At 62.1% G+C, this 56,085-nt stretch carries 56 protein-coding genes (2 of these 56 only partly in view); 32 read left to right on the top strand and 24 right to left on the bottom strand.

From position 1 onward, the window contains the following. The 3 genes from MKD49_RS04060 to MKD49_RS04050 form a co-directional block, all read left to right on the top strand. A protein-coding gene (locus MKD49_RS04060) for a glycosyltransferase family 25 protein (protein WP_252695539.1) crosses the window boundary here: on the top strand, positions 1 to 287 show its final stretch. Its footprint begins 505 nt before the window's first position; 287 of the gene's 792 nt are visible here — the last part of the coding sequence; its start codon lies off the left edge, out of view; the stop codon is at positions 285 to 287. A 45-nt stretch (positions 288 to 332) separates the two neighbouring features. Further along, positions 333 to 1,334, top strand: a complete 1,002-nt coding sequence (locus MKD49_RS04055) for a glycosyltransferase family 8 protein (RefSeq protein ID WP_252695538.1) — start codon at positions 333 to 335, stop codon at positions 1,332 to 1,334. 106 nt (positions 1,335 to 1,440) lie between these two features. Further along, positions 1,441 to 2,574: a glycosyltransferase family 9 protein gene (locus MKD49_RS04050; RefSeq protein ID WP_121043273.1), complete on the top strand. Its 1,134-nt coding sequence runs from the start codon at positions 1,441 to 1,443 to the stop codon at positions 2,572 to 2,574. A gap of 176 nt (positions 2,575 to 2,750) precedes the next feature. Here MKD49_RS04050 and MKD49_RS04045 read toward each other — a convergent pair whose 3' ends face one another. From MKD49_RS04045 to MKD49_RS03985, 13 genes are all read right to left on the bottom strand, one after another. Next, on the bottom strand, positions 2,751 to 3,719 hold the full coding sequence (locus MKD49_RS04045) for a glycosyltransferase family 8 protein (protein ID WP_039784400.1): 969 nt from the start codon (positions 3,717 to 3,719) through the stop codon (positions 2,751 to 2,753). After that, positions 3,716 to 4,816: a glycosyltransferase family 9 protein gene (locus tag MKD49_RS04040; protein WP_252695537.1), complete on the bottom strand. Its 1,101-nt coding sequence runs from the start codon at positions 4,814 to 4,816 to the stop codon at positions 3,716 to 3,718. Before MKD49_RS04040 ends, MKD49_RS04045 begins: the two co-directional genes overlap by 4 nt. Before the next feature lie 15 nt (positions 4,817 to 4,831). Beyond that, complete coding sequence (gene msbA / locus MKD49_RS04035) at positions 4,832 to 6,562, bottom strand: lipid A export permease/ATP-binding protein MsbA (protein WP_252695536.1); 1,731 nt, start codon at positions 6,560 to 6,562, stop codon at positions 4,832 to 4,834. A gap of 173 nt (positions 6,563 to 6,735) precedes the next feature. Beyond that, complete coding sequence (locus MKD49_RS04030) at positions 6,736 to 7,368, bottom strand: hypothetical protein (protein WP_252695535.1); 633 nt, start codon at positions 7,366 to 7,368, stop codon at positions 6,736 to 6,738. 32 nt (positions 7,369 to 7,400) lie between these two features. After that, on the bottom strand, positions 7,401 to 8,864 hold the full coding sequence (gene rng, locus MKD49_RS04025) for a ribonuclease G (protein ID WP_034336330.1): 1,464 nt from the start codon (positions 8,862 to 8,864) through the stop codon (positions 7,401 to 7,403). Then, complete coding sequence (locus MKD49_RS04020; RefSeq protein WP_209534144.1) at positions 8,861 to 9,475, bottom strand: nucleoside triphosphate pyrophosphatase; 615 nt, start codon at positions 9,473 to 9,475, stop codon at positions 8,861 to 8,863. Before MKD49_RS04020 ends, rng begins: the two co-directional genes overlap by 4 nt. Before the next feature lie 57 nt (positions 9,476 to 9,532). Continuing rightward, complete coding sequence (gene rlmH / locus MKD49_RS04015; protein WP_039784406.1) at positions 9,533 to 10,003, bottom strand: 23S rRNA (pseudouridine(1915)-N(3))-methyltransferase RlmH; 471 nt, start codon at positions 10,001 to 10,003, stop codon at positions 9,533 to 9,535. After that, positions 10,003 to 10,764: a ribosome silencing factor gene (gene rsfS, locus MKD49_RS04010; protein ID WP_034336324.1), complete on the bottom strand. Its 762-nt coding sequence runs from the start codon at positions 10,762 to 10,764 to the stop codon at positions 10,003 to 10,005. Before rsfS ends, rlmH begins: the two co-directional genes overlap by 1 nt. Then, positions 10,764 to 11,432, bottom strand: coding sequence for a nicotinate-nucleotide adenylyltransferase (locus tag MKD49_RS04005; protein ID WP_252695534.1), 669 nt, complete (start codon positions 11,430 to 11,432; stop codon positions 10,764 to 10,766). Before MKD49_RS04005 ends, rsfS begins: the two co-directional genes overlap by 1 nt. Continuing rightward, positions 11,432 to 12,352, bottom strand: a complete 921-nt coding sequence (gene hemF, locus MKD49_RS04000) for an oxygen-dependent coproporphyrinogen oxidase (protein ID WP_252695533.1) — start codon at positions 12,350 to 12,352, stop codon at positions 11,432 to 11,434. The genes MKD49_RS04005 and hemF overlap by 1 nt, the downstream gene beginning before the upstream one ends. Before the next feature lie 133 nt (positions 12,353 to 12,485). Next, the gene (locus tag MKD49_RS03995; protein WP_088757255.1) at positions 12,486 to 13,316 is read right to left on the bottom strand and encodes a mechanosensitive ion channel family protein; all 831 of its coding nucleotides are present in this window, start codon (positions 13,314 to 13,316) and stop codon (positions 12,486 to 12,488) included. Positions 13,317 to 13,505: 189 nt separating this feature from the next. Further along, positions 13,506 to 14,774 (bottom strand): phosphoribosylamine--glycine ligase, encoded by a 1,269-nt coding sequence (gene purD, locus MKD49_RS03990; protein ID WP_034336307.1) that lies wholly within the window; start codon positions 14,772 to 14,774, stop codon positions 13,506 to 13,508. Between the two features lie 84 nt (positions 14,775 to 14,858). Further along, the gene (locus tag MKD49_RS03985) at positions 14,859 to 15,584 is read right to left on the bottom strand and encodes a YebC/PmpR family DNA-binding transcriptional regulator (RefSeq protein ID WP_034336305.1); all 726 of its coding nucleotides are present in this window, start codon (positions 15,582 to 15,584) and stop codon (positions 14,859 to 14,861) included. A 229-nt stretch (positions 15,585 to 15,813) separates the two neighbouring features. Between MKD49_RS03985 and MKD49_RS03980 the strand changes: the two genes are divergently transcribed. The 6 genes from MKD49_RS03980 to MKD49_RS03955 all read left to right on the top strand — a co-directional run bounded on the left by MKD49_RS03980 (position 15,814) and on the right by MKD49_RS03955 (position 22,092). Beyond that, positions 15,814 to 17,457 (top strand): helicase HerA-like C-terminal domain-containing protein, encoded by a 1,644-nt coding sequence (locus tag MKD49_RS03980; protein ID WP_252695532.1) that lies wholly within the window; start codon positions 15,814 to 15,816, stop codon positions 17,455 to 17,457. 58 nt (positions 17,458 to 17,515) lie between these two features. Continuing rightward, positions 17,516 to 18,436, top strand: a complete 921-nt coding sequence (locus tag MKD49_RS03975; protein WP_227022749.1) for a DMT family transporter — start codon at positions 17,516 to 17,518, stop codon at positions 18,434 to 18,436. A gap of 69 nt (positions 18,437 to 18,505) precedes the next feature. Further along, positions 18,506 to 19,480: a quinone oxidoreductase gene (locus MKD49_RS03970; RefSeq protein ID WP_134136729.1), complete on the top strand. Its 975-nt coding sequence runs from the start codon at positions 18,506 to 18,508 to the stop codon at positions 19,478 to 19,480. A gap of 44 nt (positions 19,481 to 19,524) precedes the next feature. Next, positions 19,525 to 19,695, top strand: a complete 171-nt coding sequence (locus MKD49_RS03965; RefSeq protein ID WP_166675083.1) for a hypothetical protein — start codon at positions 19,525 to 19,527, stop codon at positions 19,693 to 19,695. 179 nt (positions 19,696 to 19,874) lie between these two features. Continuing rightward, complete coding sequence (locus MKD49_RS03960) at positions 19,875 to 21,035, top strand: ABC transporter substrate-binding protein (protein WP_252695531.1); 1,161 nt, start codon at positions 19,875 to 19,877, stop codon at positions 21,033 to 21,035. 121 nt (positions 21,036 to 21,156) lie between these two features. Then, positions 21,157 to 22,092: an EamA family transporter gene (locus tag MKD49_RS03955; protein ID WP_252695530.1), complete on the top strand. Its 936-nt coding sequence runs from the start codon at positions 21,157 to 21,159 to the stop codon at positions 22,090 to 22,092. Between the two features lie 6 nt (positions 22,093 to 22,098). On the opposite strand, the gene MKD49_RS03950 is transcribed toward MKD49_RS03955, so the two are convergent. Beyond that, positions 22,099 to 22,752, bottom strand: coding sequence for a DUF4136 domain-containing protein (locus MKD49_RS03950; protein ID WP_034339484.1), 654 nt, complete (start codon positions 22,750 to 22,752; stop codon positions 22,099 to 22,101). Positions 22,753 to 23,177: 425 nt separating this feature from the next. On the opposite strand from MKD49_RS03950, the gene pepN reads away from it, so the two are divergent. Together pepN and MKD49_RS03940 are read left to right on the top strand one after the other, a co-directional pair. Beyond that, a complete protein-coding gene (gene pepN / locus MKD49_RS03945) occupies positions 23,178 to 25,874 on the top strand; it encodes an aminopeptidase N (protein WP_252695529.1) in 2,697 nt (898 codons plus the stop codon). 75 nt (positions 25,875 to 25,949) lie between these two features. Beyond that, positions 25,950 to 26,951 (top strand): class 1 fructose-bisphosphatase, encoded by a 1,002-nt coding sequence (locus MKD49_RS03940; protein ID WP_039784418.1) that lies wholly within the window; start codon positions 25,950 to 25,952, stop codon positions 26,949 to 26,951. A 127-nt stretch (positions 26,952 to 27,078) separates the two neighbouring features. On the opposite strand, the gene MKD49_RS03935 is transcribed toward MKD49_RS03940, so the two are convergent. From MKD49_RS03935 to MKD49_RS03925, 3 genes are all read right to left on the bottom strand, one after another. Then, positions 27,079 to 28,638, bottom strand: a complete 1,560-nt coding sequence (locus MKD49_RS03935; protein ID WP_252695528.1) for a sensor domain-containing diguanylate cyclase — start codon at positions 28,636 to 28,638, stop codon at positions 27,079 to 27,081. Positions 28,639 to 28,758: 120 nt separating this feature from the next. Then, entirely contained in the window at positions 28,759 to 29,664 is a 906-nt protein-coding gene (gene rarD / locus MKD49_RS03930; protein WP_204725876.1) for an EamA family transporter RarD, read from the bottom strand. A gap of 138 nt (positions 29,665 to 29,802) precedes the next feature. After that, positions 29,803 to 30,111, bottom strand: coding sequence for a hypothetical protein (locus tag MKD49_RS03925; protein WP_034334554.1), 309 nt, complete (start codon positions 30,109 to 30,111; stop codon positions 29,803 to 29,805). Between the two features lie 819 nt (positions 30,112 to 30,930). Here MKD49_RS03925 and MKD49_RS03920 point away from each other — a divergent pair. From MKD49_RS03920 to MKD49_RS03910, 3 genes are all read left to right on the top strand, one after another. Further along, on the top strand, positions 30,931 to 31,725 hold the full coding sequence (locus MKD49_RS03920) for an ABC transporter substrate-binding protein (RefSeq protein WP_252695762.1): 795 nt from the start codon (positions 30,931 to 30,933) through the stop codon (positions 31,723 to 31,725). 243 nt (positions 31,726 to 31,968) lie between these two features. Beyond that, a complete protein-coding gene (locus MKD49_RS03915) occupies positions 31,969 to 33,510 on the top strand; it encodes a methyl-accepting chemotaxis protein (protein ID WP_252695527.1) in 1,542 nt (513 codons plus the stop codon). A gap of 463 nt (positions 33,511 to 33,973) precedes the next feature. After that, positions 33,974 to 35,914, top strand: a complete 1,941-nt coding sequence (locus MKD49_RS03910) for a methyl-accepting chemotaxis protein (protein WP_252695526.1) — start codon at positions 33,974 to 33,976, stop codon at positions 35,912 to 35,914. A 212-nt stretch (positions 35,915 to 36,126) separates the two neighbouring features. Here the strand turns inward: MKD49_RS03910 and MKD49_RS03905 are convergent, their stop codons facing one another. Continuing rightward, positions 36,127 to 36,375, bottom strand: a complete 249-nt coding sequence (locus MKD49_RS03905) for a DUF3297 family protein (RefSeq protein ID WP_034334548.1) — start codon at positions 36,373 to 36,375, stop codon at positions 36,127 to 36,129. A 172-nt stretch (positions 36,376 to 36,547) separates the two neighbouring features. Between MKD49_RS03905 and MKD49_RS03900 the strand changes: the two genes are divergently transcribed. From MKD49_RS03900 to MKD49_RS03875, 7 genes are all read left to right on the top strand, one after another. Further along, positions 36,548 to 37,927 carry an iron-containing redox enzyme family protein gene (locus MKD49_RS03900; RefSeq protein WP_252695525.1) on the top strand — a complete coding sequence of 460 codons (1,380 nt, stop codon included), beginning with the start codon at positions 36,548 to 36,550 and terminating at the stop codon, positions 37,925 to 37,927. Between the two features lie 176 nt (positions 37,928 to 38,103). Beyond that, positions 38,104 to 38,226 carry a hypothetical protein gene (locus MKD49_RS26410; protein WP_255475323.1) on the top strand — a complete coding sequence of 41 codons (123 nt, stop codon included), beginning with the start codon at positions 38,104 to 38,106 and terminating at the stop codon, positions 38,224 to 38,226. A 209-nt stretch (positions 38,227 to 38,435) separates the two neighbouring features. Then, positions 38,436 to 39,110 (top strand): SOS response-associated peptidase, encoded by a 675-nt coding sequence (locus MKD49_RS03895; RefSeq protein WP_252695524.1) that lies wholly within the window; start codon positions 38,436 to 38,438, stop codon positions 39,108 to 39,110. A gap of 175 nt (positions 39,111 to 39,285) precedes the next feature. Beyond that, positions 39,286 to 39,753: a FecR domain-containing protein gene (locus MKD49_RS03890; RefSeq protein WP_252695523.1), complete on the top strand. Its 468-nt coding sequence runs from the start codon at positions 39,286 to 39,288 to the stop codon at positions 39,751 to 39,753. Then, positions 39,746 to 40,369, top strand: a complete 624-nt coding sequence (locus MKD49_RS03885; RefSeq protein WP_371925429.1) for an OmpA family protein — start codon at positions 39,746 to 39,748, stop codon at positions 40,367 to 40,369. Before MKD49_RS03890 ends, MKD49_RS03885 begins: the two co-directional genes overlap by 8 nt. 61 nt (positions 40,370 to 40,430) lie before the next feature. Continuing rightward, positions 40,431 to 41,171 (top strand): hypothetical protein, encoded by a 741-nt coding sequence (locus tag MKD49_RS03880; RefSeq protein WP_252695522.1) that lies wholly within the window; start codon positions 40,431 to 40,433, stop codon positions 41,169 to 41,171. Between the two features lie 202 nt (positions 41,172 to 41,373). After that, a complete protein-coding gene (locus tag MKD49_RS03875) occupies positions 41,374 to 41,559 on the top strand; it encodes a hypothetical protein (protein ID WP_232729560.1) in 186 nt (61 codons plus the stop codon). Positions 41,560 to 41,650: 91 nt separating this feature from the next. On the opposite strand, the gene MKD49_RS03870 is transcribed toward MKD49_RS03875, so the two are convergent. Further along, positions 41,651 to 41,953, bottom strand: a complete 303-nt coding sequence (locus MKD49_RS03870) for a hypothetical protein (RefSeq protein WP_034333405.1) — start codon at positions 41,951 to 41,953, stop codon at positions 41,651 to 41,653. A gap of 201 nt (positions 41,954 to 42,154) precedes the next feature. Then, positions 42,155 to 42,532 carry a response regulator gene (locus tag MKD49_RS03865; RefSeq protein ID WP_252695521.1) on the bottom strand — a complete coding sequence of 126 codons (378 nt, stop codon included), beginning with the start codon at positions 42,530 to 42,532 and terminating at the stop codon, positions 42,155 to 42,157. 225 nt (positions 42,533 to 42,757) lie between these two features. On the opposite strand from MKD49_RS03865, the gene MKD49_RS03860 reads away from it, so the two are divergent. Continuing rightward, the gene (locus MKD49_RS03860; protein WP_121043231.1) at positions 42,758 to 43,384 is read left to right on the top strand and encodes a LysE family translocator; all 627 of its coding nucleotides are present in this window, start codon (positions 42,758 to 42,760) and stop codon (positions 43,382 to 43,384) included. 14 nt (positions 43,385 to 43,398) lie between these two features. Here MKD49_RS03860 and MKD49_RS03855 read toward each other — a convergent pair whose 3' ends face one another. Both MKD49_RS03855 and MKD49_RS26515 read right to left on the bottom strand, forming a co-directional pair. Beyond that, positions 43,399 to 43,635 (bottom strand): hypothetical protein, encoded by a 237-nt coding sequence (locus tag MKD49_RS03855; RefSeq protein ID WP_252695520.1) that lies wholly within the window; start codon positions 43,633 to 43,635, stop codon positions 43,399 to 43,401. 208 nt (positions 43,636 to 43,843) lie between these two features. After that, positions 43,844 to 45,178: a PAS domain-containing methyl-accepting chemotaxis protein gene (locus tag MKD49_RS26515; protein WP_305882115.1), complete on the bottom strand. Its 1,335-nt coding sequence runs from the start codon at positions 45,176 to 45,178 to the stop codon at positions 43,844 to 43,846. A gap of 232 nt (positions 45,179 to 45,410) precedes the next feature. Here MKD49_RS26515 and MKD49_RS03840 point away from each other — a divergent pair, with 232 nt between their 5' ends. The 4 genes from MKD49_RS03840 (at position 45,411) to MKD49_RS03825 (ending at position 48,856) form a co-directional block, all read left to right on the top strand. After that, positions 45,411 to 46,334: a DNA/RNA non-specific endonuclease gene (locus MKD49_RS03840; RefSeq protein ID WP_204725869.1), complete on the top strand. Its 924-nt coding sequence runs from the start codon at positions 45,411 to 45,413 to the stop codon at positions 46,332 to 46,334. A gap of 123 nt (positions 46,335 to 46,457) precedes the next feature. Continuing rightward, positions 46,458 to 47,054 (top strand): hypothetical protein, encoded by a 597-nt coding sequence (locus tag MKD49_RS03835; protein WP_252695519.1) that lies wholly within the window; start codon positions 46,458 to 46,460, stop codon positions 47,052 to 47,054. A 296-nt stretch (positions 47,055 to 47,350) separates the two neighbouring features. Further along, the gene (locus tag MKD49_RS03830; protein WP_252695518.1) at positions 47,351 to 47,563 is read left to right on the top strand and encodes a protein tyrosine phosphatase; all 213 of its coding nucleotides are present in this window, start codon (positions 47,351 to 47,353) and stop codon (positions 47,561 to 47,563) included. A 369-nt stretch (positions 47,564 to 47,932) separates the two neighbouring features. Then, the gene (locus MKD49_RS03825; protein WP_252695517.1) at positions 47,933 to 48,856 is read left to right on the top strand and encodes an SGNH/GDSL hydrolase family protein; all 924 of its coding nucleotides are present in this window, start codon (positions 47,933 to 47,935) and stop codon (positions 48,854 to 48,856) included. Between the two features lie 193 nt (positions 48,857 to 49,049). Here the strand turns inward: MKD49_RS03825 and MKD49_RS03820 are convergent, their stop codons facing one another. After that, positions 49,050 to 50,240, bottom strand: coding sequence for a tetrahydrodipicolinate N-succinyltransferase N-terminal domain-containing protein (locus MKD49_RS03820; RefSeq protein WP_051156261.1), 1,191 nt, complete (start codon positions 50,238 to 50,240; stop codon positions 49,050 to 49,052). Positions 50,241 to 50,480: 240 nt separating this feature from the next. Here MKD49_RS03820 and MKD49_RS03815 point away from each other — a divergent pair, with 240 nt between their 5' ends. Together MKD49_RS03815 and MKD49_RS03810 are read left to right on the top strand one after the other, a co-directional pair. After that, the gene (locus MKD49_RS03815) at positions 50,481 to 50,822 is read left to right on the top strand and encodes a hypothetical protein (protein ID WP_252695516.1); all 342 of its coding nucleotides are present in this window, start codon (positions 50,481 to 50,483) and stop codon (positions 50,820 to 50,822) included. A 79-nt stretch (positions 50,823 to 50,901) separates the two neighbouring features. Next, a complete protein-coding gene (locus MKD49_RS03810) occupies positions 50,902 to 51,468 on the top strand; it encodes a hypothetical protein (RefSeq protein ID WP_252695515.1) in 567 nt (188 codons plus the stop codon). Positions 51,469 to 51,850: 382 nt separating this feature from the next. Here the strand turns inward: MKD49_RS03810 and MKD49_RS03805 are convergent, their stop codons facing one another. Continuing rightward, entirely contained in the window at positions 51,851 to 52,534 is a 684-nt protein-coding gene (locus tag MKD49_RS03805; RefSeq protein ID WP_252695514.1) for a hypothetical protein, read from the bottom strand. Between the two features lie 419 nt (positions 52,535 to 52,953). Between MKD49_RS03805 and MKD49_RS03800 the strand changes: the two genes are divergently transcribed. The 4 genes in view from MKD49_RS03800 to MKD49_RS03785 are tightly spaced (at most 47 nt apart) and all read left to right on the top strand, a layout consistent with a single transcriptional unit that may run on beyond the window. Then, positions 52,954 to 54,576, top strand: coding sequence for a methyl-accepting chemotaxis protein (locus MKD49_RS03800; protein ID WP_252695513.1), 1,623 nt, complete (start codon positions 52,954 to 52,956; stop codon positions 54,574 to 54,576). A 13-nt stretch (positions 54,577 to 54,589) separates the two neighbouring features. Further along, entirely contained in the window at positions 54,590 to 54,859 is a 270-nt protein-coding gene (locus MKD49_RS03795) for a hypothetical protein (protein ID WP_252695512.1), read from the top strand. Then, positions 54,813 to 55,520 (top strand): hypothetical protein, encoded by a 708-nt coding sequence (locus MKD49_RS03790; RefSeq protein ID WP_252695511.1) that lies wholly within the window; start codon positions 54,813 to 54,815, stop codon positions 55,518 to 55,520. Before MKD49_RS03795 ends, MKD49_RS03790 begins: the two co-directional genes overlap by 47 nt. Positions 55,521 to 55,567: 47 nt before the next feature. Next, a protein-coding gene (locus MKD49_RS03785; protein WP_252695510.1) for a hypothetical protein crosses the window boundary here: on the top strand, positions 55,568 to 56,085 show its 5' portion. Its footprint extends 211 nt past the window's final position; only the first 518 of its 729 coding nucleotides appear in the window; its start codon is at positions 55,568 to 55,570; the stop codon falls past the right edge of the window.

The following is a 56,085-nucleotide window of genomic DNA, read 5'->3' as shown; positions in this document are numbered from 1 at the left end:
CGCGCAAGCTCTCGGAGAACCTGTTCCCGATCTGGCTCGTAGCCGATCGCTGGGAGCGTTTCAAGGAAAAGAAATTCATCCGTCTCAAGGCCTTGCTGCCGTATTGCATCGGCCTCACCACGCTGGCCCAGGATTCCAACCTGAACACTGACCGCGTGGCCCGGATGGAACTGTATCCACGCGGCGGGCTGATGTATTACCTGCATCGCTACCTCTACAAGAAGTTCATCTATCAGCTGTTCGTCCGACCCTTCCTGCGCGTGGCCACGCAAAAGGAAACCTGGTAACCGGCCCTTGCCCGGCCGCTGCGGGAATTCATGCAACAAGAGCCTATGAGCACTATCGACCAGATGCCGGTGTCGCCCGCGCAGTCCGGGGACGCACCGTTCCACATCGCCTTCGGCATCGACGGGCGTTACTTTCGCTATGCTGGTGTCACGATCACGTCCATCCTGGAAAACAACCGCGACCAAGCCTTCGTCTTCCATGTCCTCGCGCCCGATGTGCCGGAGGCCGTCAGGCAGAAGTACCAGGCGCTGGAGCAGCGCTATGGAACGCAAATCGTCTTCCACCTGATCGATGAAGACCGCTTCGCCGAGTATTACCAGTTCTCGCGCCACTCCCAGTATTCGCCGGCCGTCTTCACGCGCCTGCTGATTCCGGAAGTGCTCAAGGACACGGCGCGCGAAGTGCTGTACCTGGATGCCGACATCCTCTGCACGGGCAGCATCGCCGGCCTGCGGGCTCTGGACTTGCGCGACGATGTGGTAGCCGTGGTCAGCGACCATCTGGAGACCACCGTGCGCAACCGCTGCGCCGCGCTGCAGCTTCCGGCCGATCAATACTTCAACTCCGGCGTGCTTTACATCAACGTCGCCAACTGGATCGCCAATGACATCACCGCACAGGTGATGCAGGCCATCGTGCAGCATGGCCAGAAGCTGGTATTCCCCGATCAGGATGCACTCAACATCGTGCTGGCCGGGCGTGCGCGTTACATCGAGCCGTGCTGGAATTTCCGCTACAACCTGGAGTTCATGCTCAATGGCGGCCAGTTCGATACCTGGCTGCCCGGTCCTGCCGTGTTCCTGCATTTCACCGGACGCGTGAAGCCCTGGCATGCCTGGAACCTGCATCCCTCGCGCGAACTGTTCTCCAAGTATCTGGCGCTGTCGCCCTGGGCCGGCACGCCGCTGGACGCGCCGCGCCATTACAAGGAGATGCGCATGTATGCCGGCTTCCTGAGGAAGAAGAAGCAATGGGGTGGCTGGCTCGCATGGTACGCGACCTACCTGGCCCACAAGTTCGGCCTTGCCGGCCGGGCGGGCAAATGATGACGCCTCTGCGCCGGCGGCTTCCGGCCCTCCCTCTCCGGTTCCGGTGCGCGTGCCGGCCGTCGTGATCCCCTGTGATCCCTCGCGAACCCTTTTGAGCAAGCCTATGCCACAGACTCACATTCCGCCGCAGTTGCTGCAGCAGAGCGACAAGATCCTCATCATTGCGCATCTGGCGCTGGGCGATTTCACCTACCTGCAGAATTCGCTGCGCGCCCTCGCGCAGGCCTATCCGCATCTGCGCATCCATGTCTGGGTGGACGAGCTGCGCCGCACCGACGATGCTTCGCAATGGCCCCACCTGAAACGCTATGCGATCTATGACTGGCTGCGCGAGTGCAGCTTCATCGAGCGCATCTACGACGAGACCTACAGTCCCGCGCTGCTGGAACAGTCAATCGGGCGTGCGCAGGCCGAAGCCTATCCGCTGGTGGTCTCGCTGGGCTTGCTGCGGCGTCCGGCCTATGCGCGCCTGGCGCGCAAGCTTTCGCCGCACGGCTTCGTGGCCGGCCAGACCAAGCCCGTGCATTTCATGGATGTGCGGACATATCTCGCCTACCGCAAGCTGGATGCCGTGATCCCGGCCTATCCCAAGAAAGAGAAGGGCGCACGCCACATCAGCGATATCTATGCCGGCTGGTTCGAGACCCTGTTCGGGATCACCATTGCGCCGGCGGAGCGTTTTCCGTTCGTCGACATTCCGCCGCAGTGGCACGCGTGGAGCAGCGAACAACTGCAGCAGTGGGGTGTCGGCCCGCAGCAGAAGCTGATCTTCGTCAACGGTTTTTCGAAGGCCCCCGAGCGCAGCTGGTCACTGGACCGCATCCTCGATCTGGCCCGCCGCCTGCAATCCAGGCCGGGATGGGAGGAGGTTCACTTCGTCGTCAATGTGGTACCGGAAGCGCTGGCCGACGCCGAACGCCGCCTCGCCGCCGTGCAGTCGCCGCGCCTGCATCTGTTCAGCGCCGACCAGAATTTTTTCCAGCTGCCGGCCATGCTGGCGCGCTGCCAGCTGGTGATTTCGGTGGAGACCGCCGTCATGCACCTGGCCAACGCGGTGCACGTGCCGGTACTGGCGTTGATGCGCCGGACCAGTCCCGAGTGGACGCCCATCGATCAGGACAACAGCACGGTGATCTGGGTTGCCACGCCCAAAGGCGGGGTGGAGGAAATCACCACCGAGCAGGTCATCGACCATCTCGCCGCCTGGCCACCGGTGCAGCAGCTGTTCGCGGCCTGATACGGTGTCATGCAGGCAGTTACGCTGCATCACGCCAGCATCAAGCCGGCATTAAGCCCGCATTAATGCTGTTCAAGACAGCGTTAATGCGGGCTTAATGTTGTGTTGAGGGGTGTTTGATGTGGCGTTGAGGCGGCGGTGACGGGATGACCGGTCTGCCGACGCGGCCCCGCCGCTCAGCGCTTGCGCGAATGCTTGCGCAGGTAGCGGACGAACCAGACCAGACTTTGCAGATACTTGCCCTGGCGATAAAGGAAGCGTGAATGCATGCGCCTTTCCGTGCTGTTGGTGGGCGCTTCGTCGGCGGGCATCTGCCGCCACGGCGAGAGCTGGTGGTACTGCGCGAACAGGCGCGTGGCTTCGTGCCCGGTCCAGGCCGACCAGGGCTTGATCGGTCCGGCGAAGTGGATGATGACAGCCTTGCCCACCGGCCGCATGCGCGTCTCGTTGCTCTTGAGATCGTGCACCATGTCGTAGAGATAGTTGTAGTTGCGGCTGATGTAGCGGGCGCGTCCGTTGAGCACGATATTGAGCACGTCCTGATCGATGAAACGCAGCGTTTGCGTATTGTCCAGCAACACCTGCATCACCTGCTCGGTGATCTTCGCTTCCTGCCAGCGCGGGATATTGATGTAGAGCATGCCGCTGTTGAAGTAGCGCGGATCGGCCAGCTGCAGGGCGGCACAGCGCTTCTCGGTGGTGGCCGGATGATCGGGGGCCACCGCGACGATGTCGTCCTGCATGTCCAGCTGGGCCAGCCCGTCGAGACTGCCCACGCACAGCATGTCGGCGTCCAGGTAGAGCACGCGGTCGGTGACGTCCTGCAGTACCGTGGGGATGACCAGACGGGTGAAGATCGACAGCGAATAATAGGACGACTTCAGAAAGTGCTCGAACTGCGCAAAGTCGCTGGTCTCCAGAAGATGCAGGCGGGTCTGCACCAGCGGGTTCTGCTCCAGTTCCTGCAGGCGCTGGCGATGCTGCTCGGAGGCGGCAAAGGTGAGCACGTGGAAGGTGAAGCGCCGCTGCGGATTGTTGGCGATGATGGAGGCGATCGTCGCGCCCATCGCGCGGAAATAATTGTTGTCCACACAGAAGGCGATGTGGAACGACGGGCCCGCGTCGGCGTGCTCGGACTGGCTCATGCGATGGCTTTCAGGACTTGTTCAACGGAGATGCGCTCGACCCAGTCGCGCCGCGCCTGCGTGGTGACCACGGTGCTGTGGGCCGCATCATAGGGCACCCACTCCGGATTCTTCTGGCGCATCAGGGCGATCACCGGCACGTGGACCGCATTGGCCAGGTGCATCACGGCGGTCTCTACCGAGATGATCAGATCGGCCTGCTCCAGCAGTGCCGGCAGCTGGAAGAAATTCTCTTCGGCACTGAACAGTACGGTGCGCTCCAGTTGCTGGCGCGCGATCTCCTGCCGTGCGTGCGGCAATTCCTGCGGCACGGCGTTGATGACGAAATCGCTTTGCGCCCATTGCGGCAGCGCCTGCATGGCCTTGATCAGCTGGCCGACCTGGGCCAGGCTCCAGCAGCGCTTTTTGGTCTTGGCATAGGGATTGATGACTACCAGCTTGCGCTGCCCGTCGTCAAAGCCCCAGCTCGCCAGGCGTTGCTGTGCTTCCTCGCGCCACTGCTGCGGAATCTCCACGAAGGGCATGCGCGCAGCGGCATCCACTTCCAGACCGCTCAGTTGGCGGAACCAGTGCGCATACACGTCGGTGATGTGATGCTGCCCGTCCGCCGCGCGGTAGCGGGGGATCGCCGCATCCAGCTTGCGGTAGGCGAGGACGTGATGCGGCTGGTAGAAACGGATGCGGTCCTGCATGCCGATCACCATGCCCTGCGGCGACAGACGGCGCGCCAGCGCAGCGTACTGGTGCGGCCGCAGGGTGGCCAGCGAGACCACGATCGGATAGTGCGCCGCCTGCGCTTCGGCCACCGACTCCTCCAGCAGGGCCGGGCTGTAGGTGCGGGTGTAGACCTGGTTGAAGAAGGGGCAAGCCGCCAGCCAGTCGTAGAGCGAATACTTGCGCAGGAACTCCCATTTGGACGCATCGCCGGTGCGCCTGACTTCATCGACCCACAGGTCGATCTTGAGCTGCGGGTTCTGCGCGGCGAAGGCCTTGAAGAAATTCTGCAGATAGGTGAAGTCGCCGATGGCAAGGTGGGCGACGAAGAGAATCCTGTCCGATGAGCGAAGCAGGTCCTGGGGAATCAGTTGAGTGGGCATGGCCGTCGGCACGGATCAGGCTTGTTGTGAAAACTGCAGGCGGTACAGGTTGGCATACACGCCATCGCGTTGCAGCAGCTGCTGGTGATTGCCGATCTCGGCAATCTGTCCGTGCACCAGCACCACGATGCGATCGGCCCGCTCGATGGTCGACAGGCGGTGCGCGATGACGAAGGTGGTGCGCCCTTGCATCAGGCGTTCCAGCGCGGCCTGGACCGCGCGTTCGGATTCGGTGTCGAGGGCCGAGGTGGCCTCGTCGAGGATCAGGATGGGAGCATCCTTGTAGATCGCGCGGGCAATCGCCACGCGCTGGCGCTGGCCGCCTGACAGGCGCGAGCCATTGTCGCCGATGCGGGTCTCCATGCCTTGCGGCAGGCCTTGCACCACGTCGGTCAGGTGCGCGGCTTCCACGGCAGCGAGGATGCGCGCCGGATCGGGCGACTGGTCGCCATAGGAGATGTTGGCCGCCAGGGTGTCGTCGAACAGCACGGTGTTCTGGTTGACCATGGCGATCTGCTGGCGCAGGCTCAGCAGCGAGATCGATTCGATGTCGCGGCCGTCCAGCAGGATCTTGCCGGCGGTCACCGAATGGAAGCCGGGAAGCAGGCTCACCAGCGTCGATTTGCCGCCACCGGACATGCCGACGAAGGCCACGGTCTCGCCGGCGCGTACGCGCAGGTTGATGTTCTTGAGTGCCTGCTGCTCGTGGCCGGGATAGGAGAAGCTCACATCGACCAGCTCCACCTCGCCCTGCGCACGCTGCTGCAGGGCCTCGCCGGTGACGCGCTCGGGAGTCTTGTCGATCAGCTTGTAGACTTCTTCGGCAGCGGCCATGCCGCGCTGCAGGGGGCCATTGATTTCGGCCAGCTGCTTCAGCGGGGCCAGCAGCATGAGCATGGCGGTGATGAAGGAGACGAAGCCGCCGACGGTGATCTGGCCATTGCCGGACTGGATCAGCGCCATCACGATCACGATGGCCACGGCACAGGCCGTCATCAGCTGCGTGATCGGCACGGTCGAGGAAAATGCCGCAGTCATGCGCATGGTATAGCGGCGCAGGTTTTCGGCACGGTCGTGGAAACGCTTCTTTTCGTATTCGTGGCCACCGAAGATCTTGATCACTTGCTGGGCGCGCGTGGTTTCCTCGATCAGTTGGGTCAGTTCGGCGTTCACGGCGAGGGAATCACGGTTGAGCTTCTTGAGCCGCTTGCCGGTGGCGCGTACCACGATCGAGACCAGCGGCAGCAGGACCAGGGTCACGATGGTCAGGGTCCAGTTCAGGTACAGCAGCCATCCCAGCAGGCCCAGCACAGTCAGGGCGGAACGCAGGATGGAAGTGAAGACCTTGGTCACCATGTCGATGATCTGCTGCACTTCAAACATCATCGAGTTGATGACCTTGCCGACCGTGTTGGTGGCATAGAAGTGAATGGGCAGGTCCAGCATGCGCGCAAACATCTGGCGGCGCAGCTCGTTGAGGATGCGGGTCGAGACCCAGGTCATCATGTAAGTACTGGTAAAGGTGGCCATGCCGCGGATCAGGAAGATGCCGATCACCGCTGCCGGCACCAGCCACAGCGAGAACGTGGGTTTGCCCACGAAGCCCTTGTCCAGCAGCACCTGGAAAATATACGGCACCACCGGTTCGGTGGCGGCGGTCACGATCATGCCGAGGAAAGCCAGCGCCAGGCGCTTCTTGTAGGGCCAGTGCAGCGCGGCCAGACGCTTTATGTTGTTGGACAGCATGGGGTATTCCTTGCTTGCAGGTGATGCAGAGTTCGAAAAACAGAGATTATGCCGTGTTCACCGGCCTCAGGGGCGTCTTGAAATGCACTGGCGCGTTATCTGGCGTTAAGGAAGAGGATCTGTGACTGCTGAGGAGGCAAAGTCTGGTACATCTGGCCTGACCTGGTGTTCTTTCAAGTTTGTACGATCAGCAATACGCTTTCACCCTTGTTCCGTGCATTCATGCATAGCTGGCGCAGGGAATGCAGAAACGAGTAGAGACAATGTGAGCCTTCGCCGTCCTCTCCATACCGCACACGTGGATCGCTCGCCGGAGCGCTGGTCAGGATTGGTTGGTGGATGTCGTCGGCCAATTCATCGGCAGAACATAAATCGCTGAAAGTGTCTTCCGCCAGTTCGTCCACATGTGCGCTGGACCAGTCGAACAAGCGCGTAATGGCCTCGGCCAGAGTGGGAAGGGCCTGATCCTGCAGCTTTATCGCTTTCCAGCGGGACCACTCGGTGATCTCGCCTGCATCGTTTTCCCACGTATCAGGAGCTTCCCACGCATACGCGATGTCCTCGGCACCGTATAGCACCCTGAGGTCATTGATTGCGCTGGCTTGGGCCAACTCTTCGATGATTGCCGCCATCCATCCGTTACGGCTGCCGTTGGTGACCTGTGCCAGCATCTCCGGCGTGTCCGCTGTCACCTGAACGGGAGCCTCGCCTGGTTCGGCCTGGCTGAGCCATTGGTCAATGCTGGTACCGTGCAGCGCAAAATCGCGCGGTTTCAGATAAACAAAGTGGAAAAGATCGTTGGACATCGCTGGGTACTGTCTATGAACGCCTGTGCTGATTACATCAGGATGATGTCGTACTGCTCCTGCTGATAATCGCTCTGCACCTGCAGCGACACCGGCTTGCCGATGAAATCGCCCAGCATGGCCAGGTGTTGCGATTCCTCTTCCAGGAACATGTCCACCACCACCTGCGACGCCAGGATGCGGAATTCGCGCGGATTGAACTGCTTGGCCTCGCGCATGACCTCGCGCAGGATCTCGTAGCACACCGTGCGCGGCGTCTTGACCTGGCCGCGTCCCTTGCAGGCCGGGCAGGTCTCGCAGAGGATGTGGGCCAGCGATTCGCGGGTACGCTTGCGGGTCATCTCCACCAGCCCCAGCGTGGAGAAGCCCGAGACCGAGATCTTGGTGCGGTCGCGCTGCAGCGCCTTGCCCAGCTCGGCCAGTACGGCGTGGCGGTGCTCCGTGCTCTCCATGTCGATGAAGTCGAGGATGATGATCCCGCCCAGGTTGCGCAGCCGCAGCTGGCGCGCAATCGCGTGCGCCGCTTCCAGGTTGGTCTTGAAGATGGTGTCGTCGAAGTTGCGGCCGTTGACGAAGCTGCCGGTGTTGACGTCGATCGTGGTCATCGCTTCGGTCTGGTCGACGATCAGGTAGCCGCCCGACTTCAGGTCCACGCGGCGGCCCAGGGCGCGCTCGATTTCCTCTTCCACGCCATACAGGTCGAACAGCGGACGCTCGCCCCGGTAGTGCATCAGCTTGGGCAGCACCGAGGGCGTATAGATGGCACCGAACTCCTGCAGCATATGGAAGTTCTCGCGCGAATCGACCTGGATGGTGGCGGTCTGGTCCGAGACGAAGTCCCGCAGCACGCGCTGCGCCAGCGACAGATCCTGGTGCAGCAGAGTAGGCGCCGGCTTGGTCTTGGCCTGCTTGATGATGGTGGCCCAGGTGGTGCGCAGGTATTCCACGTCCATCTGCAGGTCGCTGTCGGAAGCATCTTCGGCCATGGTGCGGATGATGAAGCCGCCTTTTTCTTCCGGCGGTAGCAGCGCCTGCACCTTGCTGCGCAAGAGTTCGCGCTCGGCTTCGTTCTCGATGCGCTGGGAGATGCCGATGTGCTTGTCCTGCGGCAGGTAGACGAGCATGCGCCCGGCAATCGAGATCTGCGTGGACAGCCGCGCCCCCTTTGTGCCGATGGGGTCCTTGATGACCTGCACCGTGATGGTCTGACCATCGTGCAGCAGTTTCTCGATGGGAATGGCCGGCGCGTTCTGGCCGTCGTGCGGACGGGCTTCCCAGATGTCGGCCACGTGCAGGAAGGCGGCGCGCTCCAGGCCGATGTCGATGAAGGCCGATTGCATGCCCGGCAGCACCCGCACCACCTTGCCGAGGTAGATGTTGCCGGCCAGGCCGCGCGAAAGGGTGCGCTCGATGTGCAGTTCCTGCACGGCGCCTTGCAGGATCAGCGCCACTCGCGTCTCCTGCGGCGTGATGTTGATGAGGATGTCTTCGCTCATAGGATGCGAACGCCCGCTTGTTGTAATAGTTGAGCCGTCTCGAAGAGCGGCAGCCCCATGATACCGGAATGGCTGCCCACGATATGGCTGATGAAGACCGAGGCCAGCCCCTGGATGCCATACGCGCCGGCCTTGTCGTAGGGTTCGACGGTATTGCAATAGGCGGCAATGGCTTCTTCGGTCAAGGGCGCAAAGCTGACGTCGGACTGCTGCACGATCTGCCAGACCTCGGTTTCCACACCGAGGGTCAGGCCCACGGCCACGCTGGTCAGGACCTGGTGGGTGCGGCCGGAGAGCAGGGTGATCATGCGCACGGCTTCATCGTGATCGGCCGGTTTTCCCAGGATCAGGTCGTCCACCACCACGGTGGTATCGGCCGCGAGTAGCGGACGATGCGGCAGCTGGCGCAGGATCATGGTCTGCTGGGCGCTGTCGAGCTTGGCGCGGGTGACGCGGGCGACATAGTCCAGCGGGGCTTCGCCGGGCAGGACGCTCTCGTCGACTTCCTTGTCAGAGAGCATGAGTTCGAAATCGATGCCGATCTGGCGCAGCAGTTCGCGGCGGCGCGGGCTTTTCGAGGCGAGGTAGATTTTGTGGTCCGCTTGTTTCATTGAGCCAGGGATGTCAAGAGCCGGTACCGGGAGGCCGGAATCCGGCGGTGGACGCCGTCAGGCGCGGTGATACGGATGGTTCTGCGTGATCGACCAGGCACGATAGAGCTGCTCGGCCAGCATCACCCGCACCATGCCATGCGGCAAGGTCATGCTGGAGATGCGGATGAGCGTATCGGCGCCGGCCTTGAAGCCGGGATCGAGCCCGTCAGCCCCGCCGATGACGAAGGCCACGTCGCGTCCATCCTGCTGCCATTGCTCCAACTGCTGAGACAACTGCACTGAAGTCCAGTCGCGCCCGCGTTCGTCCAGGGCAATCACGCGCGCGCCCTTGGGCAGCGCCGCTTCGATCTTCTCGCGCTCCTGCGCCATCACGGTTTCGGCCGTGCGGCTGCCGGAGCGTTCGACGGGTTTGATTTCCTTGAGGATGATCCGGCATTCCGGTGGCATGCGCTTGGCATACTCCTGGAAGCCGGTTTCTATCCACGCCGGCATCTTGTGGCCGACGGCCGCGATGACCAGCTGCATCAAGCCTTGCTGGTGCGCTTGGCGGCCGGCTTCTTGGCGGTCTCGCTCTTGGCGGGCGCCACGCGCACGGTCTTGCCGGTCGGGGTCTTGGGCGCAGCGGCCTTGCGGGTGGTGCCAGCCTTGGTGGTGGTGGTCTTGCTGCCGGCTGCCGTGCCACGGGTGGTGGTGGTCTTGGCCGCCGTGGTCTTGGTGCCGGTAGTCCGGGTGGTGCGGGTCGTGCCGGCAGCAGCGCGGGTACCGGTGGTGCTGGTGGTCGTCGCGCGCGGCTTGCGGGCCGGCTTCTTCGGTGCGTCCTCGTCGTCGTCCAGGGCCTGGCTGGCTTCGACGGCTTCCGCCTGGGCGCGGGTGCGGCGGGTCTTGGGGGCCGGGGCTTCGTCGACGGCGGCGCGCTTGGCGGCAGCCGAAGTGCCGGTGCGCTTGGCCGCGCCCAGCTTGACTTCCTTGTCGCCCCAGATTTCTTCCAGACGGTAGTAGGTACGGATGGCCGGCTGCATGATGTGCACGATCATGTCGCCCAGGTCGACCAGCACCCATTCACCGGTGTCTTCGCCTTCGACGCTGACGACGTTGCCGCCCTTGGCCTTGACCTTGTCGCGCACCGAGGCGGCCAGCGCCTTGGTCTGGCGGTTCGAGGTGCCGGAGGCGATGGCCACGCGGTCGAACAGGGAGGTCAGGTGCGAGGTGTCATAGATGCGGATTTCTTGCGCCTTGACGTCTTCCAGAGCGTCCACGACCAGGGTTTGCAGTTTTTTGATGTCCATTATGAATTTCGGTACAGATGTTGTTGTTCGATATAGTCTAGCACCCTGCCCGGGATCAGCGAATCGGGTCGGGTGCCGCGTTGCAGCTGGGCACGGATTTCAGTCGACGAGATATCGACCGCCAGCCCGAGGGCCAGGTAGCCGTATCCGTGCGTGGTGCTGCGGATCTCTTGCGGCGCAGCGCTGCGCCGCTTGAATTCGTCGCGCACGGCCGGCGGCACGTGCGCATCGGCCAGCGCGAAGCCGGGCCGGGAGGCCGCGCACAAATGCGCGTACTCGAATAATTCCTGCCAGTGCTGCCAGGTGTCCAGGTGCTGCAACTGATCAGCGCCCATCAGGAACACGATCGACACCTCCGGCCCCAGCTCCGCGCGCAGTGCGCGCAGGGTATCGATGGTATAGGTCGCGCTGGAGCGGCGGATTTCCTGCTCATCGATGACCACCGGTACCTGCTGCTGGCCGAATGCGCGCCTGACCATCTCCACCCGGTCCGCCGCTTCGGCCTGCAGGCCGTGCTTCTGCCACGGATTGCCGGTGGGGATGACGCGCAGCTCATCGGGCTGCAGCAATTGCACGAAATGCTCGGCCAGCAGGACATGGCCATTGTGCACCGGATCGAAGCTGCCGCCGAGCACGGCAATGCAGCGTTGCGCCGCGGGCGGCGCCATTACAGCCATTCCTTGTGCACCAGGAAGTCCGAATACAGCGCCGCTTCCGGGCTGCCGGCCTCGGGATGCCAGTCATAGCGCCACTTCACCAGCGGCGGCATGGACATCAGGATGGACTCGGTGCGTCCGCCGGATTGCAGCCCGAACAGCGTGCCCCGGTCGAAGACCAGGTTGAATTCCACATAGCGCCCCCGGCGATAGGCCTGGAAGTCGCGTTCACGTTCGCCATAAGGCGTTTCCCGGCGCGCCGCCACGATGGGCAGATAGGCGTCGAGGAAGGCATCGCCCACGCTGCGTTGCAGGGCGAAGGCCTGCTCGAAGGGCAGGGCGTTGAAGTCATCGAAGAAGATGCCGCCGACGCCGCGCGGCTCCTTGCGATGCTTCAGGTAAAAATAGTCATCGCACCATTTCTTGAAGCGCGGATACAAGTCCTCGCCATAGGGCTGCAGCGCATCGCGGCAGGTGCGGTGGAAGTGCACTGCATCTTCCTTCACGCCGTAGTAGGGCGTGAGGTCCATGCCGCCGCCGAACCACCAGACGGCCTCTTCGCCTTCCGCATGGGTGGTGAAGAAGCGCACGTTCATGTGCACCGTCGGCACGTAGGGATTGCGCGGATGCAGCACCAGCGACACGCCCATCGCTTCCCACGCGCGGCCCGCCAGTTGCGGGCGGTTGGCCGCAGCCGAGGGCGGCAGGTTCTTGCCCATCACGTGCGAGAAGCCGACACCGCCGCGCTCCAGCAGGTTGCCTTCTTCCAGCAAGCGCGAGGTGCCGCCACCGCCTTCAGGGCGTTCCCAGGAATCAGACAGGAAAGTCTTGCCATCAGCGGCTTCCAGCGCGGCGACGATGCGCTGTTGCAGGTCCTGCAGGTAAGCCTTGACGGCAGCGGTGTTGGTGGCGGCGTTGGAATGGGTGGTCACGGCGGGTCGCTCTGGTACACGGTTACTGGACGGAAATGCGTTCCAACCCGCCATTGTACCTTGACCGCCCCCGGCTGGGGCGTCAAAAGCCGGTCCGCAGGCGATGCCGGACCGGCGTTGTGGGGCAAAGGCCTCAGTTTTGCGGCGGCTGGGCCAGCGGTACGGCCACCTGATAAGTCGCCGGCGCCGGCCAGCCTTCCTTCAGGCAGACCTCGGCGATGGCGTTCTGCACGTCGTTGTAGACCTGGCCGAAATTGGGCGTGGGCGCATGCACGCGCAGGGCGATCAGGGTGCCGGTGGCATTGAATTCCTGGATCACGATGCCCGGTGCCGGCGTCTGCAAGACGTTGGGAATGGCCTTGATGCGTTCGGAAAGCTTGGCGATGGCCTGCTGCGGATCGACGCTGTAGGCAATCTGGCAACGCAGGTCGGTGCGGCGGGTGGCGTTGACGTTGTAGTTGATGATGTTTTCCGAGAACAGCTTGTTGTTGCCGATGATCACGCGCAGGTTGTTGTCGGTAGTGATGATGGTGGTCACCAGGCCAATGTCAGAGACCGTGCCGGTCTGGCCGGCGGCGGTGATGTAGTCGCCCACCTTGAAGGGACGCAACACCACCAGGAAGATGCCGGCCGCAAAATTGGACAGCAGGCCCGACCAGGCCACACCCAGGGCCACGCCGACTGCGCCGATCATGGCCGCAAAGGATGTGGTCGGGATGCCGCACACTTCCAGGATGCCCATCACCAGCAGGATGCGCAGGATGACGTGCATGGCCGAGCTGGCATAGTTGATGAGCGTGGTCTCGAACTGGCGCGCGGTCAGCACGCGGCGCACGATCTTGGAGAGCGTGTTGATGAACATGCCGCCGACGATCCAGATGACGATGGCGGCAATCACCTTGAGCCCGAAAGGCACCAGGTAGAGGTTGATCAAAGTTTCAAAATTGAGCAGGTGGTCTGGCATCGATATGTCCTTTTCTTCTGGGAATGCGGGTCGTGGCGGGGGCATGCTGCCCGGAAACGCCCGTCGTGCTTAGGCTGCGGAGGCGTCATTTTGTTGCAGTGGCACGGCAAGTGCCGCGCATGCCCTCCAAATGAAATCCCCCGCAACACACACGGCGTTGCGGGGGATGGAGACGGCATGCGGCCCGGCTTAGCGCTTGAGGGCGCGCCAGCCGATGTCGCGGCGCATCTGCGAACCGGCGAAGTGGATCAGGTCGGCGGCGTCATAGGCGTGCTTCTGCGCGACCTTCACGCTGTCGCCCAGACCCACCACGCACAGCACACGGCCACCGTTGGTGGTCAGCTTGTCGCCGTTGAGGGTGGTACCGGCGTGGAAGGTGACGCAATCGGCGGTCTCGGCCGGGATGTCGGTGATGAGGTCACCCTTGCGCGGTTCTTCCGGATAGCCATGGGCAGCCATGACCACGCCCAGCGCGGTACGGCGGTCCCATTCCAGTTCGATCTTGTCCAGGGTGCCGGTGACCGCATGTTCGAACACGGTCAGCAGGTCCGTCTTCAGGCGCGCCATGATGGGCTGGGTTTCGGGGTCGCCCATGCGGCAGTTGAATTCCAGCGTCTTGGGGTTGCCCTCGGCGTCGATCATCAGGCCCGCATACAGGAAGCCGGAGAACGGGATGCCATCCTTGGCCATGCCCTGCACGGTCGGCACGATGATCTCGCGCATCACGCGCGCATGCAGCGCCGGGGTGACGATGGGGGCGGGCGAGTAAGCACCCATGCCGCCGGTGTTGGGGCCCTGGTCGTGATCCTGCAGGCGCTTGTGGTCCTGGCTGGTGGCCAGGGGCAGGATGTTCTTGCCGTCGACCATGACGATGAAGGAAGCTTCTTCACCGGCCAGGAATTCCTCGATCACCACGCGCGCACCGGCGTCGCCCAGCTTGTTGTCGGAGAGCATCATGTCCACGGCCGTATGCGCTTCTTCCAGCGTCATGGCGACCACCACGCCCTTGCCGGCGGCCAGGCCGTCGGCCTTGATGACGATGGGCGCGCCCTTTTTGGCGATGTAGTCATGCGCGGCCGCCACGTCCGAGAAGGTCTGGTACTCGGCGGTCGGGATCGCATGGCGCTGCATGAAGGCCTTGGCGAAGTCCTTGGAGCTTTCCAGCTGCGCCGCTTCCCTGGTGGGACCGAAGATCTTCAGGCCACGGGCGCGGAACACGTTGACGATGCCGGCCGCCAGCGGGCCTTCCGGGCCGACCACGGTCAGCGCCACGTGTTCCTGCTCGACGAAGTCGGCCAGGGCCACGGGATCGGTGATGGCGATGTTCTGCAGGCGCTCGTCGAGCGCGGTGCCGCCATTGCCGGGAGCAACATAGACCGTCTGGATGCGCGGCGACTTGGCAATGGCCCAGGCCAGCGCATGTTCACGGCCACCGGAGCCAACAACTAGGATTTTCATGGGATAGGAAGATAAAAGTGGCGAATGGGGCGGAAAGGGTCGTCTTGTCCGTATCTTTATAAACCGGCTGGGTGATCGGGTGAATTATTCTTCGATCACGGCGTTGGTATAGAGCTCCTGGGTATCGTCCAGGTTCTCCAGCGCATCCAGCAGCTTCTGCATCCTGACGCCGTCCTCGCCCGCAAACACGGTCTCGGTGGAGGGCTTCATGGTGATCTCGGCGACTTCGGCCTTGAAGCCGGCGGCTTCCATGGCGGACTTCACGGCCGAGAAATCATTGGGAGCGGTCAGCACTTCGATGCCGCCTTCGTCGTCGGTGAGGACGTCTTCGGCACCAGCTTCGAGCGCGGCTTCCATGACGGCATTCTCATCGGTACCGGGCGCGTACATCAGCTGGCCACAGTGCTTGAAGAGGAAGGCCACCGAACCTTCGGTACCCATGTTGCCGCCGAACTTGGAGAAGGCATGGCGCACTTCGGCCACGGTGCGCACGCGGTTGTCGGTCATGCAATCGACGATGATGGCTGCGCCGTTGATGCCGTAGCCTTCATAGCGCACTTCTTCATAGTTCACGCCGTCCAGGGCACCGGTGCCGCGCTGGATGGCGCGGGTGACGTTGTCCTTGGGCATGTTGGCGTCGGAGGCACGGTCCACGGCCAGGCGCAGGCGCGGGTTGGTGTCCGGATCGCCCCCGCCCATGCGGGCGGCGACGGTGATTTCCTTGATCAGGCGGGTCCAGACGCGACCACGCTTTTCATCCTGACGGCCTTTACGGTGCTGAATATTGGCCCATTTGCTGTGTCCAGCCATGTTGAATCTTTCCTGCGAGAGGGTGAGGCCAGAACCGTCCCGCCTGCGCAAGCCGCTCCTGGAGGCGCCTCGGCAAGACCGGCGGGCGCGGGCAAGGCATCGCTGCAGCAGGGGGACCCGGCGCCCAGGGTTCGATAATGCATTTCCTGGCGCCATGTTCTGACTATAATCGGGCGGGCATTTTACCATACCGCCACCCCGTCATTTTTGCCTTGAAGGCCCAGTCGAGATGATTAATCCGCTTCCCATCGCTACCCATTCCGGCGGGCAACTGTGCCTGCTGCCGCAACTGGCCAACCGTCACGGCTGCATCACCGGTGCCACCGGCACCGGCAAGACGGTCACCCTGCAGGTGCTGGCCCAGGCCCTCTCCGACATCGGCGTGCCGGTCTTCATGGCCGACGTCAAAGGCGACCTCTCCGGCCTGGGCAAGGCCGGCAGCGCCTCCCCCAAGACCAGCGCGCGCCTGGCCCAGCTGGGCCTGCCCGAACCGGCCTGGGCCGCGGCCCCGGTGGCGTTCTGGGACGTCTACGGCGAACTGGGCCATCCGGTGCGCGCCACCGTCTCCGACATGGGCCCGCTGATGCTGGCCCGCATGCTCAACCTGAACGATACCCAGCAGGGCGTGCTGCAACTGGTGTTCAAGATTGCCGATGACCACGGCCTGCTGCTGCTCGATACCAAGGACCTGCGCGCCATGCTGCAGCACGTGGGCGAAAACGCGGCCCAGTTCAAGACCGAATACGGCAACATCTCGGCCGCCAGCGTGGGGGCCATCCAGCGCGGGCTGATCGCCATCGACGAGCAGGGCGGCGACCGCTTCTTCGGCGAACCGATGTTGAACATCGAGGACTGGATGCAGACCGATGCCCAGGGCCGCGGCATCATCAACATCCTCGCCGCCGACAAGCTCATGAACGCGCCGCGCCTGTATTCCACCTTTCTGCTGTGGATGCTGTCGGAACTGTTTGAGCACCTGCCCGAAGTGGGCGACCTGGACAAGCCCAAGATGGCTTTCTTCTTCGACGAAGCGCACCTGCTCTTCGATGAGGCCCCCAAGCCGCTCCTGCAGAAGATCGAGCAGGTGGTGCGCCTGATCCGGTCCAAGGGCGTGGGCATCTACTTCGTCACGCAAAATCCGCTGGACATCCCCGACACCGTGCTGGGCCAGCTCGGCAACCGCGTACAGCACGCCCTGCGCGCCTACACCCCGCGCGACCAGAAGGCGGTGCAGGCTGCTGCTGAAACCTTCCGTCCCAATCCCATGGTCAATACCGCCCAGGCCATCACCGAGCTGGGCGTGGGCGAGGCGCTGGTGTCCTTCCTCGATGAGAAGGGGCGCCCCAACATGGTCGAGCGCGGCTACGTGCTGACCCCGGCGTCGCAGATCGGCCCGATCGGCGTGGAGGAACGGCGCGCCCTGATCGCCTCTTCGCTGGTGGCCGGCGTCTACGAACAGGCCATCGACCGTGAGTCGGCCTATGAACGCCTGAAGGGACGCGCGGTGCAGCAGCCGCAGGCAGCGCCTGCTCCGGCGCCGCAACCAGCCCCCGCTCCGGCCGATGACAATGCCTGGGGCGCATCGGCAGGCCGTAGCGCACCGGCCCCTGCCAGCACCTCGCGTCCCAGTGGGGGTGCGCGCATGCCGCAGCCGCAACCCGCTCCACAGCCACAGTCACAGCAGGATCAGGGCGGTGGTCTGGGCGACCTGCTCAAGGATGCCGCCGGTGGCATCTTCGGCAGCGGCAGCGGCAATCGCCGCAGCGATTCTCCCCTGCAGGCCATGGTCAAGTCGGCTGCACGCAGCATCGGTTCGCAGGTCGGGCGCGAGCTCATTCGCGGCGTGCTCGGTTCGCTGATGAAGAAACGCTGATGTGGTGCTGCGCGCGCCCGCGCGGCGCGCGCGCAGCCCAGGGTTTACAATCGCGGCCATGACTGCCGCCCACACTCCCGTTCATTCCACTCCGCGCCAGGCCTTCCTGGGCGGGCTGCTGCTCGCCATCATTGGTGCCATCTTCTTTTCCGCCAAGGCCATCGTGGCCAAGCTGATGTACCGCTACCAGGTCGATGCGGTCATGGTGATCACGCTGCGCATGCTGTTTTCTTTCCCCATGTTTGCCGCCGTGGCGCTCTGGAAAGCGCGCACCCAGCCGCCCCTGGCGCGCGCCGACGTGCTGCGCATCGTGGTGCTGGGATTGATGGGCTATTACCTGTCGAGCTTCCTCGATTTTCTCGGGCTGCAATATATCTCGGCCGGGCTGGAACGATTGATCCTGTTCCTCACGCCTTCCTTCGTGATGCTGATCGCCTTTTTCTTCTTCAAGCGCAAGGTCGGCTGGATCGAATGGGCGGCGCTGCTGGTGTCCTACTTCGGTACCGTGCTGGTGCTCCAGCATGACCTGCAGTCCGGCGGCAGCAACGTCATCCTCGGCAGTGCTCTGGTGCTGGGATCGGCCCTGAGCTATTCGATCTACCTGATCTCTTCCGGCGAACTGGTGCGCCGGGTCGGCGCGGTGCGGCTGGTGGCCTATGCCATGTGCGTCTCCAGCGTGGCCTGCCTGATCCAGTTCTTCATCTTGCGCGCGCCCGCCGACCTGGTCACGCAGGTGGCCCCGGTGTACCAGCTGTCACTTTTCAATGCAGTGTTCTGCACGGTGCTGCCGGTGTTCCTGACCATGGTGGCGGTGGCCCGCATCGGTGCCCCCACGGCCGCCCAGGCGGGGCTGGTGGGGCCGGTCTCGACGCTCTTCATGGGCGCCGTGCTGCTGGATGAACCGATCACCGGCATCCAGCTGGCCGGCACCGCCCTGGTGCTGGCGGGCATGTGGCTGCTGTCGCGCAAGAAGCGCTGAGGCGTTCTATACTGCCTCTCGATATATGAATGTTCAGGCTAGAAATCCACTCACTACAAGGAGACCCAGATGGCAAAAGCAATCCGCATGAGCAAGACCGGCGGCCCCGAAGTCATGGAATATGTGGACGTGGAAGTGGGCGAACCGGGTCCCGGTGAAGTCCGCATCCGCCACGCTGCCGTCGGCCTGAACTTCATCGATTGCTATTTCCGCTCCGGCCTCTATCCGCAGCCGCTGCCAGCCGGCCTGGGCCAGGAAGCGGCCGGCACCATCGAAGCCGTTGGTGCGGGCGTGGCCGGTTTCCAGGTCGGTGACCGCGTGGCCTATGCCGGCCGTCCCAATGGCGCTTATGCCGAAGCGCGCGTGATGCCGGCCGACATCCTGGTCAAGCTGCCGGATGCCATCAGTTTCGATACCGCAGCGGCCATGATGCTGCAGGGCATGACGGTGCAATACCTGCTGCGCCAGACCTATGCCGTACAGCCCGGCGAGACCATCCTGTTCCATGCAGCCGCCGGCGGCATCGGCCTGATCGCCTGCCAGTGGGCGCGCGCCCTGGGCGTGAACCTGATCGGCACCGTCAGCAGCGACGAGAAGGCGGCCCTGGCCAAGCAGCATGGTGCGGCCCACGTCATCAACTACACCACCGAAAACTTCGTCGAACGCGTCAAGGAAATCACCGGCGGCAAAGGGGTGCCGGTGGTCTATGACGCCATCGGCAAGGACACCTTCACCGGCTCGCTGGATTGCCTGCGCCCGCGCGGCATGATGGTCAGCTTCGGCAATGCCTCCGGTCCGGTGCCGCCGTTCGGCGTGTCCGAACTGGCCTCGCGCGGCTCGCTCTTCCTGACCCGCCCCTCGCTGGGCAACTACATCGCCACCCGCCCCGAACTCGATGCCACCGCAGGCGACCTGTTCGACATGGTCGAGAGCGGCAAGATCAGCATCGAGATCAACCAGCGCTATGCCTTGAAGGATGTCGGCCAGGCCCACGCCGACCTGGAAGGCCGCAAGACCACCGGTTCGACCATCCTGATCCCGTGATGGCCGCGTAATCGCCTGATGACCCTGATACAAGAGGAATGCCTATGGACCAGCCCCCGCGCGACCCCGGCCTCGACAATCCCATGGGCCATCCCCCCGAGCAGGCGGCCGGCGCCGACGGCTCGCCCAAGTTCGGGCGGCTGTTGGCAGTGCTGATCTGTGCGGTGCTCATGATCGTGGTCATCACCTTCGCCAGCGAAGCCTACTTCTCCTGATTTTCCACTGGATATCGAAATTCTTCGGTACGGATCTCGCAAGTTATCGGGGTTTACCCAAGACTATGCGTGGATCACGCATTTTTCTCCGTCTTGATCGTCAAATGCTGCCTTCGGCGTTCGGGTGAATTCCTTCACCTGAACGCCTCCAGGGAGAACATTTTTGGCGGGAGAGGGAGATGGGAAGGAACTGGCACGCGGTCGTTGTCTGGTGCGGCCGTCTGGCCTTGGGCGTGGCGTGCGGCCTGCACGCTGCGCAGGCGGCCGAGAACGGGGTGAGCCCGCAGGAAATCGTGCTGGGCCAGTCGGCCCCCTTTACCGGCCCGGCCGCCGAGGTCGGGCGCGACTTCCAGGAAGGGGCACGCAGCTATTTCGCCCAGGTCAATGCCCGTGGCGGCGTGCATGGGCGGCGCGTGCGGCTGCTGAGCCTGGATGACGGCTACCAGCCCGAACGCACCCTGGCCAATACCCAGCAGCTGATCTGGCGCGACAAGGTATTCGCGCTGTTCGGTTTTTCCGGCACGCCCACGGTGCTGGCGGCGCTGCCGGCCATCCGCGAGGCCGGCATTCCGCTGATCGCTCCGCACACCGGGGCCGCCGCCCTGCGCGAACCCTTCAATCGCCTGATCTTCCACGTGCGCGCCAGCTACGAGCAGGAAACCGGTTTCCTGCTGCGCCAGCTGCAGGGCACCGGGCGCAAGCGCGTGGCGGTGTTCTACCAGAACGATGAGCTCGGCAAGGGCCTGCTGGACAACCTGCGCCAGCGCGCAGCGCAATACGGACTGACCCTGGTCGGCAGCATGCCCATCGAGCGCAACAGCGATGCCGTGGGGCCGGCGGCAGAACAGTTCATGAAGATGCGCCCCGATGTGGTGATCCAGGCCGTGTCCTACGAGCCGGCCGCGGCGCTCATCACGCGCATGCGGGCGGCGGGCTACCTCGGCGGCTTTTCCCATTATTCCTTCGTCGGCAGCCTGTCGCTGGCCGCACGCCTCAAGCAGACCGGGGTCGGTACCGAGATCACCCAGGTGGTGCCATTTCCCAACAAGGCCAGGCTGCCCATCGTCTACGAATACCAGAAGGCCATGGAAAGCAGTCCCGGCGCACGCTGCAATTTCATCGGGCTGGAAGGCTACATCGCCGCCCGCGTCCTGGTCGAGGGCTTGCGCCGCGCCGGCCCGCAACTCACGCGTGCCGGCCTGATCCGGGCGCTGGAGAGCATCACCCCGGCCAACTACGATGGCGGCGGCTTCAGCCTGCAGTTCGGTCCTGCCGATCACAGCGGATCGGATTTCGTCGACCTCACCGCCATCGGCATGGGTGGACGCTTCATCAATTGAGGGCAGGGCAGCGGAGCAGCCGCCCGGCGCGGTCCTGTCCTGATCGGCTACACTGTGACGCGGCGCCCGGCGACCGGCCGTACGCCATCGCCTCCCTTGCCACCCTCATCAAGGATCCGCCGTGTCTGGTTCCCGTTCCTCTTCGCTGGCTGCGCCCGCCTACTCCGGCGTGGCCCTGATGGCCGCCTGCAGCGCCGGTTTCCTGTGGGGCACCGGAGCCCTGGTGGTCAACATCCTGATCGCGCAATACGGCTTCGCGCCGGGCGACATCTCCTTCTGGCGCTTTGCGGTCGGTGCGGTGTTCCTGTGCCTGGTATTCGGCGCACGCATCCACCTGCCGACTCTGCGCGCGCTGCTGCTGCCCGTGGTGCTGGCCGGGACCACCATGGCCGGCTACGTGCTGTTCTGGTTCCTGGGAATCGAGCGCATCGGCGCGGCCATTCCCACGCTGATCGCCCTGTGCCTGCCACCGGTGTTTTCCACCGTCATCGCGCTGTTGCGCGGGCAGGAAAAGCTGGACTGGACGCTGGCAGCGGTGCTCGCCGCCGCACTGGGCGGCACCGTGCTGATCGTGGCGCGGCATGAGGCCAATGGCAGTTCGGCATCAGGCCAGACGGACCTGCTCATCGGACTGGCCTGTTCGGTCGCCTCGGCCATGCTCTATACCGGATTCACGCTGGTCAGCGGACGGCTCTCGACGGCGCTGGGGGCCGGCCCCTCCGCAACCTGCCTGACCGTGGTGGCGGCGCTGGTGATGGGACTGGCCAGCCTGGCGCGGCCGCTGCACTGGCCCAGCGGCTTGCCGCCGCAAGCCTGGTATCTGTACCTGGGGGTGGTCACGGCGGCGCTGGCGCTGCTGGTGTTCAGCTGGGGCGCCGCACGCCTGACGCCCACGGCGCTGACCGTGGCGACCCTGATCGAACCGCTCACGGCAGTCCTGCTGGCCGCCGTATTGCTGGGCCAGACCCTGAGCGCTACCCAGTGGCTGGGCGGCGCGCTGTTGTTGCTGAGCATCTGGGGCCTGGGCAAGCGGCTCGGGCGGTCGCCGCACGGGTGAGCGGGATCAGTTCTCCGGCTGGCCGTTCTTGTCCACCTTGATGCGGATGTGGCGCGTCACGCCGCTGGGACCGGGGAAATCCTCGAAGGCCGCGCGCACCATGGCCGGCATGGCGGCCGTCAGTCCGGCACGCTGGCCTTCGCTGTCGACCACGACGTCGAACAGCTTCTTGCCGTCGCTGGCCTGGCTGATGCCGATCTGCAGCCGGCGCAGGAAGACCGGATAGCTGGTGGTCTGCATCGGACCGCCATACCAGAAGGGATCATAGAACGGTCCGTAAGGGCCGTAGAAGCCGAACGGGCGCGGACCAAAGCGTCCCCAGCCCGGCCCCGGTCCGTAGAAGAAGGGATCATAGGCCGGCCGGCTCACTACCACCTGCTCGGTATTCATCCCGTAGCCGAAGCTGACCTGCAATTGCGCCGACTTCAGATCGCGCGCCTCGGTGAAGCCGAGGAATTGCAGCTCCTGGCGGATCAGCCCGGCGTAGTTCTGGTATTGCAGGTCATTCTCCTGTTCCTTGGCGGGCGCGAAGGCATAGGCGCGCTGGTTGTAGTCGGGCGACCAGGCGTGGAAAGAGGTGACGTTGCTCTCGATTACCGAGGCGCAACCGGACAGCAGCAGGCTGGCCGCTGCAAGAAGGGGATAAAGCCAGCGTTTCATGAACGAACTCCCTCAGAAAAAAGCCGGGCACCGGGCAGAAGGCTGGGATGCCGTGGGAAGGGCGCTTGCGGGGCGATATGAAGCAAAAGGCAAAAAACCTTGCCTCGTCAGACCCTGCAAGCGGCCATTTTGATCCCGCGTGGAAAGCGACAGCCGGAAAACCCCGCTGCGCCTGCCTGCTTCGCCCCAATCTGGGGCAAGGGCCGGTTTCGCCATTGTACCGGCCGGAGGCCGATATGAACCATGCTTCCCGCCAACAGTCCCTGATGGAGACGAGCGCGGCAAATCCGGCCGATTCCATTCGCGCAGTGCGGGATGATTGGTAAAATCGGGTTTTTGCTGCACCTGAATTGGCTTCCTGCTGTCTTAGCCTTCACTTTAGCCCTCATTTTCTGACCTCCATTTCCCTTCCCGGACAGGCCTCCATGCGCACCGATACGCCCCAGACGATCTACCGTAAAGACTACGCCGCTCCCAATTACCTGGCGGACACCGTCGAGATGGGTTTCGACCTCGATCCCGCTGACACCCGTGTGGCCACCCGCATCACCCTGACCCGCAACCCGGACGCCAAGGGCCGCGACCTGATCCTCTTCGGCGAAGAGCTGGAACTGGTGGCCCTGCGCCTGAACGGCAAGACGCTCTCGCAGGCCAAGGGCGATTTCCGCATCGTCGGCGGCGTGCTGACCATCCCCGCCGCCCCGGCCAAGGTGACGCTGGAGATCGAGACCCTGGTCCATCCGGACCGCAACACCTCGCTCATGGGCCTGTATGTGTCCAATGGCAATTTCTTCACCCAATGCGAAGCCGAAGGCTTCCGCAAGATCACCTATTTCCCGGATCGTCCGGATGTGATGGCCAAATTCACCGTCATGCTGCGCGCCGACAAGGCGCGCTATCCGGTGCTGCTGTCCAACGGCAACCTGATCGAAGAGGGTGAGCTGCCCGATGGCCGCCACTATGCGAAGTGGAAAGATCCGTTCAAGAAGCCTTCTTACCTGTTCGCCCTGGTGGCCGGCCAGCTGGTCTGCCAGGAAGAAACCGTGCGCCTGCACTCGGGCCGCGATGCGCTGCTGCAGGTGTGGGTGGAAGAGGGCAACCTCGACAAGACCCAGCACGCCATGGAGTCCCTGAAGAACAGCATCACCTGGGACGTGGAACGCTTCGGCCTGGACCTCGACCTGGACCGCTTCATGATCGTGGCGGTGGGCGACTTCAACATGGGCGCCATGGAAAACAAGGGCCTGAACATCTTCAACACCAAGTACGTGCTGGCCAATCCGCGCATCGCCACCGATGTCGACTTCGCCAACATCGAAGCGGTGGTCGGCCACGAATATTTCCACAACTGGACCGGCAACCGCGTCACCTGCCGCGACTGGTTCCAGCTGTCGCTGAAGGAAGGCCTGACCGTCTTCCGCGACCAGGAATTCTCGGCCGACATGATCGGCAGCGACAGCGGCCGTGCCGTCAAGCGCATCGATGACGTGCGCGTGCTGCGCCAGGCGCAGTTCCCGGAAGATGCCGGTCCGATGGCCCACCCGGTGCGTCCCGATTCGTTTGTCGAGATCAACAATTTCTACACCGTCACCGTCTACGAAAAGGGCGCTGAAGTGGTGCGCATGTACCAGACCCTGCTGGGCCGTGACGGCTTCCGCAAGGGCATGGACCTGTACTTCAAGCGCCACGATGGCCAGGCCGTGACCTGCGACGATTTCCGCGCCGCCATGGCCGACGCCAATGGCCGCGACCTGTCGCAATTCGAACGCTGGTACAGCCAGGCCGGCACGCCGCTGGTGCAAGCCAGCGCGGACTACGACGCCAAGCGCAAGACCCTGACCCTGACGCTGGAACAGAGCTGCCCGGCCACGCCCGGCCAGAAGAAGAAACAGCCCTTCCACATTCCGGTAGCCGTGGGCCTGCTGGATGCGCAGGGCCGTGACCTGGCGCTGACCCTGCAAGGCGAGAAGAAGGCCGGTGCCACCACCCGCGTGCTGGAACTGACCAAGGCCAAGCAGAGCTTCACCTTCATCAACGTCGATGAAAAGCCGGTGCCGTCGCTGCTGCGCGGTTTCTCCGCGCCGGTGGTCCTGCAATACGACTACAGCGATGCCGAACTGGCCTTCCTGATGGCCCACGACAGCGATGCCTTCAACCGCTGGGAAGCCGGCCAGCGCCTGGCCACGCGCCGTCTGCTGAACCTGACGGTGGCCGTGCAGGCCGCGCGCCAGTCCGGCCATGTGGTGGCGGTCGACACCGTGCTCAACAACATCGAGCACGATGGTGCCCTGGCCGAAGCGCTGCGCGCCACCCTCAAGGACGAGTCGCTGGATCCTGCCTTCCGCGAACTGGTGCTGACCCTGCCGTCGGAAACCATGATCGCCGAACAGATGGAAGTCATCGATCCGCACGCCATCCACGTGGCGCGCCAGTTCCTGCGCCGCTCGCTGGCGCGCGAACTGCGCGATGATCTGCTGGCCGTGTATCGCGCCCACCAGACCCCGGGTGCCTACAGCCCCGACGCCGCTTCGGCCGGTCACCGTGCCTTGAAGAACGTGGCCCTGTCCTACCTGGCCGAGCTGGATGATGAAGAAGCCATGGCCCTGGCCCAGCAGCAGGACCAGGACGCCAACAACATGACCGACCGCCTGGCCGCACTCTCGGCCGTGCTCAACAGCGCCGCCCCCGGCAAGAGCGAAGCCCTGCAGCGCTTCTACGCCGAGTTCGAACAGGAAGCCCTGGTCATCGACAAGTGGTTCACCCTGCAGGCCACGGCCCGCAATGCCGACGTGAACACCGTGCGCACCCTGACCGAGCATCCGGCTTTCACGCTCAAGAATCCGAATCGCGCACGCAGCCTGATCTTCAGCTTCTGCAACGGCAACCCCTCGGCCTTCCATGCGCTGGACGGCAACGGCTATGCCTTCTGGGCCGAACAGGTGATCGCCCTGAACGGCAGCAATCCGCAAGTGGCCGCGCGCCTGGCCCGCAGCCTGGACCGCTGGCGCAAGTACACCCCGGCGCTGCAGGAAAAGATGCGCCTGGCCCTGCAACAGGTTGCGGCCACCCCCAAACTCTCGCGCGACGTGGCCGAAGTCATCACCAAGGCCCTGGCCGATTGATCTGTCAGACAGATAATTGACCCATCACTCATTCATCCGATTCATTAAATAAAAACCACTGCAAGGAAGACCACCATGAAACGTATCAGCCTCACGCAACACCTGATCGAGCAGCAACGCCTGCACAACAAGATCCCGTCCGAACTGCGCCTGCTGATCGAAGTCGTCGGCCGTGCCTGCAAGTCGATCTCGCATGCGGTCGGCAAGGGTGCGCTGGGCGAAGTGCTGGGCAGCGCCGGCAGCGAGAACGTGCAAGGCGAAGTGCAGAAGAAGCTGGACGTGATCTCCAACGAGATCCTGCTGGAAGCCAATGAATGGGGCGGCCACCTGGCGGCCATGGCCTCCGAGGAAATGGAGACCATCCACCGCATCCCCAACCGCTATCCCAAGGGCGAATACCTGCTGATGTTCGATCCGCTGGATGGCTCCTCCAACATCGACGTCAACGTCTCCATCGGCACCATCTTCTCGGTGCTGAAGGCCCCGGAAGGCATGACCGAACCCAGCGAGCAGGACTTCATGCAGCCCGGCACCAAGCAGGTCGCCGCCGGCTATGCCGTCTACGGCCCGCAGACCGTGCTGGTGCTGACCACCGGCGACGGCGTGCACTGCTTCACGCTGGACCGCGAAATGGGCGCCTGGGTGCTGACCCAGAAAGACATCAAGATTCCCGAAGACACCAAGGAGTTCGCCATCAACGCCTCCAATCAGCGTCACTGGTTCCCGCCGGTCACCCGCTACGTCGATGAAATGCTGGCCGGCTCCACCGGTCCGCGCGGCAAGGATTTCAACATGCGCTGGATCGCCTCCATGGTGGCCGACGTGCATCGCATCCTGAACCGCGGCGGCATCTTCATGTACCCGGCCGATGCGCGTGAGCCGGGCAAGCCGGGCAAGCTGCGCCTGATGTACGAAGCCAACCCGATGGCCTTCATCGTCGAGCAGGCCGGTGGCGCCGCCACCGATGGCCAGCAGCGCATCCTCGACATCCAGCCGGAAAAGCTGCACCAGCGCGTGGCCGTGTTCCTGGGCTCGAAGAATGAAGTGGAGCGCGTGACCTCCTATCACAAGGAATAAGCGTCCGGCGAATCACTCGCCTGCTGCAGAACATGCCGCCCGGTTTGCACCAGGCGGCATTTTTTATGCCCGCTTTTCTGTGCGGTTTACCGCAGGTTTTTCTGTGCTTGATTCTGCTGCGCGCGTGTCAGCTCTGTGCCGACGGCGCTCCCGCCTGCGCCAGCCGCACCTGATTGCGCCCGCCATGCTTGGCTTCATAGAGGGCCGCATCGGCGCGCCCGAGCAAGTCTTCCACGGTGCGCTCGCCTGCTGGCAGCAATTCCATGGCGCACACGCCCGCGCTGGCCGTGACCACGCCGCGCGGATTGCCGCGATGAGGCAGATCCAGTGCCTGGATGCCGGCGCGGATCTTCTCCGCCACCTGCACCGCTCCGGCGGCATCGGTATCGGGCAGCAGCATGAGCATTTCCTCGCCGCCATAGCGTGCGGCCAGATCGCCCGGCCGGCGCTGGCGCTCGCGCAGGACGGCGGCAATGCGGCGCAGACATTCGTCGCCCGCCTGATGGCCGTAGAGGTCGTTGTACTGCTTGAAGAAATCCACATCGATCATGATCAGCGAGAGAGCCGACTTGCTGCGTGCGGCACGCCGGAATTCCGCCGCCAGTACGGTATCGAGATGACGGCGGTTGGCCAGGCCGGTCAGGCCATCCTGATGCGCCAGCTGCTCCAGCCGCTGGTTGGCCTGGTGCAGCTCGCCCATCACCTGCAGCGCGCGATCCTCGGCCACCAGGCGCAGCTCGATCTGCCCGATCAGCCGCCACCCGAACAGCCCGATGATGATCAGCAACAGCAGCACCGCCGCACCATACACGATGGTCTGCTGCCGCCACGGGGCGAGCGCTTCATTGCTCGATGTGGTCACGGTGACGATCAGCGGGAAGCCCTGCACCGGCTGGTACGACACGTAGCGGTCGATGTCGTCCAGCGGCGAATGCAGCAGTACATGGCCGCTGGTTGGACTGGCCAGCGCTTCGCCGATGACCGGGTCCAGGCTCAGGTCGTGATTGATGTAGGCGGGATCGAAAGGCTGCCGCGTCAGGACCTTGCCGGGCCGCAGGAGCAGCAGGATGGAACTGTCGCGGCCGATCTCCACGGTCTGGTACAGGGCGTTGAAGTGATCCAGCCGCAAGGTCGCCAGCAGCAGCCCGGCGAAGCGCCCATCGGGATGATTCAGGCGGCGCGACATCGGAATGATCCACTGGTCGGTACTGCGGCTGAGCAGTGTCGGATGGATGTGCGGTTGGGGATCGTCGTGATCGCGGTGATAGATGAAATACGCGCGGTCGCTGTTGTTGGCATCGCTGGGGCGCGGCGGCGAAGAACTGGCCACGCGATTGCCGTGCTCGTCGAAGATGTAGAGCCCGTCGAGCTGCGGCATTTCGCTGGCCAGGCGGCGCAGGACCGGGCTCATGGCGTGCAGCTGCGCATGGGTGGTGCCGGCATCGTCGATACGGTCGCTGATGTTGATCAGCGCGCCGTGGGTGGCCTGGAACACGTCATAGGCATGGCGCGCCAGGGCGCGCGCGATGTTGCCGGAATAGGTGCGGGTGTTGTCCAGCTGCACCGTGCGCGCGGCCAGGCTTTGCCAGACGTGGCCAGCCGCGATGGCCACGCAGATCAGCGCGACGAACAGCCGTGCCCGCCGCGCCACGGAATGGCGCGCTACCCGCCCTGCCTTTGCCAGCATTGGCCGCATCGTCCGTGTCTCCCTCCCGGCCGGTCTGTTCCCTCCCCAGGGTGGACCGTTTGAACCAGTATAAGGAGATGGCTCAGCCGTACTGGCCGCGATCAGTCCGTGAAAAAGCCCTCAATTCGTGGGCTGCGCCGCCGGCCGGCGCATCAGCTTGACGCTGTGCAGTGCGGTCAGCAGCACCGACAGCCAGATCGGCACATAGGTGCCCAGTTGCGCCAGCTGCAGGCTTTCGCCCAGTACCGCCATGGCCACCAGCACCAGCAGCACCGGTTCCACATAACCGAGGATGCCGAACAGCCCCATCGGCAGCAGCTTGCCGGCGCGCAGGTAGCTGGTCAGGGCGATCATGCTGAGAATGCCCAGGCCCGGCAGCAACAGCCACATGGCGGGTGTGCGCAGCGTAGGGCCGGTGGCCGGGCTGAGCACTAGGGCCAGCAGCGAGGGCAGCGCCAGCACCATCAGTTCCACCGCGAAGATGAGCATGGAGTCGAGGCGGATGCGCCGGCGCAACATGAAGTAGGGGGGATAGCCCAGCGCCACTGCCAGCGTTGGCCAGGAGAAGGCGCGCGTCATCCACAGTTCATGCGCCACGCCGACGCAGGCGCACAGCACCGCTAGGCGCTGCAGCAGGTCCATCTTCTCGCCATAGTGGAAGCGGCCTACGAGCACCATCGACAGCGGCAGCATGAAGTAGCCCAGCGAGACTTCCAGCGCCCGGCCATTGACCGAGCCCCACAGGAATAGCCATTGCTGCAGGGCCAGCAGGGCCGCCATCAACACCAGCAGTGCGATGCGCGCGGGGCTGGCCAGCAGTTCGGCCATGGCCGCGCGCAGCCGGGGCAGTTCGCCGCGCCAGGCCAGCAGGCCGAGCACGCAGAGCAGGGTGATGAGGATGCGCCAGGCAAAGATGTCCGTGCCATCCAGCGGGGCCAGCAGGCGGGTGTATCCGGACAGAAAGGCAAACAGGGAAGAGGCCAGCACGGACAAGCCGATGCCGCGGCCGACAAGTTGAGGATTCATCGCAGGACCAGGTGCGTCCGGCGCGAGGGAGAGGCACCGGCAAAAGCGCGATTCTACGGCAAGCCGGGGCTGCGGGGCGCGCTCATGCAAAAAGCCCCGGCCGGAGCCGGGGCTTTGAGGTCGACGCGAGGGAGGAAATTATGCGCCCGGGGAAGTCCCCAGCGGGCCATCCTTCTGTTCACGCGCATAGTTGTTGGGCTGGCCGTTCGGGACTTCATAGCTCTTGCGGTCCACGTACTGGCCATTCTGGCCACTTTCCTGCATGGCCGCCGGCGAGGCGGTCTGCTGGCCCTGGTAGTTGTAGTACTGCGACTGCGAGGACGAATCGTATTGCTGCTGCTGCGCGCCCTGCATCGAGCTGCCGCCCTGATCATAGGACTGGGCATAGGCACCGGTGGCGAAAGTGGCAGCGGCCAGTACGGCGGCGGTGAGGAAGGTCTTGGTCATGGCTGTTCTCCTTTATCCTTGGTTGTGCATTCGATGGCGCTGAATGCAATCGGGACTTCAGTTGCAGTGGCGGATACGATCATGCATGCATCCGCAGGTTGGCCTTCGTTTCCCAAAATCAGGCACGGCACGATAAGACTTGAAAAAATGTGTCGGGTGGCCTGCATTGCCTGAAAACTTGGGTTCATCATAGGAAGACCGCAGCGCCGCGACAGTCGGAAAGCCCAGCATGTTCTTGTCGGACATTTCGCGCGCGTCTGACAGCCGGCTTGATCGGCGTCCGAGCGCAAATCCAGGATTTTCGATTGATGCAGAATTGAGTGCAATCCAGCTCATCCATGCACAGGCCGCATCAATCCAGCCTGTGCAAATGATCAAAGTGCGAGTCATTTTCGCGGTGACAGGCGCCGGACGTGTAGTCTGCAAGCTGACAAATCGCCCTGGTTTCGTTACAAAACGTATCACTGCCTCATTCTGGCGCAGTGGCAAAACGCTAAGTAAATGTCCTTTGTAAATGTCCTTTGCGAGCTTGTGTGAGAATGTGGGCAAATGCGTTCAGACGGACAGAGGGTCGAACCAATGTGCGCCCATCCGTCCCCATCCGTACCCATTCGACCCCACGCCCGCTTGATCTGCGACAGGGAAGTGCAACTCGCTGTGGCAAAAATGCGTATCTCTCCCAAGCGGCGCGAATTGCGTTTTGGCAGGTGGCACAACCGGGTTATTCTCAGTCGCATGGGGTTGCTCATGCCGCCTGTCCAAGGGGGGCTGATGAAGCAGAACAAGGGGGACATCATGAACAAGGCAACAAGCACTGCGATGCTGGCCGTGCTGGCAGCAGTGACTGTGCTCAGCGCACCGCTGACGGTCCGCGCTGCCGAATGCAGCAAGGTCGTCATCTCGGCCGATTCCGATTACGCGCCCCTGCACTGGTACGACGGCAAGCGCCTGACCGGTGCCAGCATCGAGATCGCCACGCGTGCCCTGAGTGCGCTCAATATCCCTTATGAGGTACGCTACGTCGGTCCTTTCCACCGCGTGCTCAAGGAGGCCGAGAGCGGGCAAGTGGCGATGGTGTCCTCGCTCAAGAACACGCCGGAACGCCAGTCCTACCTGGCTTTTGCCTCGGTGCCGCTGTTTTCCAATCCGATTGCGGTCTTCGTGGCGCGCGACAAGCGCTTCGCTTACGCCGGCTGGAAGGATCTGATCGGCAAGCGCGGTGCCATTACGCTGGGCAACCAGTTCGGGGGCGGCTTCGATGAATTCCTGCGTGACAATCTCATCATCGAGACCGCGCAAAAGTTTTACATGAATTTCTCCAAGCTCGATTCGGGCCGTATCGACTACCTCATCACCGGTTACTACAACGGCGTGATCTACCTGAACCAGAACGGCCTGGCCGATCGCTTCATGCCGCTGCGCCCCTTCGTCAGCGAGAGTGACAACTACCTCGCCATGAGCCGGGCCAGTCCCTGTGTGAAGCTGCTGCCCCGTATCAACGCGCAGCTGGAAGCGATGCAGAAGAGTGGTGAGCTGCGGGCGGTGCTGCAGAGTTTTGAAACCGATTTGCGCATCGACACCGCCAACCCCGACCAAAGCGGCCGTGCCAAATGAAATCCGGCCCATTCTCACGAGCCGGCGCTTGCCCCTGCAACAGCGGGAAAGAAGCGTAAAACCCTCGCTGTTCCTCACCAGCCGCATGTCATGCGCGGGATAGAGTGACAGGCTGGGGAGCAGTGCGTCGCCCGGACGCGCTGCCGCATCACACACATCACATCGTGCCGCACGCGACGACCATGCCCATCCGAGAAGGCAGGCGCGCGCGCCGGCCTTCATTCAAAAGACGGAGAGGACAATTTGAAGCTGCGAACCAAGATCATCTGGCTGTGCGCCACCACGCTGGTGGGCATCCTGATCATTGCCATGGTGTCGCTGACCACGCTCAGGCGCACCATGATGGAAGAGCGCGAAGCCCAGCTCTCGCTGCTGGTCACGCTGGCCAAGGCCGCCGCCGAGAAGGCGCAGGCGCTGGAGCAGTCCGGCAAGCTCACGCGCGAACAGGCGCAGGCCCAGGCCAAGCTGGTCATCGGCAGCTTCGTCAAGGAGCAGAATTACTACTTCGTGCGCGGCTATACGGACGACTTCAACTACGTGCATCCCAATCCCAAGCGCGTGGGCATTCAGGACAAGACCGCCAAGGAGGATGGCGACCGCTATCGTGCCGCCCTGCAGGGCAAGGAGATCGGCCTGCTGATCGCCGAAGGCACGCGGCCCAATACCACCGAGAAGGTGCAGAAGCTCTATGCCGTGACGCGCTTCGCCCCGTGGAACTGGACCATCGGTTTCGGTGCCTACATCGACGACATCAATCAGGCCTTCTATCGCAATGCCCTGGTGCTGCTGCTGCTGGGCGGCGTGCTGATGGGCGCGATCGCCACCATGGCCGCCTTCATCCTGCGCTCCATCCTGCGCCAGCTGGGTGGCGAGCCGGCACGTGCCGTGCAGATCGTGGAGCAGATCGCGCAAGGCGACCTGTCCACGGCCGTCGCGCTCAAGGCCAATGACCGCCACAGCCTGCTGCATTCCATCGAGACCATGCGCCGCAGCCTCTCTGGCATCGTGCAGGGCGTGCGCCAGGGCACGGACACCATCGCCACCGCCTCCGGCGAAATCGCTGCGGGCAATCTTGATCTGTCATCGCGTACCGAGCAGCAGGCCAGCGCGCTCGAAGAGACCGCGTCTTCGATGGAAGAGCTGACGTCCATCGTGCGCCAGAATGCCGACAACGCCAGCCAGGCCAATCAATTGGCCATCACCGCCTCGGGCGTGGCGAGCAATGGCGGCAAGGTGATCGAACAGGTGGTCGGTACCATGGCCGACATCAACAGCGCTTCCACCAAGATCGCCGACATCATCGGCGTGATCGACGGCATCGCCTTCCAGACCAACATCCTCGCCCTCAACGCTGCCGTGGAAGCGGCGCGCGCCGGCGAGCAGGGACGCGGCTTTGCGGTGGTGGCCTCGGAAGTGCGCTCGCTGGCCCAGCGCAGTGCGCAGGCAGCGCGGGAGATCAAGGGACTGATCGAGGATTCGGTCAGCAAGGTGGACAACGGCTCGCAGCTGGTGGAGCAGGCAGGCCGCACCATGCAGGAGATTGTCACCAGCGTGCGCCACGTGACCGACGTGGTGGCCGAGATCAGCGCCGCCAGCCGCGAACAGAGTGCGGGGATCGAAGAGGTCAATCGCGCCATCACGCAGATGGACCAGGTGACGCAGCAGAATGCGGCGCTGGTGGAAGAGGCGGCCGCCGCTGCCGCTTCGATGCAGGACCAGGCCGCGCAGCTGGCACAACTGGTGTCCGTGTTCCGGCTGCAGGACGCTGCCCAAGGCCTGCGCTAAGTCCCACGGCTTGCCCGGGCTGCGGCGTTCTCGCTTTCCATTCCTTCATTCTCACATCCGCCGTCTCCGGCGCTGCACATCGCAGCGCGCAGAAGAGGCGGATTTTCTTTTGTCGCGCGCACGGGAAAATCGCGTGAGTTTCAATGAGACGCGGTGAGTTCCGGTGACACATGCAGGTTTGCATGCCAATTTTCCTTTCCGTGCGGAACTCTGTCAGCACGGCCATAGTCTAGTCAGCACTCGTATTTGCATCGGGAACAGCGGTGTGAGGCGAGACGGTCGGAATTGCACAACAAAACTGGACGCCACTGTTGAAATCCATATGGAAAACAGGGTGGCATCCGTAGAATTGCCCGACTGCAAAAAGCCGCAACGACGCGGCTTGATGGCGCAACGGAGCGTCTCGCGCAACAGCGCAAGCGGCCAACGATGGCCCTATCTACACTCCAACACCAACAACATCATGCGCTCCTGGATCAATCATCTCAATTACTCACGCAAGTTCGTCCTCATCGGCGCACTCGCTTTTATGCTGTTCATCGTGCCGACCACCCTCCTGGTGCGCAGCAATCTCGACGACCTCGCCACTGCCCAGCGTGAATCGCTGGCCCTTGCACCCGGACGGGAACTGCTGCTGCTGCTCAAGCAAATGCAACAGCATCGCGGTCTGTCGGCCCTCTATCTGGCCGATGGTGATGGCGCAGCCGCCAGCCGCGCAGAGCGCCAGAAGGAAGTCGATGCCACCTTCGACCGTGTGCGCAGCGGCCTCCAGCCGCTGGAAGACAAGGCCCTCACCGATGCGCTCGATGGCCTCAATGCGGACTGGCGCGCCCTCACGCAAAGCATCGCCAGCAAGTCCATCAATGGCGCGCAGAGCAACCAGCAACATGCGCAACTGATCAAGCGCGAGCTGGATCTGCTGGACGACGTGGCCAACAGTTCCGGCCTGGCGCTGGAAGCGGAGGCTGCGCTGTTCTACGTGCAGCGCGCGGTCATGTCCGAACTGCCGCAACTGACCGAAGCACTGGGCCAGGCCCGTGCGCGCGGTGCCGTGATGCTCGGACGCGGCCAGGCCGATGCGGAAGAACGTGCCCGCCTGGAAAACCTGTCCGACCGTGCCCGCCGCAGCTATGAAAGTGCGCGCCGTTCGCTGACGTTGGCTGCGGGCCGCCACCCCCTGCCGGCCGAGGTGGAAAGCGCCCGTGCAGCAGCCGTCACCGCTGCCGACGAAGCCTTCAAAATGGCCGACAGCGCCATCGTGCGCGCCGATCAGCTGACCATGCCGGCCCCGCAATGGGTGTCCACCATGACGCGCATCATCGATACGCAATTCGTGCTGGTGACGTCGTCCTTCGACATGATGCGTGACGAGCTGCAAGCCAAGATTCCGCGCCTGCGCAATGAACTGATCGTGCTGTGTGCTTCGCTGGCGGTGCTGGCCATGGCTGCGCTGTGGCTGATGGTCGCCATCACCCGTGCCACCACCAGTTCGCTGTCGGAAGCAGTGCGCCTGACCGAGGCGGTATCGGCCGGAGACCTGACCCAGCATGTCGAGGTCAAGGGCAGTGATGAAGTGGCGCGTCTGCTCATGGCGATGCAGGCCATGACGGCGCAACTGAGCATGGTAGTCGGCAGCGTGCGCAGCAATTCGGAGAGCGTGGCCACCGCCAGCGCCCAGATTGCCCAGGGCAATGCGGACCTGAGCAAGCGGACCGAAGAGCAAGCCAGCGCCCTGCAGCAGACTGCCGCTTCCATGGAAGAACTGGGATCGACCGTGCAGCAGAATGCCGACGGTGCCCGCCAGGCCGGCCAGCTGGCGCGTGATGCCGCCGAGGTGGCCAGCCAGGGCGGCGCGGTGGTGCAGCAGGTGGTGCAGACCATGCAGGCTATCCACGCCGGCTCGGACCGCATCAGCGACATCATCGGCGTGATCGATGGCATCGCTTTCCAGACCAACATCCTGGCGCTCAACGCGGCGGTGGAAGCTGCCCGTGCCGGCGAGCAGGGACGCGGCTTTGCGGTGGTGGCCACCGAAGTGCGCAGCCTGGCCCAGCGTTCGGCCACGGCGGCGCGCGAGATCAAGGAACTGATCACCGCCAGCGTCGACCAGGTCGGGCAGGGTACGCAGCTGGCCGATCAGGCCGGCAAGACGATGGAAGAGATCGTGACCTCGATTCGCCGGGTCAGCGACATCATGGTCGGCATCAACGCCGCCACGGCCGAGCAGAACACCGGCATCGCCCAGGTCGGCCAGGCCGTGACCCAGATGGACAGCACCACCCAGCAGAATGCAGCGCTGGTGGAAGAAAGCGCCGCTGCGGCCATCAGCCTCTCGGGGCAGGCCCGCGAGCTGGTGCAGGCGGTGGCCGTGTTCCGTGTCGGAAGGGCAGCACTGGCGGCATGATCGGTTTGGCTGATGGCAGTACCGGTCTGATATCGGCTGGACGGATCATCTGCCCGATCGATCGATCAAGGCAGATTGAGCGATGCCGTCGATGAATCCCGACGGCGTGTTTTTCGATCTGCCAAGTAAAAAGAAAAGGTCCGCAGCATCTTGCTGCGGACCTTTTTTGCATGCGGGAAAGAAATGTGATGGCGCTGACTGTGGCGCGCGGCTCAGCGATAGAACGGTTCAACCCGCCCCTTGAGCTTGGTCAGCATGGGATTGCCCTTGCGGTCGAGTGCACGGCCGGCGGGAATCTTGATCCAGCCTTCGCTGATGCAATACTCGCTGACGTTGTTGAATTCCTTGTCGTTGAGCTTGATGCCGATGTCATGCTCGAAGATGGCGGCAACGTAGTGCGGGCTGCGGGGATCGACGCTGAGGCGGTCGGGGAGGGCGGGGCGTTGTGCGGTATCGTTCATGGGCGCGATTATCGGACATAAAAACCGCCAAGACAATGGGCCTCCGACGCCACCCTGCTGCATCCTCCTACCGCCCGCCGGGCATTTTCCGACACCAAGGCTGGCCGCCCGCTGATAGCGCTGGCCTGCGCCTACGCGCATGCTCCATGCATCTGACTTTGCGCGAGGATGTATGCGATCTACCGTCGAGGAAATGCAGGCCGCCCGCTCGGCCGCCCAAGCCTACCGCCACCAGCCCGGCAGCCTGCAGGCCGCGCACGTGTATGCGCAGCTGTTCGTCGCAACGCCCGACGAGGCCGCCCTGGCCATGGGCCGCGACTACCTTGTGCAACAGATGCAGGAAGCGCAGGAGCTGCCCTGCGACCTGCCGCAGGAGCCCGCCGCATTGGCCAGCTGGATCGAAGCGCGCGCCGCCGAAGTCGGCGTTGCCTACGAAAGCTATCTCAAGGAACGCCAGCAAGGCGCGCCGCGCCGCTACTTCAGTGGCCGCGCCCATGCGCTCAATTTCCTGCGCTGCGTGGGCCCGACCAAGATGGTCGATGGCGCCTGGCTCTACAGCGCCATCCGGCGCTGGCGTGATCCGCTGTTCCGTCCGCTGATCCTCACCTATCTGGAAGAGCTGGGCGATGGCGATGCCGCCATGAATCACGTCACCCTCTATCGCAGCCTGCTGGCCGCCAACGGCTGCGAGCACGGACCGGCGTTGTCCGAAGAACATTATGTGCAAGGAGCCATCCAGCTGGGGCTGGCCCATCACGGGGCGGAATTCGAGGCCGAGGTGTTCGGCTTCAACCTCGGCTATGAGCAGTTGCCGCTGCACTTGCTCATCACCGCCTACGAACTCAATGAACTGGGCATCGACCCGTATTACTTCACCCTGCACGTCACCATCGACAATGCCGCCAGCGGGCACGCCCGCAAGGCCGCCGAGGCGGTCGCGCAGGCGGCCGCCCAGGCTGCGGATCCGCAAGTCTTCATGCAGGGCGTGCGGCGCGGTTATCTGCTCAATGAGCTGGGCGCGAGCACGCTGGGCGTGATCGGCTCCTTTGTCCTGCAGGATGAGGTGCTCAGGGTGCTGGCCGAGAAAGCGCCCTTCGGCCGCATGATGCACTCGGACTATTGCCGCATCGGCGGCAAGACGGTCAACCAGTGGCTGGAACAGCCTGACGGCATGGCCACCTTCCTGGCCGAGATGGAAAAGGCCAAGTGGATCACGCGAGGCAAGCCAGCCGAGGAGAGCCGCTTCTGGCGGCTGATCGATGCCGCCGGCGGCCAGATGTTCGGGGTCTTCGAGGGCTACGAAAAGCAGGTCATCCGTGAGTGGATCGAGGACGGTTGGAACGATGGCCGCCGTCAGCAGAGCTTCCGCGCACTGGCGCGCGGCCGTGAGAACGCCGCTGCCGAGGCCCCTGCCGTGCCGGCCGTGGCCTTGGGCGAGGTCGATCTCGATGCGCTGGTGGCCGAGCTGGCACCGGGGCGGCATCATTTCGTGCCCGGTTTGGAGGCGACGCGGCGCTACAGCGAGCGTTACCGGCGTGCATGTGTGGCGTGAGCGCCGCGCGACGCAGCGCCGGTGAGGGGAGCGCAGCGACAGTCGGCTATAATGTCGGGCCTTGGCCGCTGGCCGCCCCGCAGGATGCACGCTCGCAGCCGATGTGAAGTTGCAGGCGCGGAGGCGGCGGCCCGACCCGTCAACCCGCCGGCACTCCGCCGGCTGCTGGAGAAACCATGAACATTCGCGCAAGAAAACGCCTGATCTATCGCCGTCACCGCATCGGCATGCTGATCGCCGCCATTGAATCCCTGATCGCCCTGGAAGAGTCGATCCTCGAAGGCAAGCAGGCTGCTTGAGTCCGCTCAGGCGCGCTGCCAGCAGCGTGATCCGTTGAAGAACCGGCCTTGCAGACAGCAGGCCGGTTTTTTCTTGGGTGCAGCGCCTGTCGATGACCGGGAGACGCTGCGGCATTGACATCCGCGCCAGGCCACCGCAGACCCTCCGTCACCGCGCCCGCGCTGTGGCACAATCGCGGCTCCTTGCTGCGACCGGGATCCGTCCTGCCATGTGCGTCAACTACAAGCCCACTCCCAAATCCATCATCACCGCGTTGACCGGCGCCGACACCTCCGCCACGCCAGACTGGCCCGAGGAAACCTGGCAGGACTACGCCGCCCCCGTGGTACGGGCCGGGCTGCAGGGCGAGCCGGAACTCATCGTCGGCACCTACGGCATGATGCCCCGGCGCAAGCTGCAGGGCGGATTGCAGATCTCCACCATGAATGCCCGCGCCGAGACCATCGGCGAGAAGCGCAGCTACGCCGGCCCTTGGCGGGCCATGCAAACCTGCCTGTTGCCCATGCACTGGTTTTATGAGCCCAATTACGAAGGCGGACGCCCGCAGCGCTGGGCCATCGGCATGGCCGACGACCAGCCGTTCTGCGTGGCCGGCCTGTGGCGCGCCTGGGAGGAGCCTGAAGGAGGGTATGCATTTTCGTTTACCCAGATCACCATCAATGCCGATGCGCATCCCCTGATGAATCGTTTTCACAAGCCGGGCGAGGAAAAACGCAACCTCGTCATCATCCCGCCCGCCGACTATGCGGACTGGCTCAACGTCGGTGATACGGAAAACGCGCGCAGGATGCTGGTCAACTATCCCGCCAGCGCCATGAAGGCCTGGCCTGCGCCCAAGAGCGAAGCGCGGAGCAGCTCAGGGCAGGGTTCGTTGCTCTTTTAAGGGCCAGCCGCTGCCATTTCGCACGCCAGATGTAAAGAATTGTTGACCTTCCCCATGATTTTCTGTGAAATTGCGCGGTGGCATCATTGCCGCGCTCAGGTGCGGCACAGGCAGGACTCACGTCATCATCACAACATCAGGGGAACGCGGCATGCGGATCAAGAGGGCGGGGCCGATGTGGAGGGCATCCGGGTGGGCTGGCGTGCTGCTGGCCAGCGCTTCGCTGCTGGGCCAGGGCAGTGCAGCTGCGCAGGAAGCCACGGCCAGCCAGGCCGGCATCGTCAAGGTCCTGCAAGGCGACGTACGCGCCGAGCGCAGCGGCAAGACCCGCCCGCTGGCCACCGGCGAACGGCTTTATGCGGGTGACCGGGTACTGACCGGTGCCGCCAGTGCGGTCGGGTTTACCTTGCGCGACGATACGCTCATTTCGCTCGGCTCCAACAGCCAGTTCCTGCTCGAACAATTTGCCTACAACGACAAGACCGACGAGGGCAGCGTTGCCGTGCGGCTGACCAAGGGCACGCTGCGCTACGTCTCGGGACTGATCGGCAAGCGCTCGCCGGAGAGCCAGCGCTTGTCGACCCCGACGGCCACCATCGGCATCCGTGGTACCGACTTCATCGTGGAGGTGGCCGGTGAATAAGCCATCGCTCGATTCACTGTACCGGCCGCTGATGCGCTGCGCCTTGCTGGCCGTGGTGACGCTGCTGGCCGCATGTGCCGGGCCGGCGGAACGTTTCGTGTTGCTGCCGCAGGCCGATGGTTCGGCCAGCAGCATCGTGGTCAGGACGGCCAGTGGCGAGACGGCACTGACTTCGCCCTATGCAGCGGTCGAGACGCGCGGCGGCAAGCCCGCACCCACACAGACCCTGTCCGCTGCCGAGGTGGACCGGCGATATGCCGAGGTCATGCGCAGCCTGCCGGCGCGTCCGCGCAGCTACGATCTGCTGTTCGAGCTGGGGACTGACCGTCTGACGCCGGCCTCGCAGGAATTGCTCAAGAAGGCCATCGCTGAAATCAAGGAATTCCCCGCCGGGGAATTCATCCTCACCGGCCACGCCGACAGCATCGGCAGCGATGCCACCAACGACGCCTTGTCGCTGCGGCGCGCGCGCCTGATCGAGCGTGAACTGCAACGGGCGGAGGTCAAGGCCCTGAGCATCGAGGTCATCGGCAAGGGGGCGCGTGATCCGCGCGTGCCGCAGAAACGCGGCGTGGCGGAGCCGCGCAATCGTTTCGTCGAAATCAAGATCAGGTGAGCCGGGCGGCACGCTGCCGATGCAGCGCCGCCTGTCGTCCTGCCATTCTCAGGGGAATCACATGGGCAATCGCGTCTATCTCTACTGCACCGACTTCGAGGGTATGCCCACGGAGGAACAGGCCGACGAATTCTTTACCATGATCGGTACCGAATACGAGGCCACCGCGCGCCTTCCCTTGTTCTGGATGTGCCTGTTTTCCGGGGACGATATTCACGTCTCGTCCGGCCCTGCCACCGAGGGCGAGCACAGTGGCAAGCAAGGCCCTGAAGGTGCGGGGGACGATGATGAGTACGGTGATGATGAGTACGAGGAGGTCGATGAGGATGCGCCGCGTCCGTTTGCCTACCTGGGGTGCGAACGTCTGGCGGGCATCGCCCGTCTGCGCCAGCGCTCGGCGATGCTGCGTCCGGTGCTGGGCGAGGAGCGCCACGCCTTGTACGAGGACTGGATCGCGCGCCTGGAAGCCGAACCCCGGCGCAACATCGTGGTGAACACGGAAGAGCTGGACGGCATGTCCGATGATGGCCAGCTGGAGCAGCAGCTGCGCGCGGCGTATCAGGAACTGGCCGTGATGGATCAGCGGCAGGCATGGCAGATGAGCCCCTTGCTGCATGACCTGGCCGGCCTGTACGAAGAGCAGGCAATCAGCGAGGTAGCCAGCTGGACATTGGCCGGTTCGGCCAACGGCGCCGCACGCTGGCCACCCGAACTGACGCAGCCACAGCAGCCGGAACTGCCCGCCGGGGCGACTGCTGCGTTGCCCGCACCATCGCCGTGGTGGATGTTCTGGAAGCGTTGAACTCCGCAGACGGGTGGAGCTGAACGCAGGTATGCGCCGTCTTTCGGAGATTGCTTATTGTCGAGTTTGATCGTGGACTATCGAATAGCTCATCAATGGCGTGTGCGCGATGCAACTAGGAAATTTCCTGATATTCGCGAAATGATATAAAACATAAGATCACGCCATTGCATCGACCTTTCCATCTCAAGGAAGCATGGCCATGATCCAGTCCCTTCTGCACTACGGCAGCTATCTCGCTGCGTTCTATGCGGCTTATGTCGTGGTCGGCATGGCGTTGACCGGAGTGTTTCTATGGCGTGTGCTTTCGCGCAAGCCGGCGATGCAGAGCCTGCCGGCGAGGGTCGAGCCGACAGCGGGCGACGAATCCCACGCTGCCTTGCATTGAAACCGTAATGAAAAAAGGCCCGGACGCGCGCTCCATCTCCTGGAGAGCGTGTCCGGGCCTGCCCGGGAAGGCAGCGTGATCAGCGTTGCTGTCAGCTGTTCTTGTGACTCTGCTGTCCCGCCTTCACGTGCTGTTCATGTGAACCGCCGCGGCTCGAATCGCCTTGTTGCTGGCCGGAGCCACTGCTGCTCTGGTTCTGCTGGTCGTTCTTGTGGCTCTGCTGGCCGGCTTGTACGTGCTGTTCATGCGAGCCGCCCCGGGTGTTCCCACCTTGCTGCTGGCCGGAGCCGCTGCTGCTCTGGTTCTGCTGGTCATTCTTGTGGCTTTGCTGGCCTGCCTGGACGTGCTGTTCGTGGGAACCACCGCGGCTGTTGCCTTGATTCTGATTCGACATGATGTCACTCCTTGATGAATGCCCTGCGCTTGTGCGCAGTAACTACATCATCGTCCCCTGGCTCCGCCGCAGACATCGGCCAAGCTCCCTTGATCCTGTCGGCTGTGACTGTCGGACGCGTCTCCAATGCAATACATCAGCTTGGCCGACGGGCGCCTGTCATCGCTCTGCGGGTGCAGAGTATGGGCGTTCTGCGCGGACTTACTGCACGGATTCGATGGTGGACAGCAGGTGTTCGAAGGAACAGGGTTTGGTGAGCAGGGCGGAGAACACTTCAAGTGCCTGCCAGGAATTGCTCATGGGAGTGGCACTGAGCAGTACCACCGGAATGGACGAGAAGCGTTCATCGCCCTTGATGCGGGTCGCCAGTTCCAGGCCATCCATCACTGGCATGCGCAGGTCAGTGAGGACCACGCTGACTGCTGTGCGCTCATGGGCCATCAGTGCCAGCGCCTCTTCCCCGTTGCCGGCCTCGAGCACGTGATAGCCGACGCCTTGAAAGACTTCTGCAAAAATGTTTCTGACATCCTTGTTGTCTTCAACGATCAGCAGGGTACGAGCGTGACTGCTCGGATTCATGAAGCGATCTCCGGGTGGATGGGCTGCGTCCTGAGATCAGAACGAACGGCTCCGCGATTATGTGACCGAAATGGTCACGGTTGCATCAGTCAATTCCTGTATCGCGGGAAAATCGCGCTGACATCCTCGTAAGAATATGCGCTTCACCTGCGCGTCAGGTGGCGTGCCGCTAGAATACCGGCTCCGGTGACGTGCCGCGTCGCCCTCATCTGCCAAGGAGCCGCAATGTCTCTGGAAAGCCTGCTGCTGTTCATTCCCTCGTGTTTTGCACTGAACATGGCCTTCGGCCCCAACAATCTGCTCTCCATTACCATCGGCGCCCATCACGGTCTGCGCCCGGCCTTGCTGGCAGCGGCCGGCCGGCTGGTGGCCTTCGCGCTGATGATAGGGGTGGCAGCGGTGGGCATGGGCGCACTGCTGATGGCCTCGCAGATGGCCTTTACGGTGGTCAAGGTGCTGGGGGCGGCCTATCTGATCTGGCTGGGCTGCAAACTGTTCTTCGCCAGGGTGGAGCTGGGCGGCCAGCCGCTTGAGCCGCAGCAGCGCAGTATTGCCGGTTATGTGCGCAAGGAGTTTCTGGTCGCCATCGGCAATCCCAAGGCCATCCTGGTCTTTACGGCATTCTTCCCGCAGTTCGTGGTACCGGAAAATTATTTATCCAGTTTCCTGACCCTGGGCGCGATTTTCCTGGCGCTGGAGGTGGTCGCCATCGCCGCCTATGCCTACGCCGGCACGCGCCTCTCCGGACTGATGCAGAATGCGCGAGGCCTGCGCTGGATGAACCGCATCAGCGGCGGCATGATGATCTTCTTCGGGACCTTGCTGGCATTGGCCAAGCGGCCGGCAGCCTGAGGGACTGCGGTGCGTCAGGAGAAGCTCAGCTCCAGCCCCATCATCTTGGAGATGAAAAAGGTCGCCACACCCAGCACCAGCAGCGAGATCACGAACAGCGCTGCGACTTTCCCGCTGGCGCGCAGCACTGCGTTGCGCTCGGCCTGCTTGCCCTTCTTGCCCTGATCGTAATGCCACTTGATGGCGTAGAACATGCCGATGCCGAGCACGGCGACCTTGAAGATGATGAAGACGATTGGGACCCAATCCATGATGTCGACCATTTGATTCGCTGGAAGAAAAATCCGGTGCCAGCTTTGCGAATCTGAAAGTAGCAGAGGCGAGTCACTGTTTCCGTAACAGTGTCCTGTGCATTCTAACCAAGGCGACGCAGGCGGGTCCAGCAGACATGATCCATACAAGCTGCGGCACTGCACGGGTGCGCGTGTGGCGGCGGGCGCTGCCGTAGCCGGGCGACGCTTATTTCATCAGCACCTGCAACTGGGTCACCGCTTCGTTGACCTGCCCGATCTCATTGATCTGGTCGTTCGCGGAGGTGCTGATGGTCTCGATGATGCCGGTGATGTCGTTGATGGAGTTGACCATGGTGCTCATGGTCTTGCCGGCATTCATGACCAGCTCGGTACCTTGTCTTGCTTCATTGACCGAGCCGCTGATGAGCGTCTTGATTTCGCTGGCCGAGGCCGCCGTGCGCTGCGCCAGGCTGCGCACCTCGCCGGCCACCACGGCAAAGCCGCGGCCATGTTCGCCGGCCCGGGCCGCTTCGACGGCCGCGTTCAGGGCCAGCAGATTGGTACGGAAGGTGATTTCGTCGATCACGCCGATGATCTCGGTGATCTTGGCGGCACTGGCGTTGATGGCGGCCATCTTGTTGACGACCTCCTGCATGACCACCCCGCCTTGTTCCGCGATGGAGGAGGTGGCCTTGACCAGATCGTTGGCCTGCTGCGCGCTGGCCGAGCCCGTGCTCAGTGCTTCGGACAGCCCGCCCACGGCGGCCTGCAGGGTTTGCGTGGCGTGGGTCTGGATGCTCACGTCGGTGGCGTATTTGACCACTTTGAAGACCCGCCCGTCCATGTCGAAGATGGGGTTGTAGTTGGCCTGCAGCCAGAGCGCATCGCCATTCTTTTTCACGCGGCGATACAAGCCGGCATCGTATTGGCCGGCCGCCAGACGCTTCCAGAATTCCTGGTATTGCGCCGAGGCGCGCTCGGCGGGCTCGACGAAGATGGCGTGATGCTTGCCCACGATTTCGGACAGGGAATAACCGACCGCGCGCAGGAAGTTGTTGTTGGCGTGCAGGATATTGCCATTCACATCGAACTCGATTACCGCCCGCACCTTGTTGATGGCGGTGATCTGTCCGGAGAAATCGGCGGCCTGCAGCTGCTGCTGCGTGACGTCGCGCGCGTACTTGACGATCTTGAAGGGGCGTCCCATGGCATCGATGATGGGATTGTAGGTCGCCTGGATCCAGACCTCGTGTCCGGATTTGGTGATGCGGCGATAGAGGCGCTGGTCATATTCACCGCGCCCCAGCTTCTGCCAGAACTGCGCATAGGCAGGCGCGTTGCGCTCTTCCTCGGCGACGAAGATGCGATGGTGCTGGCCTTTGATCTCTTCCGGCGTGTAGCCCATGAGATCGAGGAAATTCTTGTTGGCCTTGATGATCTTGCCATCCAGCGTGAATTCGATGACTGCCAGCGCCTTGTCGATGGCGGCCAGTTGACCCAGCATGTCGGCCTTGCGTTTGCTGAGACGTGAGAAAAACGAGAGCGAGTCGAAGAAAGCCATGATGGGCGTCTGATCCTGGAAATGTTCTTGAAACGCATCTCATCGCCGTCGACGAGATGCGTCCGGTTTTATTGTTGGGGACGTCAGCCGAGGCAGGACTATCGTTGTCTCATGCCACGCGGGACCTGCCCCGATTTCGCTTCCCATTCTATGAGTCGCGAGGGAGAAATCCATCGGGGATTTCCTGATGAACTGGCAACAAATAGTCGACTCGGGTTAACATGCGGCCAGCATGGTAACAAGACAGAAAAAGGCAGCACCCCGCAAGCGGGCCACCTCCAAAAAAAGCAGGCAGAAGGGACTGGGATCATTCAGTCGCTTTCTGATTTCCTTCACCAGCACGACGATCCTTGTCTTCGGCATCGCCAGTTGCGTCATCAACCCGCACCTGACGGATGGCCTGCGCGAGCGCTTCAGTCTGCCGCACCTCGAATTGCCGGCCGAGAGCGCGCCTGCCCCGGTGCGGCAGGCCGAGCCGGGGCACACGGTTGCGCGTTTTGCGCAATGTCCGCAGTTCTTCCCCGGCGCGCAGCCGCCGCAATTGCCTGCGGGTGCGCATTTGCGGGAATTGTGTTTCAGCGCGTTTGCGGTGCTCTACAACAGTCAGACCAAGACGCCCTTCGTGGTAGCCGAGCGGCTGAACCGGACCGCTCTTCTGCATGCGCGCGAGCAGCATCGCACGGACCGCTTCTACCCGGAGGCGCGGCTGCCGCGCGCCGAGCGCGCGGAACTGGACGACTACCGGGGATCGGGGTATGCGCGCGGCCACATGGCGCCGGCCGGCGACATGTCCACACCGGAGGCGATGGCCCAGAGTTTTTCGCTGGCCAACATGGTCCCTCAGAATCCGAGGAACAATTCCGGGCCCTGGTCCAAGATCGAACGGGATACGCGCAAGTACGTGATGCGGGCAGGCGGGGATGTTTTCGTGTTCACCGGGCCGCTCTTCGATGCGGCACCGGCCACGATCGGGCGGGGCCACATTGCCGTCCCGGCCCGCTTGTTCAAGCTGGTGGTTGACGCCAGCACGGGCAGGTCATGGGCGTATATACAGGCCAATCGCGCCGATACCGAGGTGGGAGCGCCGATCACTTATGAGGATTTCGTGCGGAAGACCGGGTTGCGCTTGCTGGGGCAGGGGGCGGGGCGGGGTTGAGCACGTCGGTCCCATCTCCTGCTAAAGTTGCGGGTGGCCGCGAGCGGATGATGCAGGCCGGACGTCTTTCCAACGAGACCGACGGTATTGCCACCATCCGCGCATTTTCAATGAGCTTCAAGGATGAAAATGAAAAGCAGCTTGAAACGGACCCTCCTCGCAGCCTTTCTGGTTAACGCGCCGTTCGTGTCGATGGCGCAGGCATCGGCTTCATGCGACGCCTGCACGGGCGATGCAGGTGAGCCGCAACTGTGTGCACCCGCTGCCGTCGACGGTCTTCAGCGGGTGTCGTTTCCCGACGCCGTGATCGCCCAACATCGTACACACCGCAACACTTTGCTGGCCGGCTACAACAAGGACGAGAACCGTCTGGCCGTCACTTTTTTTCTGTATGACAGAGTGGCAGACAGTGACGAGGAGGACGTCAAGGAAGCCATCGATGCGTCCAGGGAAATTCTGTCTGTGCATCCTGGCAGCAAACTCCAGATGGGAGGTCCGGCCTCCCTGCCGCTCGGCGGCGAGAACAAGCGTGGCAACGGTGCCATGATGATCTGGCATGAAGGCAGCGACGATTACGCATCCTTCTTGTGGGTTTTGCCGATGGAGAAGCGGTTCATGAAGGTGCGGGCGACCTACGTGCGACCGCGCGGCGGCGAGGTTGAAGCCATGAGATCCGCGATGGATACCGTGAAATCCTTGTCAGACCAGGTTTGTCGCTGAGTTGCTGGTGAGCGCGATCATCCGATGAAGAATGACGAAAAGAGAGAGAAGAACTGGAAGGTCCTGTACACCAGGCCGACCAAGCTTGCCCGGGCGAAGCAGCTTGGGATGGAGTATCCGAGAGTTTCCGATGCGGAACTGAGAAAAGTGCCGCGTCGGAGACCGGTGAGCGGATCAATGTGCTTTTCGTGTGCAGCAGGAATCAGTGGCGAAGTCCCACTGCGGAAACCGTCTGGCGCAATCACCCGCAACTGAACGTGCGCTCTGGCGGAACCAGCCCGAATGCACGACACCACGTGTCCGAGAGTGATCCGCGTTGGGCTGACGTGATTCTGGTGATGGAAGAAAAACATCGCTCACGACTCAAGGCCGAATACACTCGTTTGCTTGAGTTCAAACCGGTCCATGTGCTCGATATTCCGGACGATTACAAGTACATGGATCCGGAACTGATCACGCTGCTGCAGCAGGCGGTGCCCGCAATTCTGATGCTGGAGCAGGACCGCTGACTGACCGGCGACGGCACGTTCGGCGTGACGTTCACCATCTGCCAATGGCAGTGATGCAAGCACATGGCAAACTCCTGCCTGCACCATCACGACATGTTTGCCATGTTCGGGGACCTTGCCTGTCCGCGGTCGGCCATGACCAGTAGTACTGACTGGGTCAGGTCAGTGATTTGTCAGAGCAATGTGCGACGATCCGTAGGTACGCATCGTCAAGAGGGCAAGAGGTCCAGTCCACGGACTGATGCGTGCGATGAGGGATTGGCTTCCGGCATGTCTGGTCGGGAGTGCATTCCTGTGATTTGCGAGCACGCACCTACCCATTTCTCAATATTCCGTATGCGCAGAGGACTACCCGGTCTGGTCAGGCAGATGATCGCTTCTCTGTTCCATTATCCGTTGCCTGTCTTTCATTGCACGGCGCGCGCTGGCAACAGCGCTGAAATCCGTGTGCAGGGACGCGTTGGAAACCATATAAATGGTATAAAAAATATTGGCTTCCTGCGACGGGCCGCCGTGATGCTGTGCAAGCTGGCGCTTGTCGCCGGGCTGTTCCATGCGGCGCAAGTGCGTGCCGAACCGGTGGTCATCGAGCTCCGTGGAGACTCTACCGGCCTGGGCATTGATGGAGGGTTGCTGGCCAAAAATACTTCCGACATCCGCGTGGTATCGCAACCTCCTCAGGCATTCATTCATCTCGCCGGGGTGGTCATTCGCAATGTCTCGGTCAGCGGCGAGTCCACGGCGACGATGCTCAATGGCCATTTTTCCGGCCATCCGTGGGAGCAGGCTGCGCAAGGCGACTGCGCCGACATCGTGATTTTCAATTACGGAATCAACGACAGCCTGACCTTGGACGAGAAGACCTACGCAGACAATCTGGAAACCCTGATTCGTATTTCAAGGGACAACAATCTGGAAGTCTTCCTGCAGACACCGAATCCATCCAGGCTCACGAAGGTTGCGAACTATGCGCAAATCATGCGTGATATCGCCCGCAAACACGGCATCAGCCTCATCGATGTTCAGCAGTATCTTTCTGCGCGCATTCCTTCCGGACAGCTCAGGAACTTCATGCCTGACGGCATCCATCCCAACCAGGAGGGCTATGCGCTGATCGGAAAATTCATGCAGGGCAGGCTCAGGGATCTGCTGTTGAGGCGCAATCTCATCGCGCTGACGCGGGGCGATGCTCATGCGGTGCTGCGCGATGGCGTCTGGCATGGCCGCTTCTCGTACGGACGCAGGCCTGCATTGGGGCAGGCGGCAAACTCCTGTCAGAAAAGGCGGACCTGATGCTCGCTGCTTGATGGCAAATCTCTCTTCACACAACCAATGGAGGCAGACTGCGATCTTGCAGCGTTGCATGCGGCGCAGCCAATGAACACCGGCGGACCACCTCTGCAGGTCGCCACAGCGAGATGCCCAAGAAAAAAGCTCCTGATCAAGGAGCTTTTTTCATGTACTGAAGTATCCGACGGGGCGACTGTCAGTTCTTGTGCAGATCGCTGTTCAGGATGTCTTCGCCATCTTCCAGCTTTTTCGCGAAGTCGATATTGCGGCCGGTACGCAGCACTTCGAGGGCGCCGGTGACGTCGTTGCGGCGGAACGTCGCTGCATTGATGCCGGCCAGCTCTGCGGCCTTGACCACCTTGCCGTTCAGCGGGTGGCCTTCAATCTGCACCGAGACGCGGGACGACGCCATGACCGCGGTTTCGGCCGCGACGATGACGGCATCACCGACCGGAATGCCCAGGGCGGAATTGACTTCCAGCAGGCAGTTGCGGCCCAGGGAGATGAACACGTTGTTGCCGCCGGAGAGCACACCCAGCGTGGACGCGCCGCCGCCGATATCGGTACCGGCACCGACCAGCACGGAGGAGCTGATGCGGCCTTCCACCATGGAAGCGCCTTCGGTCCCTGCATTGAAGTTGATGTAGCTGGCACCCGGCATCAGCGTGGTGCCCTCACCGAGGTAGGCACCCAGGCGAACCTTGTGCTGATCGGTGATGCGCACGCCCATTTTCAGGGAATTGATGCGGTGGACATACAGGGGGAACTTGTCGACCATGTGCGGTGCGAAGCTGCCATCGCCGAAAGCGGCCGACATCAGGGACTGCTCGACTTCCTCGGCGTCCATCGGGGTATCGCCAATCCAGGCCACATTGGGCAGCTTGGTGAACACCTTGGTCAGGTTCAGCTGGTTGGGCTTGAAGCAGCGATGGCTCAGGCCATACAGCTTGAGGGTGCTGTCTTCCACGCCCTGGGGATCGATGTCATCGAAGATGAAGGTGATGACCACGCGATTGGCCGGGCCGGCCTTGGTGGCTTCCAGCGCTTGTTCCAGCGCGATGACGTTGCCGTGGTACTTGCCGTCGTTCTTGAACGGGGCAAAATAGGCCAGGATCTCGGTCAATTGGGCGGCGGACACCGTGATATTCTGCACGCCGGCCGGGGTAACCCCCAGCACTTTCATCCAGATCGCTGCGCTTGCCGTATTCTGGCCAGGGCCATTGACGACCGGATAGCGCACGGAGGCCAGGGTGCCATTGCCGGTAAAGACGCGGCTGCCGACGGCGAACAGCAGCGGCTCCTTGTAGCCGGCGCTGGCCTTGAAGTCTTCGACGACCTGTTTGAAAGCGTCTACGGTGGCGGGATAGGTGGATTGTGGTTGGTTCATGGGTTTCTGCTGAGAAATGCTTCTTGAGTGTTATAGCGCGTTGGGAGCGCTATTTTAGCGTCGGTTCGGGTTGTGGAGGGCGTTGTTGAAGCAGGGTGGCCCGGTATTGCTTCCCATGGCCGCATCCTTGCTGCCCTTGACCCTTTGTATCTGGAGCCAGATCTGCGGTCCGAGCAGGGGAGGGGTGCGCCGTGATGGCCGGGATTGGTTTGAAGTCAGTCCAACAGGAGAAGGCCTCGCATGATACGGCTGCAGAAATTGCCTGCACTAGCGAAGTGGGCCATCGTCAATCTCATTGGTATCGGGTTCTACTTGTACCTGGCTTCGACGCTTTGGCCTGCCAAGGGAGAAGAGAATACACCGGGAGGTCCCGGCGACGCCTTCTTCATTGTTTTTGCCATTTGGCCAATCCTGCTGGTATTTGCGGTGGCGAACTTTGCGACGCTTTATCTGATCATCCGGCATGTCCATGAGAAGCGGACGGCGTTCGCTGTCTGGAGCATTATCATATTGCTCTGGATTGCCGCGGTATTGATCGACCATGGTCAGAGTGTGCATATGATCGCAATTGAGTACTCCTGATCTGATCCGTCCCAAGACAGTTGGCCTTCATCGATTCGCCGGAAAATCACAATGTGGCGAAACATCCATTCGACCAACCATGAAAATCATATTCATCTTTTTAGTTTTTTCGCTGACCACAGCATCTGCACAGGCGGGGTTGGATATCACCGCTTATGAAAACCTGACGATGGTGAAATCTCCCGTACTGAGCGCTGATGGCATTCCCGTTGCGCAGAATCAAATAATATTGTTTCCGAGCGACTTCCCGGAGCGTTTTGAAGGACTGGAAGCGGGCAAAGTGTATGCATTCAAATCAGACTTCGAATTCCGGGCAGGTACTTACTCGGGGTATAACCATTGGCGCAATGAGTTGGCAAAACTGGCAGGCTACCAACAGAGTTCTCATGTGTTCAACGGGAAAACAGAGCTTCGCTACGATGCGACTGCATGGAATCTGAAGAGCGGACCGTTTTGGGAACTCATCAATTTTTCTGATGCTGAGGGAGTCATTGGTCCGGTCGTCTGCAAGAAGATTTATAAAGATTTCGTGCGCTACGCCGATCAAGCCAGGGAACATGCGGAAAATTATTTCCGGGAATCGTATGACAACTGGAAGAAGGCGTTTTCCATGTGTGCGCACGATGGGGCCATTGTTTTCCATTGATGAACACATTCAGACATTACGCGTGAAACGTGCGGGGTGCGGTTTTGGATCTCTCGATCTCGTTTGCTGATGGATCAAGGTGGCTGGGTGATCGTATTGAAGGCAATTCTCGGCGCTACCTCAAGATCTATCTGGGGGGCTCTTCGTGATCGCCCCTATGGGGCGTTCAAATTGGCGTTGTTTCTTTGAGTGAAGATTGTCTCCACTTTGCACCGTCGAAGGTTTCACGCTGGTGTCTTCCCGGGGCGGGAGGCCGGGATCCTCTGGCTCAGGAACGGCGGGCGGCTGCCGTGCAGGGTTCGGGAAAACGCAAGAAGGCTGGAAAATGAATTATTTTGTGGCAGGCGACTGATTGTTGAGCTTGCGCCCCAATGATTGGTGTCTACAACGTGCTGGACTTCGCTGCTTGCAATGTTGAAGAGCGCATACGCTCTGCCCCTTGGATTGCCTCTGCGAAGATGTCGTGAAGGCTTCGTGCCGTGAAGGGCGAAAGCATTGTGTCAGGTGCTCCCGGGCCACCCCAGCCTCCCAGGCCTGGCACAAAATCGGCATACCTGACTTCTACTTTTCCCTTGCCTTTCAAGGCTTGGGCTATCTCTTCAACGCGCTCCCGCGGACTCAAAGATGAGTCACTGAGCCCGGGAATGGCATTTTGTATCGACCCATAGCCGCCAGCGTCATTCACTTCGGCGAATAATTTACCGTCCACCAGAACCTGCCCGATAGTTTGGTATCGGTGTTCGTTTGCGTACTGTGCGCTCATTGCGTTGCGGACAGCTTCCTCTTTGCCCCGCACCTCCATTTCCCTCATGAGGGCTTCCGGCATCTTATAAACAACGGGATTGAGGGCACTGACAAGAGTGGCGGGACCACTCAAACGATACTGACTTGCAAGCTCATCAGTCTGTGTTTCGCGTTGCGTGGCTTTCTCCAAGGCGGCAGAAGAAATAGTGACTTTGCTTGACTCTGTCTCCTGTTCCTTCTTTGGCTCCGGCGTTGTCTGATAGCCGGACGAGGGTTGCGGAGCGGCTATGGCCGCTGAAGCTTGGTTGCCGGAAATCATCATGGTATTGATTCCTTGATAGGTAGTGCGTGGCTGAACCCACGTAGAAGACATTTGTTCAAGCAGTATGAAAAAAGACCGAGTCTTCAATCGCGTGAGCAAGCGTGATTTTTGCCCGCATTTCTCAGAAACGGCCTGCGTGTCCGTTGAATCGTGCCGGATCCGGTTAGCTGTTGTATTCGCTTGGACCGGATGGTGCTCATTCCCACGTTTCACAAACAGAGCCAGCGAGTATAGGCACATCGTCAATGAAATCGGGTTACTACTCGCTTTATTTTGTGTATCAAACCACAACGCGATTTTCTAAGGAAAATCCCTAAATCTAATAATTTCGGTCTACTTTATATTTCGAGTCGGTACAGATTAATTCCTATTTGGATTGATCAATTAAAAATGCTCGTATTTAACCCAAGGGGGAAACAATGACCGCGCTCAGAAATATGAAGATTGGAACCAAGCTGGCGTTAGCGTTCGCAGCGCTTTTGATGCTGACGTTTTTGCTCGCTGGAATAGCACTGAGCAGCATCAATTCGCTGACTGTGTCCATCAAGGCGGCGGACGCAGTTCAGGATGAGCGATTGGTGCCGCTTTACCTGGCGCGGGAAGCTCTCGATCAGACTGGCCTTGCCGCTCGCAACGCCTATGTCTTCAGAACCGACGCGGATGCGCAGAAGGAGCTGGCCATCGTTGATGAGCAAAAACAGCTCTATCTGAAGGCGCTCAAAGACATGGAGCCGCATTTTGCGGGCAACAAAGGTTTTGAAAAGGTGCGTGCCGGTCTGTTGCAGATGGCCGAGGAGTTGAAGCGCCCGCGTATCTATCGTGAAGGTGGAAAGTCGGAAGAATTTCGTGACTTCCTGGTCAACGAATGTAGTCCGCTGCGCCGCCAGATCGTACTCGATATCAACAAGCTCATCGCTGAGGTGGACGCCGAGAACGACAAGGCACATGAGGACACTATCGCTATGGCGTCCAAGGCGTCTGTAGTGGTTGCGGTCTTGACCATCATCGTGGCACTCATCTCGGCCCTTGTCGCATTCGCGATTACACGCGGCCTGTTGAGGCAGCTGGGGGGAGAGCCTGCCTATGCAGCAGATATTGCACAGCAGATCGCGGCGGGAGATCTGACTTCTGAGGTGAACGTGAAGGCGGGCGATACCACCAGCTTGCTGTTTGCTATCAAGAAGATGCGCGACAGCCTGGTTGGCATCGTGGGCAGGGTGAGAGAGGGCACCCACGCCATCGAGCAGGCATCCACCGAGATCGCCACTGGCAATCTGGATTTGTCTGCGCGTACTGAACAACAGGCAGGTGCCTTGGAAGAGACCGCTTCGGCGATGGAAGAACTGATGTCCACCGTGAAGCAAAATGCTGATAACGCCAAGCAGGCAAGCGAGCTGGCGGTATCCGCTTCGGGCGTTGCCACCCAAGGGGGCGAGGTGGTTGGCAAGGTGGTCAGCACAATGGAAGGTATCAATGCTTCCTCACGAAAGATCGTCGACATCATCAGCGTGATTGACGGGATTGCGTTCCAGACGAATATCCTGGCATTGAATGCTGCCGTCGAGGCAGCAAGGGCCGGTGAGCAGGGGCGCGGCTTTGCTGTCGTTGCATCGGAGGTCCGTAGCCTGGCACAAAGGAGCGCTACGGCGGCAAAAGAGATCACCGAACTGATCAATGATTCCGTAGCGCAGATTGCCCAAGGAAGCAGCCTGGTCGAACAAGCCGGGATGACCATGGAAAATGTGGTCACCAGTGTCAAGCGGGTGACCGATGTGGTGGCGGAAATTTCCCATGCGAGCCAGGAGCAGAGTCACGGAATCACTCAAGTCAATCTCGCCATCACCCACATGGACGAAGCGACTCAACAGAATTCTGCGTTGGTCGAAGAGGCCGCTGCTGCTGCGAATGCGATGATGGAGCAGGCGGGAGAATTGGCTGGATTGGTGTCCACATTCAAGCTCGATGATGCAAAAGGTTTCGCTACGGTCACCGGCATTGGAAGAAACAAGGTAGCGGCTGTCAGCGCCGTGGCACTGCGCTGACAAGACCGAAAACATGGCAGATCGCCCGCTTGGCGCGGGCGAAAAAAAGCGGCCTGCATTACTGCAGGCCGCTTTTTGTTCTGGTGCTGATGGGCGAAATCAAACCGTCGATCTACTGATCGCGAATCTGCCAGCGGAATTATATAAATCAATAGATCAGGTTGGAGAGTTTGCTCCGCAATTCAAAAAGCCGACGGTCCACAATGCCAATAAGTACGCCCTCGATCTCGAATTGCGTGGCCGATTTTTCGTGTTGGAATGCGAATGTCATCGCCGATCCTGATAAAGTTTGCCATGTCCGCAATCGGGCAGAAGCGGACCATAAAATTATCATGGGGAAGAAATTGAAAATTCGTACACTCTGCATGGCTTGTGCCGCTCTTCTATTTTTGGCGTCGTGCGCTGCCGCGTTGGTGCCGAAGATTGATGATCCCGCAAGCAAATTAAAAATTGCTCAAGATCTCTTTGAGAATCACAACCGCCCACTTGCGGCTGAACCGATGATCATCGATGCCATCGCCATTTATCAGGAAAAGCATGATGTCGCGGGACTGGTCGAGGGGCAACGTGTTTATGGACTGTTCTTGAGGTCAGCGGCCGTGAGCGGATCAAGGCAACACTATCTGCAATACGGATTCAGGGACAAAGAGGTCAGCTTCGACAATCGTCTGAGCGCAGCATTACTTTATTTTGAACGGGCAACAGCCTTGGCGAGAGAAGCTGGACTGGTCGACATTATTCCCAATCTTTACGTGAACATTGCACTAACACATTATGCACAAGGCAATAAGGACGCAACTTGTACGGCGTTCGATGAAAGCCTTCATGCTGATGATGTCCGAATGCAGCACGATCCCCAGCGGAAGATTATCTTGCCGCGTGAATATGCAAGTTTCAGGGAGGGTGTGAAGGATTTGAAGATGAAGGCTGGATGCTCGAGCTGAGCGTCCGCAATCGGCCGATATGAGCCCTTCAAGGAGCCGACCACAGGATGAGCAAGCTGGATGAGGTCAGGCTGATTTTCTGCTACAGTTCCCCGATAAAAATCCAAGGGGGAAAAAGAAACATGTCTCACAAAAGCATCTTTATATGCCTGCTGGCCATATTCCTGACTGCTTGTGCCGTATCAAATGTGGATCGCGATTTTTCGCTGGAGAACAATCCGGATGAAGGCATCGTTATCGTCTCCGTTTCATTTGATCGCGCCGGATCCCGAAATTTTCAGGCCATGTTTTACCTTGACGAAGGCATCCCCGGCGCACCTGTTCCGCCCAGGCGTCTGGAGGCGCTTCCTGAATATGCGACGATTCGCATGGGAAGTCAGTTCAAGGATAGTTATGGGCAGGTCCTTGCCATTTCATTACCCGCTGGCAGGCATACCATTTCGTCATGGCGCCTGGTTCGGAACGCCGGATATATCCTTTCGCCATCAGCGAAGATGGCCCCGCTGGAATTTCATGTGGCAGCCGGCAAGGTTCAATACATTGGCAATCTGCACCTGAACCTCGC

It is taken from the genome of Herbaspirillum sp. WGmk3 (genome assembly GCF_023952535.1).
GTDB classification, from domain to species: Bacteria; Pseudomonadota; Gammaproteobacteria; order Burkholderiales; family Burkholderiaceae_D; genus Herbaspirillum; species Herbaspirillum huttiense.
This window is presented reverse-complemented; position numbering and strand designations above follow the sequence as displayed.

Coding starts and splice junctions, on each gene's coding strand:
- MKD49_RS03800 (WP_252695513.1), top strand. CDS start 52,954: ATGACCGCGCTCAGAAATATGAAGATTGGAACCAAGCTGGCGTTAGCG.
- MKD49_RS03840 (WP_204725869.1), top strand. CDS start 45,411: ATGGTAACAAGACAGAAAAAGGCAGCACCCCGCAAGCGGGCCACCTCC.
- MKD49_RS03855 (WP_252695520.1), bottom strand. CDS start 43,635: ATGGATTGGGTCCCAATCGTCTTCATCATCTTCAAGGTCGCCGTGCTC.
- MKD49_RS03980 (WP_252695532.1), top strand. CDS start 15,814: ATGATTAATCCGCTTCCCATCGCTACCCATTCCGGCGGGCAACTGTGC.
- MKD49_RS03910 (WP_252695526.1), top strand. CDS start 33,974: ATGCGCTCCTGGATCAATCATCTCAATTACTCACGCAAGTTCGTCCTC.
- MKD49_RS03950 (WP_034339484.1), bottom strand. CDS start 22,752: ATGAAACGCTGGCTTTATCCCCTTCTTGCAGCGGCCAGCCTGCTGCTG.
- MKD49_RS04055 (WP_252695538.1), top strand. CDS start 333: ATGAGCACTATCGACCAGATGCCGGTGTCGCCCGCGCAGTCCGGGGAC.
- MKD49_RS03970 (WP_134136729.1), top strand. CDS start 18,506: ATGGCAAAAGCAATCCGCATGAGCAAGACCGGCGGCCCCGAAGTCATG.
- pepN (WP_252695529.1), top strand. CDS start 23,178: ATGCGCACCGATACGCCCCAGACGATCTACCGTAAAGACTACGCCGCT.
- MKD49_RS03870 (WP_034333405.1), bottom strand. CDS start 41,953: ATGTCGAATCAGAATCAAGGCAACAGCCGCGGTGGTTCCCACGAACAG.
- MKD49_RS03865 (WP_252695521.1), bottom strand. CDS start 42,532: ATGAATCCGAGCAGTCACGCTCGTACCCTGCTGATCGTTGAAGACAAC.
- MKD49_RS03920 (WP_252695762.1), top strand. CDS start 30,931: ATGCTGGCCGTGCTGGCAGCAGTGACTGTGCTCAGCGCACCGCTGACG.
- MKD49_RS04040 (WP_252695537.1), bottom strand. CDS start 4,816: ATGCCCACTCAACTGATTCCCCAGGACCTGCTTCGCTCATCGGACAGG.
- MKD49_RS04050 (WP_121043273.1), top strand. CDS start 1,441: ATGCCACAGACTCACATTCCGCCGCAGTTGCTGCAGCAGAGCGACAAG.
- MKD49_RS03965 (WP_166675083.1), top strand. CDS start 19,525: ATGGACCAGCCCCCGCGCGACCCCGGCCTCGACAATCCCATGGGCCAT.
- MKD49_RS03795 (WP_252695512.1), top strand. CDS start 54,590: ATGGCAGATCGCCCGCTTGGCGCGGGCGAAAAAAAGCGGCCTGCATTA.
- MKD49_RS03805 (WP_252695514.1), bottom strand. CDS start 52,534: ATGATGATTTCCGGCAACCAAGCTTCAGCGGCCATAGCCGCTCCGCAA.
- MKD49_RS03935 (WP_252695528.1), bottom strand. CDS start 28,638: ATGCTGGCAAAGGCAGGGCGGGTAGCGCGCCATTCCGTGGCGCGGCGG.
- MKD49_RS03905 (WP_034334548.1), bottom strand. CDS start 36,375: ATGAACGATACCGCACAACGCCCCGCCCTCCCCGACCGCCTCAGCGTC.
- rlmH (WP_039784406.1), bottom strand. CDS start 10,003: ATGCAGCTGGTCATCGCGGCCGTCGGCCACAAGATGCCGGCGTGGATA.
- rarD (WP_204725876.1), bottom strand. CDS start 29,664: ATGAATCCTCAACTTGTCGGCCGCGGCATCGGCTTGTCCGTGCTGGCC.
- MKD49_RS03880 (WP_252695522.1), top strand. CDS start 40,431: ATGGGCAATCGCGTCTATCTCTACTGCACCGACTTCGAGGGTATGCCC.
- MKD49_RS03940 (WP_039784418.1), top strand. CDS start 25,950: ATGAAACGTATCAGCCTCACGCAACACCTGATCGAGCAGCAACGCCTG.
- MKD49_RS03875 (WP_232729560.1), top strand. CDS start 41,374: ATGATCCAGTCCCTTCTGCACTACGGCAGCTATCTCGCTGCGTTCTAT.
- MKD49_RS04030 (WP_252695535.1), bottom strand. CDS start 7,368: ATGTCCAACGATCTTTTCCACTTTGTTTATCTGAAACCGCGCGATTTT.
- MKD49_RS03815 (WP_252695516.1), top strand. CDS start 50,481: ATGATACGGCTGCAGAAATTGCCTGCACTAGCGAAGTGGGCCATCGTC.
- MKD49_RS04020 (WP_209534144.1), bottom strand. CDS start 9,475: ATGAAACAAGCGGACCACAAAATCTACCTCGCCTCGAAAAGCCCGCGC.
- MKD49_RS03960 (WP_252695531.1), top strand. CDS start 19,875: ATGGGAAGGAACTGGCACGCGGTCGTTGTCTGGTGCGGCCGTCTGGCC.
- MKD49_RS04045 (WP_039784400.1), bottom strand. CDS start 3,719: ATGAGCCAGTCCGAGCACGCCGACGCGGGCCCGTCGTTCCACATCGCC.
- MKD49_RS03810 (WP_252695515.1), top strand. CDS start 50,902: ATGAAAATCATATTCATCTTTTTAGTTTTTTCGCTGACCACAGCATCT.
- MKD49_RS03995 (WP_088757255.1), bottom strand. CDS start 13,316: ATGCCAGACCACCTGCTCAATTTTGAAACTTTGATCAACCTCTACCTG.
- msbA (WP_252695536.1), bottom strand. CDS start 6,562: ATGCTGTCCAACAACATAAAGCGTCTGGCCGCGCTGCACTGGCCCTAC.
- rng (WP_034336330.1), bottom strand. CDS start 8,864: ATGAGCGAAGACATCCTCATCAACATCACGCCGCAGGAGACGCGAGTG.
- MKD49_RS03985 (WP_034336305.1), bottom strand. CDS start 15,584: ATGGCTGGACACAGCAAATGGGCCAATATTCAGCACCGTAAAGGCCGT.
- MKD49_RS03895 (WP_252695524.1), top strand. CDS start 38,436: ATGTGCGTCAACTACAAGCCCACTCCCAAATCCATCATCACCGCGTTG.
- MKD49_RS03925 (WP_034334554.1), bottom strand. CDS start 30,111: ATGACCAAGACCTTCCTCACCGCCGCCGTACTGGCCGCTGCCACTTTC.
- purD (WP_034336307.1), bottom strand. CDS start 14,774: ATGAAAATCCTAGTTGTTGGCTCCGGTGGCCGTGAACATGCGCTGGCC.
- MKD49_RS26515 (WP_305882115.1), bottom strand. CDS start 45,178: ATGGCTTTCTTCGACTCGCTCTCGTTTTTCTCACGTCTCAGCAAACGC.
- MKD49_RS26410 (WP_255475323.1), top strand. CDS start 38,104: ATGAACATTCGCGCAAGAAAACGCCTGATCTATCGCCGTCACCGCATC.
- MKD49_RS03860 (WP_121043231.1), top strand. CDS start 42,758: ATGTCTCTGGAAAGCCTGCTGCTGTTCATTCCCTCGTGTTTTGCACTG.
- rsfS (WP_034336324.1), bottom strand. CDS start 10,764: ATGGACATCAAAAAACTGCAAACCCTGGTCGTGGACGCTCTGGAAGAC.
- MKD49_RS03975 (WP_227022749.1), top strand. CDS start 17,516: ATGACTGCCGCCCACACTCCCGTTCATTCCACTCCGCGCCAGGCCTTC.
- MKD49_RS03890 (WP_252695523.1), top strand. CDS start 39,286: ATGTGGAGGGCATCCGGGTGGGCTGGCGTGCTGCTGGCCAGCGCTTCG.
- MKD49_RS03820 (WP_051156261.1), bottom strand. CDS start 50,240: ATGAACCAACCACAATCCACCTATCCCGCCACCGTAGACGCTTTCAAA.
- MKD49_RS04005 (WP_252695534.1), bottom strand. CDS start 11,432: ATGGCGCCGCCCGCGGCGCAACGCTGCATTGCCGTGCTCGGCGGCAGC.
- MKD49_RS03835 (WP_252695519.1), top strand. CDS start 46,458: ATGAAAATGAAAAGCAGCTTGAAACGGACCCTCCTCGCAGCCTTTCTG.
- MKD49_RS03900 (WP_252695525.1), top strand. CDS start 36,548: ATGCGATCTACCGTCGAGGAAATGCAGGCCGCCCGCTCGGCCGCCCAA.
- MKD49_RS03825 (WP_252695517.1), top strand. CDS start 47,933: ATGATCGCTTCTCTGTTCCATTATCCGTTGCCTGTCTTTCATTGCACG.